This is a genomic window from Polaromonas sp. YR568 (assembly GCF_943371715.1).
Classification (GTDB): domain Bacteria; phylum Pseudomonadota; class Gammaproteobacteria; order Burkholderiales; family Burkholderiaceae_C; genus Polaromonas.
In genome coordinates this window covers 1-56,800 of sequence record NZ_CALRVW010000012.1, presented here as the reverse complement: position 1 = coordinate 56,800, position 56,800 = coordinate 1, and the positions used below count along the sequence as shown (strand labels likewise).

The 56,800-nt window shown below is 64.3% G+C and carries 50 protein-coding genes, 2 tRNA genes and 1 pseudogene (1 of these 53 cut by a window edge); 37 read left to right on the top strand and 16 right to left on the bottom strand.

The window, feature by feature from the left end; all coding sequences use genetic code 11:
• From AAG813_RS10735 to AAG813_RS10715, 5 genes are all read left to right on the top strand, one after another.
• Nucleotides 1-268 carry the end of a branched-chain amino acid ABC transporter permease gene (locus tag AAG813_RS10735; RefSeq protein ID WP_341914724.1) on the top strand. The gene continues 704 nt to the left of window position 1, outside the view, so 268 of the gene's 972 nt are visible here — the last part of the coding sequence; its start codon lies off the left edge, out of view; it ends in the stop codon at nt 266-268.
• Nucleotides 265-1,035: an ABC transporter ATP-binding protein gene (locus AAG813_RS10730; RefSeq protein ID WP_341914722.1), complete on the top strand. Its 771-nt coding sequence runs from the start codon at nt 265-267 to the stop codon at nt 1,033-1,035. The genes AAG813_RS10735 and AAG813_RS10730 overlap by 4 nt, the downstream gene beginning before the upstream one ends.
• Nucleotides 1,028-1,732, top strand: a complete 705-nt coding sequence (locus tag AAG813_RS10725; protein WP_341914719.1) for an ABC transporter ATP-binding protein — start codon at nt 1,028-1,030, stop codon at nt 1,730-1,732. Before AAG813_RS10730 ends, AAG813_RS10725 begins: the two co-directional genes overlap by 8 nt.
• Before the next feature lie 209 nt (nt 1,733-1,941).
• Nucleotides 1,942-2,865, top strand: a complete 924-nt coding sequence (locus AAG813_RS10720) for a tripartite tricarboxylate transporter substrate binding protein (protein WP_341914859.1) — start codon at nt 1,942-1,944, stop codon at nt 2,863-2,865.
• A 63-nt stretch (nt 2,866-2,928) separates the two neighbouring features.
• A complete protein-coding gene (locus tag AAG813_RS10715; RefSeq protein WP_341914716.1) occupies nt 2,929-3,831 on the top strand; it encodes a DUF1932 domain-containing protein in 903 nt (300 codons plus the stop codon).
• On the opposite strand, the gene AAG813_RS10710 is transcribed toward AAG813_RS10715, so the two are convergent.
• The gene (locus AAG813_RS10710; protein WP_341914715.1) at nt 3,822-4,754 is read right to left on the bottom strand and encodes a LysR substrate-binding domain-containing protein; all 933 of its coding nucleotides are present in this window, start codon (nt 4,752-4,754) and stop codon (nt 3,822-3,824) included. The two genes, AAG813_RS10715 and AAG813_RS10710, sit on opposite strands and share 10 nt — an antisense overlap.
• Nucleotides 4,755-4,912: 158 nt before the next feature.
• On the opposite strand from AAG813_RS10710, the gene AAG813_RS10705 reads away from it, so the two are divergent.
• From AAG813_RS10705 to AAG813_RS10665, 9 genes are all read left to right on the top strand, one after another.
• Complete coding sequence (locus AAG813_RS10705; protein WP_341914713.1) at nt 4,913-5,605, top strand: substrate-binding domain-containing protein; 693 nt, start codon at nt 4,913-4,915, stop codon at nt 5,603-5,605.
• Between the two features lie 44 nt (nt 5,606-5,649).
• Nucleotides 5,650-6,678, top strand: coding sequence for an amidohydrolase family protein (locus tag AAG813_RS10700; RefSeq protein ID WP_341914857.1), 1,029 nt, complete (start codon nt 5,650-5,652; stop codon nt 6,676-6,678).
• Nucleotides 6,679-6,696: 18 nt separating this feature from the next.
• Nucleotides 6,697-7,380, top strand: coding sequence for a 4-carboxy-4-hydroxy-2-oxoadipate aldolase/oxaloacetate decarboxylase (ligK, locus tag AAG813_RS10695; RefSeq protein WP_341914710.1), 684 nt, complete (start codon nt 6,697-6,699; stop codon nt 7,378-7,380).
• 102 nt (nt 7,381-7,482) lie between these two features.
• Nucleotides 7,483-8,418, top strand: coding sequence for a tripartite tricarboxylate transporter substrate binding protein (locus tag AAG813_RS10690; protein ID WP_341914708.1), 936 nt, complete (start codon nt 7,483-7,485; stop codon nt 8,416-8,418).
• Nucleotides 8,419-8,429: 11 nt separating this feature from the next.
• On the top strand, nt 8,430-9,344 hold the full coding sequence (locus tag AAG813_RS10685; protein ID WP_341914704.1) for an amidohydrolase family protein: 915 nt from the start codon (nt 8,430-8,432) through the stop codon (nt 9,342-9,344).
• Nucleotides 9,345-9,346: 2 nt separating this feature from the next.
• Complete coding sequence (gene ligA, locus AAG813_RS10680) at nt 9,347-9,781, top strand: protocatechuate 4,5-dioxygenase subunit alpha (RefSeq protein WP_341914702.1); 435 nt, start codon at nt 9,347-9,349, stop codon at nt 9,779-9,781.
• A gap of 9 nt (nt 9,782-9,790) precedes the next feature.
• On the top strand, nt 9,791-10,645 hold the full coding sequence (locus AAG813_RS10675; RefSeq protein ID WP_341914700.1) for a class III extradiol dioxygenase subunit beta: 855 nt from the start codon (nt 9,791-9,793) through the stop codon (nt 10,643-10,645).
• 77 nt (nt 10,646-10,722) lie between these two features.
• The gene (locus AAG813_RS10670) at nt 10,723-11,676 is read left to right on the top strand and encodes a Gfo/Idh/MocA family oxidoreductase (RefSeq protein WP_341914698.1); all 954 of its coding nucleotides are present in this window, start codon (nt 10,723-10,725) and stop codon (nt 11,674-11,676) included.
• A gap of 15 nt (nt 11,677-11,691) precedes the next feature.
• Nucleotides 11,692-12,696, top strand: coding sequence for an aldo/keto reductase (locus tag AAG813_RS10665; RefSeq protein WP_341914855.1), 1,005 nt, complete (start codon nt 11,692-11,694; stop codon nt 12,694-12,696).
• Between the two features lie 138 nt (nt 12,697-12,834).
• On the opposite strand, the gene AAG813_RS10660 is transcribed toward AAG813_RS10665, so the two are convergent.
• The 3 genes from AAG813_RS10660 to dnaG form a co-directional block, all read right to left on the bottom strand.
• Nucleotides 12,835-13,971, bottom strand: coding sequence for an FAD-dependent oxidoreductase (locus AAG813_RS10660; RefSeq protein ID WP_341914696.1), 1,137 nt, complete (start codon nt 13,969-13,971; stop codon nt 12,835-12,837).
• A gap of 234 nt (nt 13,972-14,205) precedes the next feature.
• Nucleotides 14,206-16,608 (bottom strand): RNA polymerase sigma factor RpoD, encoded by a 2,403-nt coding sequence (gene rpoD / locus AAG813_RS10655; protein WP_341914695.1) that lies wholly within the window; start codon nt 16,606-16,608, stop codon nt 14,206-14,208.
• 333 nt (nt 16,609-16,941) lie between these two features.
• The gene (gene dnaG / locus AAG813_RS10650; RefSeq protein WP_341914693.1) at nt 16,942-18,912 is read right to left on the bottom strand and encodes a DNA primase; all 1,971 of its coding nucleotides are present in this window, start codon (nt 18,910-18,912) and stop codon (nt 16,942-16,944) included.
• A 171-nt stretch (nt 18,913-19,083) separates the two neighbouring features.
• Here dnaG and AAG813_RS10645 point away from each other — a divergent pair, with 171 nt between their 5' ends.
• The gene (locus AAG813_RS10645) at nt 19,084-20,730 is read left to right on the top strand and encodes an acyl-CoA synthetase (protein WP_341914691.1); all 1,647 of its coding nucleotides are present in this window, start codon (nt 19,084-19,086) and stop codon (nt 20,728-20,730) included.
• A gap of 89 nt (nt 20,731-20,819) precedes the next feature.
• Nucleotides 20,820-21,716, top strand: a complete 897-nt coding sequence (locus tag AAG813_RS10640) for a YihY/virulence factor BrkB family protein (RefSeq protein WP_341914690.1) — start codon at nt 20,820-20,822, stop codon at nt 21,714-21,716.
• A gap of 136 nt (nt 21,717-21,852) precedes the next feature.
• Here AAG813_RS10640 and AAG813_RS10635 read toward each other — a convergent pair whose 3' ends face one another.
• The 3 genes from AAG813_RS10635 to AAG813_RS10625 all read right to left on the bottom strand — a co-directional run bounded on the left by AAG813_RS10635 (nt 21,853) and on the right by AAG813_RS10625 (nt 25,869).
• Nucleotides 21,853-23,733, bottom strand: coding sequence for a gamma-glutamyltransferase family protein (locus tag AAG813_RS10635; protein WP_341914688.1), 1,881 nt, complete (start codon nt 23,731-23,733; stop codon nt 21,853-21,855).
• A gap of 179 nt (nt 23,734-23,912) precedes the next feature.
• A complete protein-coding gene (locus AAG813_RS10630) occupies nt 23,913-24,671 on the bottom strand; it encodes a 3-hydroxyacyl-CoA dehydrogenase (RefSeq protein WP_096667860.1) in 759 nt (252 codons plus the stop codon).
• A gap of 142 nt (nt 24,672-24,813) precedes the next feature.
• Nucleotides 24,814-25,869 carry an extracellular solute-binding protein gene (locus tag AAG813_RS10625; protein ID WP_341914684.1) on the bottom strand — a complete coding sequence of 352 codons (1,056 nt, stop codon included), beginning with the start codon at nt 25,867-25,869 and terminating at the stop codon, nt 24,814-24,816.
• Nucleotides 25,870-26,020: 151 nt separating this feature from the next.
• Here AAG813_RS10625 and AAG813_RS10620 point away from each other — a divergent pair, with 151 nt between their 5' ends.
• Entirely contained in the window at nt 26,021-26,878 is an 858-nt protein-coding gene (locus tag AAG813_RS10620) for a patatin-like phospholipase family protein (RefSeq protein WP_341914853.1), read from the top strand.
• A 274-nt stretch (nt 26,879-27,152) separates the two neighbouring features.
• On the opposite strand, the gene phaP is transcribed toward AAG813_RS10620, so the two are convergent.
• The 3 genes from phaP to AAG813_RS10605 form a co-directional block, all read right to left on the bottom strand.
• On the bottom strand, nt 27,153-27,695 hold the full coding sequence (phaP, locus tag AAG813_RS10615; RefSeq protein WP_293592351.1) for a TIGR01841 family phasin: 543 nt from the start codon (nt 27,693-27,695) through the stop codon (nt 27,153-27,155).
• 259 nt (nt 27,696-27,954) lie between these two features.
• Nucleotides 27,955-29,085: an ABC transporter substrate-binding protein gene (locus AAG813_RS10610; RefSeq protein ID WP_341914681.1), complete on the bottom strand. Its 1,131-nt coding sequence runs from the start codon at nt 29,083-29,085 to the stop codon at nt 27,955-27,957.
• A 22-nt stretch (nt 29,086-29,107) separates the two neighbouring features.
• Nucleotides 29,108-29,503: a hypothetical protein gene (locus AAG813_RS10605; RefSeq protein WP_341914679.1), complete on the bottom strand. Its 396-nt coding sequence runs from the start codon at nt 29,501-29,503 to the stop codon at nt 29,108-29,110.
• A 185-nt stretch (nt 29,504-29,688) separates the two neighbouring features.
• On the opposite strand from AAG813_RS10605, the gene AAG813_RS10600 reads away from it, so the two are divergent.
• From AAG813_RS10600 to AAG813_RS10560, 9 genes are all read left to right on the top strand, one after another.
• Entirely contained in the window at nt 29,689-30,648 is a 960-nt protein-coding gene (locus AAG813_RS10600) for a histone deacetylase (protein ID WP_341914677.1), read from the top strand.
• Nucleotides 30,649-30,756: 108 nt separating this feature from the next.
• A complete protein-coding gene (locus AAG813_RS10595) occupies nt 30,757-31,203 on the top strand; it encodes a thioesterase family protein (protein WP_341914675.1) in 447 nt (148 codons plus the stop codon).
• A 41-nt stretch (nt 31,204-31,244) separates the two neighbouring features.
• The gene (locus tag AAG813_RS10590) at nt 31,245-31,901 is read left to right on the top strand and encodes a nitroreductase (RefSeq protein ID WP_341914851.1); all 657 of its coding nucleotides are present in this window, start codon (nt 31,245-31,247) and stop codon (nt 31,899-31,901) included.
• Nucleotides 31,902-32,135: 234 nt separating this feature from the next.
• The gene (locus tag AAG813_RS10585) at nt 32,136-32,480 is read left to right on the top strand and encodes an FKBP-type peptidyl-prolyl cis-trans isomerase (protein ID WP_096667870.1); all 345 of its coding nucleotides are present in this window, start codon (nt 32,136-32,138) and stop codon (nt 32,478-32,480) included.
• A gap of 171 nt (nt 32,481-32,651) precedes the next feature.
• Nucleotides 32,652-33,839, top strand: a complete 1,188-nt coding sequence (gene pncB, locus AAG813_RS10580; RefSeq protein ID WP_341914672.1) for a nicotinate phosphoribosyltransferase — start codon at nt 32,652-32,654, stop codon at nt 33,837-33,839.
• 60 nt (nt 33,840-33,899) lie between these two features.
• Nucleotides 33,900-35,309, top strand: a complete 1,410-nt coding sequence (locus AAG813_RS10575; protein WP_341914670.1) for a sodium:proton antiporter — start codon at nt 33,900-33,902, stop codon at nt 35,307-35,309.
• 28 nt (nt 35,310-35,337) lie between these two features.
• Nucleotides 35,338-36,324, top strand: coding sequence for a D-glycerate dehydrogenase (locus AAG813_RS10570; protein WP_341914668.1), 987 nt, complete (start codon nt 35,338-35,340; stop codon nt 36,322-36,324).
• Nucleotides 36,325-36,333: 9 nt separating this feature from the next.
• Nucleotides 36,334-37,680: a DNA recombination protein RmuC gene (gene rmuC / locus AAG813_RS10565; protein ID WP_341914666.1), complete on the top strand. Its 1,347-nt coding sequence runs from the start codon at nt 36,334-36,336 to the stop codon at nt 37,678-37,680.
• Nucleotides 37,681-37,699: 19 nt separating this feature from the next.
• On the top strand, nt 37,700-38,881 hold the full coding sequence (locus tag AAG813_RS10560; protein WP_341914664.1) for an MFS transporter: 1,182 nt from the start codon (nt 37,700-37,702) through the stop codon (nt 38,879-38,881).
• On the opposite strand, the gene AAG813_RS10555 is transcribed toward AAG813_RS10560, so the two are convergent.
• The gene (locus AAG813_RS10555; protein WP_341914662.1) at nt 38,859-39,722 is read right to left on the bottom strand and encodes a TIGR00730 family Rossman fold protein; all 864 of its coding nucleotides are present in this window, start codon (nt 39,720-39,722) and stop codon (nt 38,859-38,861) included. The genes AAG813_RS10560 and AAG813_RS10555 overlap by 23 nt on opposite strands.
• 76 nt (nt 39,723-39,798) lie before the next feature.
• Entirely contained in the window at nt 39,799-40,353 is a 555-nt protein-coding gene (efp, locus tag AAG813_RS10550; RefSeq protein ID WP_096667885.1) for an elongation factor P, read from the bottom strand.
• 252 nt (nt 40,354-40,605) lie between these two features.
• On the opposite strand from efp, the gene AAG813_RS10545 reads away from it, so the two are divergent.
• Nucleotides 40,606-42,327, top strand: coding sequence for a phosphoethanolamine--lipid A transferase (locus AAG813_RS10545; protein ID WP_341914657.1), 1,722 nt, complete (start codon nt 40,606-40,608; stop codon nt 42,325-42,327).
• Here AAG813_RS10545 and AAG813_RS10540 read toward each other — a convergent pair.
• The 3 genes from AAG813_RS10540 to earP all read right to left on the bottom strand — a co-directional run bounded on the left by AAG813_RS10540 (nt 42,302) and on the right by earP (nt 45,580).
• Nucleotides 42,302-43,690 carry a HAMP domain-containing sensor histidine kinase gene (locus tag AAG813_RS10540; protein ID WP_341914655.1) on the bottom strand — a complete coding sequence of 463 codons (1,389 nt, stop codon included), beginning with the start codon at nt 43,688-43,690 and terminating at the stop codon, nt 42,302-42,304. The two genes, AAG813_RS10545 and AAG813_RS10540, sit on opposite strands and share 26 nt — an antisense overlap.
• A 109-nt stretch (nt 43,691-43,799) precedes the next feature.
• On the bottom strand, nt 43,800-44,459 hold the full coding sequence (locus AAG813_RS10535) for a response regulator (protein ID WP_341914654.1): 660 nt from the start codon (nt 44,457-44,459) through the stop codon (nt 43,800-43,802).
• On the bottom strand, nt 44,456-45,580 hold the full coding sequence (gene earP / locus AAG813_RS10530) for an elongation factor P maturation arginine rhamnosyltransferase EarP (RefSeq protein ID WP_341914652.1): 1,125 nt from the start codon (nt 45,578-45,580) through the stop codon (nt 44,456-44,458). The genes AAG813_RS10535 and earP overlap by 4 nt, the downstream gene beginning before the upstream one ends.
• Nucleotides 45,581-45,674: 94 nt before the next feature.
• Here earP and uvrC point away from each other — a divergent pair, with 94 nt between their 5' ends.
• The 3 genes from uvrC (at nt 45,675) to AAG813_RS10515 (ending at nt 49,228) form a co-directional block, all read left to right on the top strand.
• Complete coding sequence (uvrC, locus tag AAG813_RS10525) at nt 45,675-47,615, top strand: excinuclease ABC subunit UvrC (RefSeq protein ID WP_341914649.1); 1,941 nt, start codon at nt 45,675-45,677, stop codon at nt 47,613-47,615.
• A gap of 141 nt (nt 47,616-47,756) precedes the next feature.
• A complete protein-coding gene (gene pgsA, locus AAG813_RS10520; protein WP_300539616.1) occupies nt 47,757-48,323 on the top strand; it encodes a CDP-diacylglycerol--glycerol-3-phosphate 3-phosphatidyltransferase in 567 nt (188 codons plus the stop codon).
• Nucleotides 48,320-49,228 (top strand): DMT family transporter, encoded by a 909-nt coding sequence (locus tag AAG813_RS10515; protein WP_341914646.1) that lies wholly within the window; start codon nt 48,320-48,322, stop codon nt 49,226-49,228. The genes pgsA and AAG813_RS10515 overlap by 4 nt, the downstream gene beginning before the upstream one ends.
• Here the strand turns inward: AAG813_RS10515 and AAG813_RS10510 are convergent.
• Nucleotides 49,155-50,194 (bottom strand): annotated as a pseudogene (locus tag AAG813_RS10510) (LysR family transcriptional regulator). The gene AAG813_RS10515 and the pseudogene AAG813_RS10510 sit on opposite strands and share 74 nt — an antisense overlap.
• Nucleotides 50,195-50,268: 74 nt before the next feature.
• Between AAG813_RS10510 and AAG813_RS10505 the strand changes: the two are divergent.
• The 7 genes from AAG813_RS10505 (at nt 50,269) to AAG813_RS10475 (ending at nt 56,674) form a co-directional block, all read left to right on the top strand.
• Nucleotides 50,269-51,147, top strand: coding sequence for an alpha/beta hydrolase (locus AAG813_RS10505; RefSeq protein WP_341914644.1), 879 nt, complete (start codon nt 50,269-50,271; stop codon nt 51,145-51,147).
• Between the two features lie 26 nt (nt 51,148-51,173).
• The gene (locus AAG813_RS10500) at nt 51,174-52,274 is read left to right on the top strand and encodes a tartrate dehydrogenase (RefSeq protein WP_341914642.1); all 1,101 of its coding nucleotides are present in this window, start codon (nt 51,174-51,176) and stop codon (nt 52,272-52,274) included.
• Between the two features lie 266 nt (nt 52,275-52,540).
• Complete coding sequence (locus AAG813_RS10495; protein WP_026779519.1) at nt 52,541-52,813, top strand: HU family DNA-binding protein; 273 nt, start codon at nt 52,541-52,543, stop codon at nt 52,811-52,813.
• A 25-nt stretch (nt 52,814-52,838) separates the two neighbouring features.
• Nucleotides 52,839-52,914, top strand: a tRNA-Val gene (locus AAG813_RS10490).
• A 97-nt stretch (nt 52,915-53,011) separates the two neighbouring features.
• Entirely contained in the window at nt 53,012-54,922 is a 1,911-nt protein-coding gene (locus AAG813_RS10485) for a SurA N-terminal domain-containing protein (protein ID WP_341914638.1), read from the top strand.
• A gap of 54 nt (nt 54,923-54,976) precedes the next feature.
• Nucleotides 54,977-55,052 (top strand) — tRNA-His (locus AAG813_RS10480).
• Between the two features lie 146 nt (nt 55,053-55,198).
• Nucleotides 55,199-56,674 (top strand): hypothetical protein, encoded by a 1,476-nt coding sequence (locus tag AAG813_RS10475; RefSeq protein WP_341914635.1) that lies wholly within the window; start codon nt 55,199-55,201, stop codon nt 56,672-56,674.
• Nucleotides 56,675-56,800 lie beyond the last annotated feature (126 nt).

Sequence of the window (56,800 nt, the reverse complement as noted above, 5' to 3'; positions counted from 1 at the left end):
GCAGACCACCGGTTTTGCCTCGCTCGACGTGTTCGACTTTCACCGCTCGGCCGACGTGATGCTGGTGCTGGTGGTCGGCGGTGTCGGCTGGCTGTACGGCGGTATTGTCGGTGCGGTGGTGTTCAAGCTGATGCAGGACACCTTGTCGAGCATCACGCCGCAATACTGGACCTTCTGGATCGGCCTGTTCCTGGTGGTGCTGGTGCTGGTCGGGCGCGAGCGCCTGCTGCGGCCCTGGACCTGGGTCAGGAAGCGGGGCGGCGCATGACGCAGACCGTGCTTCAGGCCAGCGGCCTGGTGATGCGTTTTGGCGGCATCACGGCGACCAACAACGTCACGCTGAATTTGCAACAAGGCGCGCGCCACGCGCTGATCGGCCCGAACGGTGCCGGCAAGACGACGCTGATCAATCTGCTGACGGGCGTGCTGCAGCCGACCGAAGGGCGCATCACCCTGCTCGGTGAAGACATCACGCAGCTGGCGCCGCACCAGCGTGTGCAGCGCGGCATGGTGCGCACCTTCCAGATCAACCAGCTGTTCGACTCCCTGACCCCGCTGCAGACGCTGGCGCTGACGGTGTCGCAACACCAGGGCCTGGGTCTGCGCTGGTGGCAGGCGCTGGGGCGCAACAAGGTAGTGAGCGAGCGCTGTGCGCAGCTGCTGGAACAGTTTCATCTGACCGAGGTGATGGACCAGCCGACCCGCGTGCTGGCCTACGGCAAGCGCCGGCTGCTGGAAATTGCGATTGCGCTGGCCTGCGAGCCGCGCGTGCTGCTGCTCGACGAACCGGTGGCCGGTGTGCCGGCCGGTGAACGCGAGGAACTGCTGCAAACCGTGGCGGCCCTGCCGGCCGACGTTTCGGTGCTGCTGATCGAACATGACATGGACCTGGTGTTCAGCTTTGCCACCCGCATGACGGTGCTGGTCAACGGCACGGTGCTGACCGAAGGCGACCCGGACCAGATTGCCAACGATCCCGAAGTCAAGGCGGTCTACCTGGGTCATGGCGAGGAAGCGGGAGCCAGCCATGACTGAACTTCTGAAGGTCGAAGGCCTCAGCGCCGGTTATGGCGAGGCGGTGGTGCTGCAGGGCGTGTCGCTGTCGCTGGACGAAGGCAAGACGCTGGCGCTGCTGGGGCGCAACGGCACCGGCAAGACCACGCTGATCAACACGCTGGCCGGCGCCACGCGCCAGCACGGCGGCAGCATCACGCTGGCGGGCAAGGCGCTGCACAAGATGGCGCCGCATGAACGCGCGGCCGCCGGCATAGGCTGGGTGCCGCAGGAGCGCAACATCTTCAAGTCGCTGACGGTGCACGAAAACCTGACCGCGGTGGCGCGGCCGGGCCGCTGGACGCCGGACCGGGTCTACGAGATGTTTCCGCGCCTGGGCGAACGCAAGAACAACCTGGGCACGCAGCTGTCGGGCGGCGAGCAGCAGATGCTGGCAGTCGGCCGCGCGCTGGTACTCAACCCGCGCCTGCTGCTGCTCGACGAGCCGCTCGAGGGCCTGGCGCCCATCATTGTCGAGGAGCTGCTGCTGGCAATTCGCCGCGTGACGCGCGACGAGGGGCTGTCGGCCATCATCGTCGAGCAGCATCCGCAGGCGATCCTGAGAATCTCCGACAGCGCGGTGGTGCTGGACCGCGGCACGGTGGTGCATGCCGGCACGGCGGAAGAGTTGCTCGAGCAGCCGCAACTGCTCGAGCAGCTGCTCGGCGTGGCGCGCTGACCCTGCCTTGTCATGGATGGGTTGTTGATTTGCTACTGAATTGATAGCTGGTTGCGCATAGCCGATAAGGGCTGAAGGCACTTTTTATTCATGTTTCCGGCGGAGCAGCTCCTGCTGCGCTGCCGGATGGACCAAAATGGCGCGATGCCAACGATCGCGAGGACACCATGATTTTTAAACGCCTGGCCGGCAGCCTGCTGGCCTGCCTGATGCTGGCCCTGCCGGCCGCAGCCCAGACCTTTCCCAGCAAGCCGATCCGCATCGTTGTGCCCTTTGGGGCCGGCGGCGTGGCCGACCTGACGGCGCGCACAGTGGCGCAAAAACTCAGCGAGTCGCTGGGCCAGCCGGTGGTGGTCGACAACAGGCCCGGCGCCGGCGGCGTGGTCGCCGGCGAGATGGTGGCCCGGGCCGAGCCCGACGGCCACACCCTGCTGCTGATGTCCAACGGCACGGCAGTCAGTGCGGGTTTGTTCAAGTCGCTGCCGTTTGACGCGGTGCGCGATTTCGCGCCGGTCTCCACGCTGGGCTTCTTTGACATTGCCGTGGTGACGCCCGCCGATTCGAAATTCAAGACCCTGGGCGACTTGCTGGCTTTTGCCAAGGCCAACCCCGGCAAGCTCAATATCGGCAGCATCAACATCGGCAGCACGCAAAACCTGGCGGCCGAGCTTTTCAAGATCAGCTCTGGCGCCGATGTGCAGATTGTTCCGTTCAACGGCACGCCGGCGGTGGTCACGGCCCTGCGTGGCGGCCAGATCGACGCTGCGGTGGAAATCCTCGGCCCCATCCTGCCGCAGATCAGGGCCGGAGCCCTGCGCGCGCTGGCCGTCACCGGCGACAGGCGCGCCGCCGTGCTGCCCGAGGTGCCGACCGCCAAAGAAAGCGGCCTGCCCACTTTTCTGGCCTCCAGCTGGAACGCGCTTGCCGCGCCGGCCAAAACGCCGCCCGGCGTGATCGCGCGCTTGAACCGGGAGGTGGTGGCCGCCGTCAACGCACCGGAGGTGCGCAGGAAGCTGGCCGAGCTGAATGTCGAAGCGCGCGGCAGTTCGCCCGAACAGGCGGCCGAACTGCTGGCCGGTGAAACCAGGCGCTGGGGCGAGGTGATCCGGCGTGCCAGGATTCCGACACAGTAAAGAAGCGCATGAAGCGATCGGGCCGGCGACAAGGCGGACCCATCAACCACAGGAGAAAGATCCGTGAAGTTTGAACATATCGGCATGGTGGGTTATGGCGAGGTCGGCAAAATTTTCACTGTCGGCCTCAAGAACCGGGTGGCGGGCATCAGCGCCTGGGACCTCAACTTCGAGGCGCCGGCCCAGCGCGAGACGCAGCGCGCCCATGCGGCGCAGGCCGGTGTGGCGGCGTGCGCGTCCATGGCGGAGCTGTGCGGGCGGGCCGACCTGATCATTTCGGCGGTCACGGCGTCCAGCACGCTGGCCGTGGCGCAGGCGGCCGCTGCCCATGTCCGGCGCGGCACGATTTTTCTGGACCTCAATTCCGCATCACCCGGCACCAAGCAGCAGGCCGCGGCCCTGATCGACGCTGCGGGTGGGCACTATGTCGAAGCCGGCGTGATGACCTCGGTGCCGCCTTACGGCATCAAGGTGCCCATGCTGCTGGGCGGCGCGCGTGCGGCCGAACTGGCCGGCGTGCTCGCGGCCTGGGGCATGGATGCGAAGATGGTCAGCGAAAAGCTCGGCGTGGCCAGCGCCATCAAGATGTGCCGCAGCGTGATGATCAAGGGCCTGGAGGCGCTGGTGATCGAGAGTTACACCACGGCGCGCGCCTACGGCGTCGAGGACCATGTGTTGCCGACCCTGGCCGAAACCTTCCCCAGCATCGACTGGGAGAAGCAGGGCGCCTACTTTTTCAGCCGCGTGGTGCAGCACGGCCAGCGCCGTGCCGAGGAAATGCGCGAGGCGGCCAACACCGTGCGCGAGGCCGGCGGCGGCTTCGAGCCCTTCATGGCCTCGGCGATTGCCGACAAGCAGCAGTGGGTGGCCGACCAGGCCAGGGCCGGCGTGTTTGCCGGCCTGGGCAAGGACGCCCGCTGGCAGGACTACGCAGACCGACTGCTTCAGCAACCGGGTCAGGCATAAGGCTTGATGGCCTCGACCACCACCGACTTGACCACCTCGACTGCCATTTTCTGCGTGTCGGTGCTGGCGCGGCGCGAGGAACGCGCCAGCATCAGCTCGCTCATGATGCGCGGGGAGTGGATGCTGCGCAGCAGGAAGGGCTCGGGATCATCGACGTTGCTCAGCGTATAGCTGGGCAAAACGGCATGGCCCATGCCTTCCTTGACCAGGCTCAGGATGGCGTTCAGGCCGTCCACCTCCAGCGTGATCTGCGGCTTGCGGCCTATCGTGATCATGTCGCTCTCGATCAGGATGCGGAAGGCATTCGGGCGGCTCGGCAGGATCAGGGGCAGGTCGGCCACCTCGGCCAGGCTGATGGGCTGACGCTTGCCGGCCCGGCCTTTTTTCGCCGCACCGGCCTTGATGCTGGTCTTGGGGGAAATCAGCACCAGCTCTTCGGTGTGCAGGGTGGTGATGTCCAGCTCGGGTGAACGCTCGGAGTTGTAGAGCACGGCCATGTCGAGGTTGCCCACACGCAGGCCCTCGTGCATCAGCACGGAAAAGCCTTCGGTCAGCGTTAGCTGGGCGTGCGGCAACTGCTGACGGAAAGCCCGGGTGAGCGGCACTGTGATGAGTTTCGACAGGCTGGGCGGCAGGCCGATGGACACCCGTCCTGCCAGGGCGCCACGGGCGGCGCCCAGTTCTTCGCGGGCCACCTCCACCTGGTGCAGGATGCCGCGCCCATGCTTGAGCAGCAGCTTGCCGGCTTCCGTCGGGATGGCGCCGCGCCCATTGCGGGTCAGCAGGTTCTGCCGCAGCTCCACTTCCAGCAGGCGGATCTGGCGGCTCAGCGCCGGCTGGGCAATGTCCAGCGCAATCGAGGCGCGCGTGAAGCTGCCGAGTTCGGCCACGCGCACAAAATATTCAAGCTGCTTGAGGTCCATGAGGGGAGGGTGGCGGGTGGTTTTGCGGTGTCCTGAATGGATATAACAGGCGTCGATCAATGCCGGTATGTTATATCAGCTAGAAACCGCGCTGCCTTGGCGACAGGCGGGGCCATGGTCACAATCAATGGCATGACCCTCCACGCTGACTGACCGCCATGACGACCGAACTCAAGGGCATTTCCTCCATGGCCACCCGCCTGGTGCTGGCCGATCTGGTGACGGCTTTCGAACAGCAATCGGGCTGCCGCGTGGCCATCGAGTCGGTGGGAGGGGTCGATGCGGCCAGGCGCGTGCAGGCCGGCGAGGCCTTTGATGTCGTCATCCTGGCGTCCGACGCGATCGACAAGCTGATCGCCTCCGGCCATGTGCTGGCCGGCAGCCGGGTGGACCTGGTCCGCTCGGGCGTGGCCGTGGCGGTGCGCGCCGGTGCGCCCAGGCCCGACATCTCGACGGAGGACGCATTGCGCGATGCCATGCGCGCCGCGCGCAGCATCAGTTACTCGACCGGGCCCAGCGGCGTGGCGCTGGCCGGCCTGTTCGAGCGCTGGGGCATCGCCGGCGAGATTCAGAGCCGCATCGTGACACCGCCGCCAGGCATTCCGGTCGGTTCACTGGTGGCGCGTGGCGAGGTCGAGCTGGGCTTTCAGCAACTGAGCGAGCTGATGCACCTGGAGGGCATCACCGTGCTGGGCCCCTTGCCGCCGGCCATCCAGATCATCACCACTTTTTCTGCCGGCGTGTGCAGCGGCACGCGCCACGCCGACGCGGTGCGCGCCATGCTGGCCTTCATGAACACGCCGCAGGCCGCCGAGGCCAAGCGCCGCCAGGGCATGGACCCCGCCGCCTGACAGACACCCCCTTGCATTCCCAGGAGACCTTTATGAAAAAATCATTGATCATCGACTGCCACGGCCACTACACCACCGCGCCCAAGGCGCTCGAAGAGTGGCGCAACCGGCAGATAGCCGGCATCAAGGACCCGGCCATGATGCCCAAGGTGGCTGAGCTGAAGATCAGCGACGACGAGCTGCGCGAGTCGATCGAGACCAACCAGCTGCGCCTGATGAAAGAGCGCGGCAGTGACATCACGCTGTTTTCGCCGCGCGCCAGCTTCATGGCTCATCACATCGGTGACTTCAATGTCTCGTCCACCTGGGCGGCCATCTGCAACGAACTCTGCTACCGTGTCAGCCAGCTCTTCCCCGACAACTTCGTGCCGGTGGCGATGTTGCCGCAGTCGCCTGGCGTCGATCCCGCCACCTGCATCCCCGAGCTGGAAAAGTGCGTGAAAGAGTATGGCAACGTCGGCATCAACCTCAACCCCGATCCTTCGGGCGGCCACTGGACCTCGCCGCCGCTGTCCGACAAACACTGGTACCCGATCTACGAGAAGATGGTCGAGTACGACATCCCCGCGATGATCCACGTCTCCACCTCCTGCAACGCGTGTTTTCACACCACTGGCGCGCACTACCTGAACGCCGACACCACGGCCTTCATGCAGTGCCTGACCAGCGATTTGTTCAAGGACTTCCCGACGCTGCGCTTCCTGATTCCCCACGGCGGCGGCGCCGTGCCTTACCACTGGGGGCGCTTCCGCGGCCTGGCGCAGGAGCTGAAAAAGCCGCTGCTGTCCGAGCACCTGCTCAATAACATCTACTTCGACACCTGCGTCTACCACCAGCCGGGCATCGACCTGCTCAACACGGTGATCCCGGTGAAAAACGTGTTGTTTGCCTCCGAGATGATTGGCGCGGTGCGCGGCATCGACCCTGAAACCGGCAACTACTACGACGACACCAAGCGCTACATCGAGGCCAGCAAGATCCTCAGCGCCGACGACCGCCACCAGATCTACGAGGCCAATGTGCGCCGTGTGTTTCCGCGCCTCGATGCGCGCCTCAAGGCCAAGAGCCTGTAATTGAAGGAAGGACGAACCATGACCACCTTGGGAATTGTCAAACGCAACATCGTGCGCGCCGACCAGGCCGCCGTCGACCGGCTGACCCGCCTGGGCGCCGCCACCGTGCACGAGGCCATGGGCCGCGTCGGGCTGATGAAGCCCTACATGCGCCCCATCTACCGCGGCGCACAGGTGTCGGGTACCGCGGTGACCGTGCTGCTGCACCCCGGCGACAACTGGATGATGCATGTGGTGGCCGAGCAGATCCAGCCCGGCGACATCGTGGTGGCGGCCCTCACCGCCGACAACTGCGACGGCTTCTTCGGCGACCTGCTGGCCACGTCCTTCATGGCGCGTGGCGCCCGGGCGCTGGTGATCGACGCCGGCGTGCGTGACGTCAAGACGCTCGAGGAAATGGGCTTTCCGGTCTGGAGCAAGGGCATCAGCGCCAAGGGCACGATCAAGGCCACGCTGGGTTCGGTGAACATTCCAGTGGTGTGCGCGGGCGTGAACGTCAACCCGGGCGACGCGGTGGTGGCCGACGACGACGGCGTGGTCGTGGTGCCGGCCGAGTGGGTGAAAAAGGTGGCCGACGCTGCCGAAGCCCGTGAAGCCAACGAAGGCGAAAAACGCGCCAAACTCGCCGCGGGCGTGCTGGGCCTGGACATGTACAACATGCGCGAGCCGCTGGCCAAGGCCGGCCTCAAGTACATCGACTGAGACTTTTTTCTTCTGTTTTTTTATAGCCTGTTTAACCTGGTCATCCCCATGTTCATTACACCCCTTTGTTTGTTACGCAGGCTGGCCCCGGGGCTTGCCGCGGTGGCAGTCTTCGCCGCGCCGCTGCTGGCGTCGGCCCAGTCCTATCCCGCCAAACCGGTCAAGGTGGTGGTCGGCTACTCGGCTGGCGGCGCGGTCGATGCCGTGGCGCGCACCGTGGGCCAGGCCATGTCGGCCAGCATGGGTCAGACCTTTGTGGTGGAAAACAAGCCGGGGGCCGGCACCAACATCGCCGTCAAGTCGGTCATCGCAGCCGATCCCGATGGCTACACCCTGATGATGGCGGCCAATGCCCTGGCCGCGAACATGGCGCTGTACCAGCCCGCCCCCTTCGATGCCGAGCGCGACCTGGTGGCGGTGTCGCTGATCGGGCGGGTGCCGGTGGTGATCGCCGCCAATGCCAGTGCCCCGTATGCCAACATCCAGCAGCTGATCGCCGCCGCCAGGGCCAAGCCGGGCAGCATTTCATTCGCCAGCCCGGGCAACGGCTCCACGCCGCACATGGCGGTGGAGTTCTTCAAGCGTGCGGCTGGCATCTCCCTGCTGCACATTCCTTACCGTGGTGGTTCGCAGGCGCTGACCGACGTGATCGGCGGCCAGCTGCCGCTGGTGGCCGTCAATGCACTGGAAGTGCAGCCGCATGTGAAGAGCGGCAAGCTCAAGGTGCTGGCGGTGCTGAGCACCAACCGTTCTGCCATCTTTCCGGATGTGCCGACCATTGCCGAGTCCGGCTTCCCCGGTTTTGAAGCCTCGGTCTGGTACGGCCTGGTGGCGCCGGCCGCGACGCCCAAGGCCATCGTGACCCGGCTCCATGCCGAAGTGCAGAAAGCCCTGCAGACCAAGGAAGTGCGTGAGCGCATGACCCAGGTCGGCGGCGAGGTCCTGCCCGGCAGCGCCGAAATGTTTGCCGCCCTGATCCGCTCCGAACGCCAGCGCTACGAAAAGCTGGTGCGCGAAGCCAACATCAAACCTGACTGAGACCGATCAAGATGACCCAGGAATTCACCAAAACGCCAGGCTGGCTCGACTGGTACGCCGGCCCGTCCAAACCACGTTTCAAGCTGCCCGCCGGTGCGGTGGACGCGCATTGCCATGTGTTCGGCCCGGGCGCGCAGTTTCCTTATGCGCCCGAGCGCAAGTACACGCCGTGTGACGCGTCCAAGGAGCAGTTGTTCGCGCTGCGCGACCACCTGGGCTTTGACAAAAACGTGATTGTGCAGGCCACCTGCCACGGCAGCGACAACCGCGCGCTGGTCGATGCGCTGCGGCATTCGGACAACCGGGCGCGCGGCGTGGCCACCGTCAAACGCGATGTGAGCGACGCGGAGCTGCAGGACATGCATGCAGCCGGCGTGCGCGGCACGCGGTTCAATTTTGTCAAACGCCTGGCCGACTTCACGCCGCGTGAGGTGTTGCTGGAAATCGCCAACCGCATTGCGCCGCTCGGCTGGCATGTGGTGGTGTATTTCGAGGCGCAGGACCTGCCCGAGCTGTACGACTTTTTCACCGCGCTGCCAACCACGGTGGTGGTGGACCACATGGGCCGGCCCGACGTGAGCAAGCCGGTGGACGGCCCCGAGTTCGAGCTGTTCGTCAAGATGATGCGCGAGCACGAGAACATCTGGAGCAAGGTCAGCTGCCCCGAGCGTCTCAGCGTGAGCGGCCCGCCGGCGCTGAAAGGCGAGCAGAACGCCTACCGCGATGTGGTGCCGTTTGCCCGGCGCCTGGTCGAGACCTTTCCCGACCGTGTGCTCTGGGGCACCGACTGGCCGCACCCCAACCTGAAAAACCACATGCCCGACGATGGCCTGCTGGTGGACTACATTCCCCATATCGCCACCACGCCCGAATTGCAGCACAAGCTGCTCGTTGACAACCCGACCCGGCTTTACTGGGGAGACTGATCATGTCACTTGAAAAACCCTACCTTGACGTCCCCGGCACCACCATTTTTGATGCCGAGCAATCCCGCCTGGGCTACCACCTGAATCAGTTCTGCATGTCACTGATGAAGGCGGAAAACCGCGCCCGCTTCAAGGCCGATGAACGCGCCTACCTCGACGAGTGGCCCATGACCGAGGAGCAGAAGCAGGCAGTGCTGGCGCGTGACCTGAACCGCTGCATCAAGGCTGGCGGCAACATCTACTTCCTGGCCAAGATCGGCGCGACCGACGGCAAGAGCTTCCAGCAGATGGCAGGCAGCATGACCGGCATGACCGAAGAGGAATACCGAGACATGATGATTGCCGGCGGACGCTCCGTCGAGGGCAACCGCGTGGTCGGTGAAGACGGGACCGCGCAGGCCCAGCACCAACCCCAAGGCAAAGCCGGGAAGAAATGAGAATCTGACATGGCCAAAATCACTGCATCCGTTTACACCTCCCACGTGCCCGCCATCGGTGCGGCTCTTGACCTCGGCAAAAGCGGCGAGCCTTACTGGCAACCCGTGTTCAAGGGTTACGACTACTCCAAACAGTGGCTCAAGGACAACCCGCCCGACGTGATCTTTCTGGTCTACAACGACCACGCCACGGCCTTCAGCCTGGAGATGATTCCGACCTTTGCCATCGGCACGGCGGCCGAGTTCACGCCGGCCGACGAGGGCTGGGGTCCGCGCCCGGTGCCCAAGGTCATCGGTCACCCGGAACTGGCCGCGCACATTGCGCAGTCGGTGATCCAGCAGGACTTCGACCTCACCATCGTCAACAAGATGGACGTGGACCATGGCCTGACCGTGCCGCTGTCGCTGATGTGCGGCCAGCCGCAGGCCTGGCCCTGCCCGGTGATTCCGTTTGCCGTCAACGTGGTGCAGTACCCGGTGCCGTCGGGCCGGCGCTGTTTCGAACTGGGCAAGGCCATCCGCAAGGCGGTGGAGAGTTTTGACAAGCCGCTCAATGTGCAGATCTGGGGCACGGGCGGCATGAGCCACCAGTTGCAGGGCCCGCGCGCCGGCCTGATCAACAAGGAGTTCGACAACGCCTTCCTCGACCAGCTGATTGCCGACCCGGAAGGCCTGGCCGGCAAGCCGCACATCGACTATGTGCGCGAAGCCGGTTCCGAAGGGATAGAACTGGTGATGTGGCTGATCGCCCGCGGCGCCATGTCCGACGTGGCCGGTGGCCCCGCGCCCAAGGTTGCCCACCGCTTTTACCATGTGCCCGCATCGAACACCGCGGTGGGCCACCTGATTCTGGAAAACAAGTAACCCCCCGTTCGGGCTGAGCCTGTCGAAGCCTTGCCCTTCGACAAGCTCAGGGCGAACGGACACCAAGGAAAGTAATCATGACCAAAACCATCAAAGTCGCATTGGCTGGCGCAGGCGCCTTCGGCATCAAACACCTGGACGGCATCAAGAACATCGACGGCGTGGAAGTCGTCTCGCTGATCAGCCGCGACCTGGAGAAGACGAAAGAAGTCGCCGCCAAATACGGCATCGCCCACGTCAGCACCGACCTGGCCGACAGCCTGGCGCTCAAGGAGGTGGACGCCGTCATTCTGTGCACGCCGACGCAGATGCATGCCGAGCAGTCCATCGCCTGCATGAAGGCGGGCAAACATGTGCAGGTGGAGATCCCGCTGGCCGACACCCTGAAGGGCGCTCAGGAGGTGGTGGCCCTGCAAAAGCAGACCGGCCTGGTTGCCATGTGCGGGCACACGCGCCGCTTCAACCCCAGCCACCAGTACGTGCACAAGGAAATTGCGGCGGGCCGCTTCAACATCCAGCAGATGGATGTGCAGACCTATTTCTTCCGCCGCAGCAACATGAACGCGCTGGGCCAGCCACGCAGCTGGACCGACCACCTGCTGTGGCACCATGCAGCCCACACGGTGGACCTGTTCGCGTACCAGTGCGGCAGCCCCATCGTGAAAGCCAATGCCATCCAGGGGCCGATTCACCCGGCGCTGGGCATTGCGATGGACATGAGCATCCAGCTCAAGGCCGCCAACGGTGCGATCTGCACGCTGTCGCTGAGCTTCAACAACGACGGCCCGCTGGGCACCTTCTTCCGCTACATCGGCGACAGCGCCACCTACATCGCGCGTTACGACGACCTGTTCAACGGCAAGGAAGAAAAAATCGACGTCAGCAAGGTCGACGTGTCCATGAACGGCATCGAGCTGCAGGACCGCGAGTTCTTCGCCGCCATTCGCGAGGGCCGCGAGCCCAATTCCAGCGTCGCCAAAGTATTGCCGTGTTACCAGGTGCTGCACGATCTTGAGCAGCAACTGAAGTAAACCATGCCCAACGCTTTGCCAACCCGCCGCATCGGCCCCTTCGACGTCTCGGCCATCGGCCTGGGCTGCATGAACCTGAGCCACGCCTACGGTGCGCCGCCGTCGGCGGAGCAGGGCGAACGTCTGCTGCTGGCCGCGCTCGATGCCGGCGTCACGCTGTTCGACACGGCGGCGCTGTACGGCTTCGGCGCCAACGAGACGCTGGTGGGCAAGGTGCTGTCAAAGCACCGCAGCCGCTTCACGCTGGCCAGCAAGGGCGGCATGGCGGGTGTGCAATTCGAGGACGGTATCAAACGCGTGATCGACGGCCGGCCCGAGACCATCCGCAAGAACTGCGAAGACAGCCTCCAGCGCCTGCAAACTGACGTGATCGATCTTTACTACCTGCACCGCTGGGACAAGAAGGTGCCGATCGAGGACAGCGTGGGCGCCATGGCCGAGCTGGTGCGCGCGGGCAAGGTGCGGGCCATCGGCCTGTCCGAAGTGTCGGCTGCCACCTTGCGCAAGGCCCAGGCGGTGCACCCGATTGCCGCCGTGCAGACCGAATACTCCCTGTGGACGCGCAACCCCGAGATCGCGGTGCTCGATGCCTGCCGCGAGCTGGGCGCGGCCTTTGTGGCCTTCAGCCCGGTGGCACGCGGCTTTCTGTGTGATGCGCTGCATGACGTGAGTACGCTCCAGCCCAAGGACATCCGCAGCGCCATGCCGCGGTTTACACCCGACAACTACGCGGCCAACCTCCAGCTGCTGCCGCCCTACAAGGCTTTGGCCGCAGAGGCCGGCTGCACCCCGGCCCAGCTCGCGCTCGCCTGGCTGCTGCACAAGGCGCCGCACATCGTGCCGATTCCCGGCACCACCAGCGTCGAGCATCTGCACGACAACCTCGGCGCGGTGAAGGTCCGGCTGGACGCCGGGCTGCTGGCCAGGCTGGAAGCGCTGGTCAACCAGCGTACCGTCACCGGTCACCGCTACAGCGCGCAGAGTGCCAGCGAAGTGGACACCGAGGAATTTGCCGCCTGAGCGGATTCGGGGACGGGGCGTGCTATTTTATTGATAGCTGCTGGCGCATGATCCGCAAGGGTTGACGGCCTTTTTTGCTTGAAAGCCTGAGCCCGATGCGGCGTCGGCCAGCGCTGGCGCCGCTGGACCGCGCGCGGGTCAGGCCGCCCTGTCCAGCCTGGACGGGCTGAGCATGTCGGCCGTGAGGCCGAAGGCGGCGATGCGACCGGGAACGGGCAGGCCGCGCGCCAGCGCGGCGCAGGTCTCGCCCATGGCGGCCGAGGTCTGGATGCCGTAACCGCCCTGGGCCGCAACCCAGAAGAAACCCGGCGCCTGCGCATCGAAGCCGCCCACCAGGTCGCCGTCGGCGACGAAGGAGCGCAGCCCGGCCCAGGTGCGCGTGGGCCGGCGGATGGACAGCGTGGTCATCTCCTCGATGCGGTGGATGGCCAGGGCGATGTCCATTTCCTCGGGCTGCACGTCATGCGGCGCCACCGGGTCGGCATTGGCCGGCGAGCCCAGCAGCATGCCGGCGTCGGGTTTGAAGTACCAGTCCTCATCAACGCTGGCGGTCAGGGGCCAGCCGCCCGTGTCCAAGCCTTCCGGCGGCGCGAAGATGAAGGCCGAGCGCCGCCGTGGCTCCAGGCCGATGCCGGGCAGGCCGGCCAGGGCGGCGACCACGTCGGCCCAGGCGCCCGCGGCATTGAGGACGACGGGCGCTTCGTACACCTGGCCGCCCGCCTGCGCCCGCCACAGGCCGCCCACACGTGCCAGCGCGGTCACTTCCGCATCACACACCACGCGGCCGCCGGCGCGGCGCAAGCCGCGCAGATAACCCTGGTGGATGGCGTGCACGTCCATGTCGGCGGCGTCGGGCTCGTACACCGCGCCCAGCACCTTGCCGGGCCGTAGCACGGGAACTTTGGCGCAGGCGCCTGCGCTGTCCAGCAGCCGCGCATGCGGCGTCATGGCGCGCAGGACGTCCCAGTGCGCCGCGAGCAGTGCATCCTGTCCGTGGGTCGCCACCATCATGGCGCCGCGCGGGCCCAGCAGCGGGTGTTCGGCAAAGCCCTCCGGCGGCGACTGCAGGAAGGCCCGGCTGGCCATGGTGAGGGCGCGCACCTGGGGCGTGCCATAACTCTCCATGAACAGCGCGGCCGAGCGGCCGGTGGAATGGTAGCCCGGCTGCGGCTCCCGCTCGAACAGGGTGACGCGGCCGTGCGGGGCCAGCCAGTAGCCGACGGAGGCAGCGGCGATGCCGCCGCCGATGATGAGGAAGTCGGTGGGTTCAGACATGTCGTGCAGCACTCATGGCAGTTGGGTGAACGAGTTCGGTCAGTGCCAAGTGTAGGGTGGCGCAGGCGCAAGCCGCTTGCGTGGAGCAAGTTGCTATCAATCGAGAAGCACCCCGGCTAGAGCCCGTGCGGGCTGCAGCTCATTCCATGCACCAAAAACAACGCCCCGGACCGCTGGGGGCGGGCCGGGGCGCTGGGTTGCCGTTGCCGCTTGCGTGGCAACGAGACCGGGTGCTTAGAGCGTGTCGATGAAGCTGCGCAGCTTGTCCGAACGCGAAGGGTGCTTGAGTTTGCGCAGCGCCTTGGCTTCTATCTGGCGGATGCGTTCACGCGTCACGTCGAACTGCTTGCCAACTTCTTCCAGCGTGTGGTCAGTGGACATCTCGATGCCGAAACGCATGCGCAGCACCTTGGCTTCGCGCGGTGTCAGGCTGTCGAGGATGTCTTTCACCACATCGCGCAGGCCGGCCTGCATCGCTGCTTCCAGCGGTGCGGTGTTGGCGCTGTCCTCGATGAAGTCGCCGAGGTGCGAATCGTCGTCGTCGCCGATCGGTGTTTCCATCGAGATCGGCTCTTTCGCGATCTTCATGATCTTGCGGATCTTGTCCTCGGGAATCTCCATCTTCTCGGCCAGGATGCTGGCGTCGGGCTCGAAGCCGAACTCCTGCAAGTGCTGCCGCGACAGGCGGTTCATCTTGTTGATGGTCTCGATCATGTGCACCGGGATACGGATGGTGCGCGCCTGGTCGGCGATCGAACGCGTGATCGCCTGGCGAATCCACCAGGTGGCGTAGGTCGAGAACTTGTAGCCGCGGCGGTATTCGAACTTGTCGACCGCTTTCATCAAACCGATGTTGCCTTCCTGGATCAGGTCCAGGAACTGCAGGCCGCGGTTGGTGTATTTCTTGGCGATCGAGATCACCAGGCGCAAGTTGGCCTCGATCATCTCTTTCTTGGCGTCACGCGAGTTGGTCTCGCCTTCGTTCATGCGCTTGTTGATGTCCTTGAGCTGGGCCAGCGGCACGACCACACGGGCCTGCAGTTCACCGAGCTTGGTCTGCAGTTCCTGGATGGGCGGGATGTTGCGCGCCATCACGGTGGACCAGGGCTTGCCGGAGGCGACCTGTTTCTCGACCCATTTCAGGTTCAGCAGATTCGGCGGGAAGTCCTTGATGAAAATTTCCTGCGGCATGCCGCATTTTTCGACAATGATCTTGCGCAGTTCACGCTCTTTCTTGCGCACGTCCAGCACCTGGCCGCGCAGCAGGTCGCACAGTTTTTCAATCGTCTTGGCGGTGAAACGCACGGTCATGAGCTCGTCGCTCAGTGCCTTCTGGGCTTTCGTGTACGCGGGTGTGCCCCAGCCTTCCTTGTCGTAGGTCTTGTGGACTTTTTCGAACAGGGAGGCGATGGTGTCGAAGCGGCTCAGTGCTTCCTTTTTCAGCTCTTCGAGCTTTTTGGTCAGCGCCTTGGAGCCGCCCTTGCCGTCGTCGTCGTCTTCCTCGTCAAACTCGTCAAAGTCTTCCTCGGCCACGTAGTCGTCGGCTTCGTTGGGGTTGGAAAAGCCGTCCACCACGGTGGAGATGACCACCTTGCCTTCGCGGATGTCCTCGCCCAGGCGCAGGATCTCGGCAATCGTGGCCGGGCTTTCGGAGATGGCTTCCATCATCTTCATCAAGCCGCCTTCGATGCGCTTGGCGATCTCGATCTCGCCCTCGCGCGTCAGCAGCTCGACCGTGCCCATTTCACGCATGTACATGCGGACCGGGTCGGTGGTGCGGCCGAACTCGCTGTCCACGGTGGACAGCGCTGCTTCGGCGGCTTCCTCGGCTTCCTCTTCGGTGGAGCCGGCGGGCGCGTTGGCGGTGATCAGCAGGGTTTCTGCATCGGGTGTCTGCTCGTACACGGCCACACCGAGGTCGTTCAGGGTGACGATCACCGCGTCCAGTGTTTCGGCGTCGATCAGCTTGTCGGGCAGGTGATCGGAAATTTCGCCGTGGGTCAGGTAGCCGCGGGTCTTGCCGAGCTTGATCAGTGCCTTCAGGCGGGCACGGCGCTTGGCCATGTCTTCTTCGGACAGGACGGTCTCGTCCAGGCCGAACTCTTTCATCAAGGCGCGTTCCTTCGCCTTGCTGATCTTCATGCGCAGCGGCTTGACCTTTTCGGTCGTTTCCACCACCGGTTCGCCGACCAGATCGTCCTCGATGTCGGACATGTCCTCGTCGCCGTCACCCTTGATGGCCACCTTGGGCTTGCGGCCGCGCTTGGCGCCGCCGGCTTCCACCGCAGCAGCGGGGTTTTTCGGCGGGCGACCGGGTTTCTTTTTCACGGGCACGTCGGTGCCGGCTGTGGTCGGGGTGACCTTCAGCTCGGCTTCTTTTTTGGCAACGGGTTTGGCGGTGGAGGCGGGTGACTTGGTCGGCACAGGGGGCACTTTCTTGACAGGCTTTTCAGATTTCAGGGGCGCTTTGCTGGCTGCATCTTTTTTGCCAGGAACAGGTCTGGAGATGGCGGTTTTTCCGGGTTTTTCAAGCGGCTTGCCGGCTGTCTTGCTGACCGGCGGTCGGACGGCAGCCTTGGCTGGCGCCTTGGGCGGGGTCACGGTTTTGGCAGTCTTGCTGGACTTTTGAGCAGGCATGGCGAACTCCCCCGGTGTGAAACTTTCCTCAACAGACTTGGGTTCCTGACGCCCGACAGCGGTCGGACTACAGGCACAAAAAATGCCCGCGCCGGATGGCTGGGCATTCAGGAATCCGGCGGACTTGAGAGGTGACTCAAGCCCGTCAGGCTCCACAGCAAGTTGTTTGGGCGAACATTTGGTGTGCAGTCCTTGCGGGGAGGTGGCCCTTCAACCTGTGAGGTCCCGTTCTTGCGGGGGGCTGGTACCGGAGGTGCTGCTGTCGCGCTTGCCGTAGCGGAAAATCGGATTATACCCTGATGCCTCATTTTTGGGCAACAAAAAAGGGCCAAATCAGCTATTTTTCAGCAGGGCGGACAACTCTTCGTAACGCTGCCTGGCCGCCGGTTCAGCCAGCACCCGGGGCAGCAAATCGACCATTTCCTGCTGGCGCTTGAGCTTGAGGAGCTGGTCCAGGATGGCGCGGACCTCGCTCCAGTCGCACTCGATGCCCTCGTGGAGCTGGGCGATCTGGTCTACCGCGTATTTTTCCTGGGGGTGTTCGCGCAGCCCCTCGCGCAGGGCCGCCCAAGGCTGCGGACCGTGTTCATGCAGCTGGCTCTCCAGCCAGACGAACAGCGGCCCGTGCGGCGCCGGCAGATCCGACAGCAACACGTGTTCTTCGCCGCTGAGTTTGTCCCAGCTTTGCGGGTCGGTCAGCATCAGCCGCAGCACCCGGTCTTCCCGGCCGGCCGGCAGCACCCGACCAGCGATGCGCCGCGGCGGGCGGCTGGTGCCGGGCTTGGCGCCGAAGCTGCGGCCGGCGGACCCGCCCGCCGCGGACAGGGCGGGCAGCGACGCGGCGTACGCGCCTTCGTCGTGCAGGTCGGCAAAGTTGCCGGAAAACTCCTCGAAATGCGGAACAGCATCCGCATATTCAGGCTGTTTTGGCCGCTGGCCCTTGCCCGGTGGGCGGGAACTGCTATTGTTTTTATAGTCCCTTGCACTCGCGGGCTGCCAGATCTGCAGCAGTTCGCGGCTGTCGATCAGCACGGTGTCGGCGATCTCGGCCAGCAACTGGTGCTTGAGCGTGCCGTCTGGCAGCAGGCTCCACAGCGGGCGCGCATTGCTGGCCATGTGGGCGCGGCCTTCGGCGGTGTCGAGGTCGCAGCCTTCGCCGGCGGCGTCGAGCATGAATTTGCTCAGCGGCACGGCCTTGGCGACATAGGCGGCAAACCCGTCCTGGCCGTGTTCGCGGATGTAGCTGTCGGGGTCGTGTTCGGCCGGCAGGAACAGGAACTTGACGGTACGCACGTCGGTGGCAAAGGGCAGGGCGGCGTCCAGCGCCTTGCGCGCGGCGCGCCGGCCGGCATTGTCGCCGTCAAAGCTGAAGACCACCGAATCGGTGAAGCGGAACAGCTTTTGCACATGGTCGGCGGTGCAGGCCGTGCCCAGGGTGGCGACCGCGTTGGCAAAACCGAGCTGGGCCAGCGCCACCACATCCATGTAGCCCTCGGTGACCAGCGCGTAGCCGTGTTCGCGCAGGGCGGTGCGCGCCTCGAACAGGCCGTAGAGCTCGCGGCCCTTGCTGAACACCGGGGTTTCGGGCGAGTTCAGGTACTTGGGTTTTTCGTCGCCCAGCACCCGGCCGCCGAAACCTATGCATTCGCCCTTGACGTTGCGGATCGGAAACATGATGCGGTCGCGGAAGCGGTCGTAACGTTTGGCCTCGCCCTGCGCGTTTTCCTCGCCAGGCTCGCCGGTGATGACCAGGCCGCTTTCCACCAGCAGCGGGTCGTTGTAGTCGGGAAACACGCTGGCCAGCGCGCGCCAGCCTTCGGGCGCGTAACCGAGGCCGAAGGTCTTCGCGATTTCGCCCGACAGGCCGCGGCCCTTGAGGTAGTCGATGGCGCGCGGCGCGTTGCGCAGGTGCTTGATGTAGGCGATGCCGGCTTTTTCAAGCACGCTGGTGAGCGTGGCCTGCTGCTCGCGTTGCTGGGCGGCGCGGGCGCGCTCCTGCGGCGAGACGTCGTCTTCCGGCACTTGCAGGCCGTATTGCTGGGCCAGGTCTTTCACGGCCTCGACAAAGGTCATGCCGCCGTGCTCCATCAGAAAGCTGATGGCGTTGCCGTTTTTGCCGCAGCCGAAGCAGTGGTAGAACTGCTTGGACGGGCTAACGCTGAAGGAGGGTGATTTTTCGCCGTGGAAGGGGCACAGCCCCATGAAATTGGCGCCGCCCTTCTTGAGCTGCACGTAGCGCCCGACGATGTCGACCACGTCGGCGCGCGCCAGCAGTTCCTGGATGAATGATTGGGGAATGGCCACGGCTGTATTGTGCCTTCAGCGCCGGATTTTCCTCGAAATGACCCGCTGCCCGCCGGCCCCCGGCGACCTGCAGCGCAGCGGGCGATGGCCTCGATGTGAGGCGGGTCAAGGCCGGGCGCCGGCGTGCGGCTACCATGGCTGCACAGACCGCCCAACCCCGAGGAGACTTTGATGCCCAGCATTTTTGACCAGGACCTGCCCCGCAACGAGGCGAATTACGCCGCGCTGTCGCCGCTGGCCTTCATTGAGCGCACCGCCGAGGTCTACCCGGACCGGCTGGCGGTGGTGCATGGCGGCCTGCGCCGCAGCTGGGCCGAGGTCTTCACGCGCTGCCGGCAACTGGCCAGTGCGCTGCAGCGGCATGGCATTGGCAAGGGCGACACGGTGGCCGTGATGCTGCCCAACACCCCGCCCATGGTGGAGGCGCATTTCGGCATTCCAGTGACCGGGGCGGTGCTCAATGCACTCAACACCCGGCTCGACCCCGAAACCATTGCCTTCATGCTGGACCATGGCGAGGCGAAGGTGCTCATCGTCGATTCCGAGTTCGCCGGTGTCATGAAAAAGGCGCTGGCCCTGCGCCAGTCGAGTGCGCCTCTGCTGGTCATCGACGTGGAAGATGTGCTGTACACCGGGCCGGTCGAACACATCGGCAGCATCGGTTACGACGAGTTCCTGGCCAGTGGTGACGCCGCATTTGCCTGGCGCCAGCCCGACGACGAATGGGACGCGATTGCGCTGAACTACACCAGCGGCACCACCGGCAACCCCAAGGGCGTGGTCTATCACCATCGCGGCGCGGCGCTCAACGCGGTGTCCAACATCCTCGAGTGGGACATGCCCAAACACGCGGTCTACCTGTGGACGCTGCCGATGTTTCACTGCAACGGCTGGTGTTTCCCCTGGACGGTGGCGGCGCGCGCCGGGGTCAATGTCTGTCTGCGCCGGGTCGAGCCGCAGGCGATTTTCGACGCGATCCGCCAGCACGGCGTGACGCACTACTGTGGCGCGCCCATCGTGCACGGCCTGCTGGTCAACTCGCCGGCCAGCATGAAGCAGGGCCTGCCGCGCGGCGTCAAGGCCATGGTGGCTGGCGCGGCACCGCCGGCGTCCATGATCGAGGGCATGGAAGCGCTGGGGTTTGATCTGACCCATGTCTACGGCCTGACCGAGGTCTACGGCCCGGCCACGGTGTGCGCCGCGCAGGACGGCTGGGAAAAACTCGACATCGGCGAGCGCGCCCGCCTCAACGCGCGCCAGGGCGTGCGTTACCACCTGGAGCGTGATGTGCGCGTTCTCGATTCGCAGACCCTGCAACCGGTGCCGCAAGACGGCGAGACCATGGGCGAGATCATGTTCCGGGGCAACATCGCGATGAAGGGCTATCTCAAAAATCCCAAGGCGACCGAAGAGGCTTTTGCCGGGGGCTGGTTCCACAGCGGCGATCTGGCCGTGATGTATCCCGACGGCTACATCAAGATCAAGGACCGCAGCAAGGACGTGATCATCTCCGGCGGCGAAAACATCTCCTCGATCGAGGTGGAAGACGTGTTGTACCGCCACCCCGACGTGCTGGCCGCTGCCGTGGTGGCCAAGCCCGACGAGCGCTGGGGCGAAACCCCGTGCGCCTTTGTCGAGCTCAAGGCCGGGGCGACGGCGACCAAGGAGGACATCGTGGCGCACTGCAAGAAACACCTGGCCGGCTTCAAGGTGCCGCGCGCGGTGGTGTTCGGCGAACTGCCCAAGACCAGCACCGGCAAGATCCAGAAGTTCGAGCTGCGCAAGCTGGCCGGTTCGGCGGCCGCGATCGATGTATGAGACCAGGCGAGTGCGCTATCAAAAAAGTAGCTGCTTGCGGACGTCTGGCAAGGGCTTGAGGCCTATTTGATGTTGAACAGGCAGCTGTCATGACTCCGGGACCCCAGGCCGCTTATGTGATCCGGCACCCCGGCGCCTTTGCGCTGCGCGTGTTGCTCGGCTTTCGCGCCAACCAGGGCCTGCTGCTGGCGGGCGCGGTGGCGTATTACGCCTTGCTGTCGATTGTTCCGCTGCTGATCCTGATGGCGATTGCGCTGTCGCATGTGATTGACCAGTCGGCGCTGCTCGAGGCGCTGGGCCGCTACATCGGCTGGCTGGCGCCGGGCCAGTCCGACTTCATCGTCGGCGAGCTGGAAAACTTTCTCGCCCATCGCGAGCTCATGGGTTGGGTGCTGCTGGCCACCATGCTGTTTTTCAGCTCGCTGGCCTTCACCGTGCTGGAAAACGCGATGTCGGTGATCTTCCTGCACCGCGTGGCGATCCGGCGCCGCCATTTCCTGGTGTCCGCGTTGCTGCCTTACGCCTACATCCTGTGCCTGGGCATGGGCCTGCTGCTGGTGACGCTGGTCTCCGGCAGCTTCCAGGCCCTGGGGGACCAGAGCCTGGAGTTTCTGGGCTACAGCTGGTCGCTCAGCGGTTTCTCGGGGGCCTTGCTTTACCTGCTGGGACTGGCCGGCGAGATTTTTGTGCTGACCTCGGTTTACATGGTGATGCCGGTCGGCAAGCTCTCGCTGCGCCACGCGCTGCTGGGCGGCATCACGGCGGCGCTGCTGTGGGAAGTGACGCGCCATCTGCTGGTCTGGTACTTCGACACGCTGTCGCAGGTCGGCCTGGTGTACGGCTCGCTGACCACGGCCATCATCGTCCTGCTGAGCCTGGAACTGGCCGCCACGCTGCTGCTGCTGGGCGCGCAGGTGATTTCGGAATACGAACGCATAGGCACGAGCAAGCAGGACGCGCCGGCCGAGCCGATGCGGACCACTTAGGGCCGGTCAAGCCCGGAATGGTCATCCGGGACCAGGCTTGTCATCCCGGGCCCTGACCCGGGATCCATCTGCATCAACCACTGTCGCGTGTGTGCCGGCATGGATTGCGGATCAAGTCCGCAATGACATGGGGCCCTCAGTCCCCCATCACCACACCTTCACGGCGTGGATCGGCGCCGCCCAGCCAGAGCGGCTTGCCGTGCGCCTGGCCCCGGGCGATCGCCTGCAGGCCGCTGGTCATGGGCATCTCGCGCACTTCATGGCCGCGGGCTTTGAGCGCCTCGACGGTGGCCGGTGCAAAGCGTTTTTCTTCCAGCAGGGTTGGGCCGTTGAGCGAGCCAAAGTTGGGCAGGTTGATGGCCTGCTGCGGCATCTGGCCCCAGTTCAGCACGCCGTACAGCGTTTTGGCGGTGTAGTGGATGATCAGCGCGCCGCCCGGGCTGCCGCCGCTCATCACCAGTTGACCAGTGGCCTTGTCGAACACCAGCGTGGGCGCCATCGACGAACGTGGCCGCTTGCCCGGCTGCACGCGGTTGGCGACCGGCTTGCCTTCGGCATCGGTGGGCGCAAAGCTGAAATCGGTCAATTCGTTGTTCAGCAGGAAGCCGCGGACCATCTGGCGTGCACCAAAGGCGTCCTCGATGGTGGTGGTCATCGCAATCGCGTTGCCATACGCATCGACGATGCTGATGTGCGAGGTGCCGTATTCGGGCTGGTCGGCCATGGGCGCGTAGGCGCTTTTCATGCCGCCGGGCAGGCCAGGCTTGGCGACCTTCATGCTTTGCCCGCCGGGCTGCGCGGCAATCAGCTTGGCGCGTTCGGCCAGGTAGGCGGGGTCCAGCAGGCTCATCCAGTTGCCGCCTGGGGCCTGCACGAAGTCGGGATCGGCCAGGTACTGCGCGCGGTCGGCAAAGGCCAGGCGCGAGGCCTCGGTGTACAGGTGCAGCCAGTCGGCCGATGGCGTGGGCGCGGGGGTGGTGCCGTCGCCACCGGTGCCGGTGACCAGACCCAGCGTGGAGGCTGGGGTGTGGTTCAGGATGCCGAGGATCTGCCCGACCGCAATCGCGCCCGAACTGGGCGGCGGCATGCCGCAGATGCGGTAGTCGCGCGCCTGCGCCCGGTAGTCGTGGCAGATCGGCTCGCGTTTTTTGGCCTGGTAGCCGGCCAGGTCGGCCAGGCTCAGTTGGCCGGGGTTGGTCGGGTGGCTGCGCACCTTGGCCACGATGGCTTGGGCGACGTCTCCTTCGAGCAGGGCCTTGGAGCCACCGGCGGCGATCTTTCTCAAAACATCGGCGAGCGGCTGGTTGCGCAGCAGGCTGCCGGCGGCCAGCGGCTCGCCATTGGGCTGGTAAAAGTAGGCGGCGGCGACCGGGTCTTTTTTCAGGTGCTGCTCGGTTTTCAGCAGGGTGGCCAGGCGCGCGCTGACCTTGAAGCCGCCTTCGGCCAGCGTGATGGCCGGTACAAACAGCTGCGCCCAGGGCAGCTTGCCGTGCTGCCTGTGCGCCATCTCCAGCATGCGCACCGTGCCCGGCACGCCGACCGAACGGCCGCCAACCACGCCGTCGATGAAGGTCATGGGTTTGCCGTCGGCGCCGACAAAAAGTTTTTCATCAGCGGCCGCCGGTGCGGTTTCGCGGCCGTCAAAGGCCTCGACCTGGCTGCCGCGGGCATGCAGCAAAAACGCGCCGCCGCCTATGCCGCTCGATTGCGGCTCGACCAGCGTGAGCACCATCTGCACGGCAATCGCCGCGTCGATCGCCGAGCCACCGGCCTTGAGCACCTGGTAGCCGGCATCGGTGGCCAGCGGATTGGCCGCTGCAACGGCATAGGTCGCATTCGCCCAGCCAGGTTTTTCGGTGTAACCCGACCCACCTTCGGGTTGCGCCGGCACGCTGTAGGCAAAGGGCGGGGCGGTGGCGCAACCGGCCACGAGCAGGGCGGCGGCCAGGGCCAGGCCGGACAGTGGCGACAGGACAGCGTGGCGCCTGGACGTGAATGCGGGGGCGGCGGTTTTCATGGCTTCTCCGGTGAATGAGCCGCCATGGTAAACCCAGGCCCGGCCTGGCGCGTCGCCGGACGGGACCCTGCGGACGCACGCAACAAAAAAGCCGATCTGGCTGGTTTTCCAGTCAAATCGGCCTTCAGCCCAGAAGGGGCGGGCGCTGGCAGCTACCAATACGATAGCGCGCAGGGAGCTTAGCGCGGTGCCAGGCGGATCGCGCCGTCCAGGCGGATCACTTCGCCGTTGAGCATGTCGTTTTCAAAGATGTGCTGCGCGAGCTTGGCGTAATCCTGCGGCGTGCCCAGGCGGCTGGGAAAGGGCACGGAGGCGGCCAGCGAGTCCTGCACTTCCTTGGGCATGCCGAACATCATGGGCGTGCCGAAGATGCCGGGGGCAATCGTCATGTTGCGGATGCCGTTGCGCGCCAGGTCGCGCGCGATCGGCAAGGTCATGCCGACAATGCCGCCCTTGGAGGCGCTGTAGGCGGCCTGGCCGATCTGGCCGTCATAGGCCGCGACGGAAGCGGTGGAGATCAGCACGCCGCGCTCGCCGGTGGCTTCGGGTTCGTTCTTGCACATCGCGTCCGCGGCCAGGCGGATCATGTTGAAGCTGCCGATCAGGTTGACCGTGATGGTCTTGCTGAACACGCCGAGGTTGTGTGCGCCGTTTTTGCCGACGGTTTTTTCGGCCGGTGCAATGCCGGCGCAGTTGACCAGGCCCATCAGCTTGCCCATGGACACGGCCTTGGCGACCACGGCCTGGCCGTCGGCTTCCTGGCTCACGTCGCACTTGACGAAGGCGCCGCCGATGTCTTTCGCAATGGCTTCGCCTTTTTCAACCTGCATGTCGGCAATCACGACCTTGCCGCCCTTGGCCGCCAGCATGCGTGCCGTGCCTTCGCCGAGACCCGATGCGCCACCGGTGACGATGAATACTTTGCCTGCGATGTCCATGAGATGTTCCTTGGGGAAATGATGAGGGGAGGGTGTTGCGGAGTTGACGTTAACGTCAACGTCAATGGCAATTATCACGCATAAAAATCACCCATAAAAAAGCCCGGCGAACCGGGCTTTTCTTTCCTGACGACGGGCCGGCTTACTTGTAGCCGACGCGGTCCAGCATCTGCTGCACCTTCACCTGGTTGGCGCCGACGGTGCTGATCGGGATGGTTTCGGACTTGAAGCTGCCGCCCGACATGGCCTGCAGGGCCGCATTGCTGACCTTCACGCCGGCGACGGCGGGCCACTCGTTGTTGCCGTTGGCAAAGTAGTTCTGCGCCTCGGGGCTGGCCAGGTACTCCATGAATTTCACCGCATTGGCGCTGTTCTTGGCGTTTTTGGCGACGGCTGCACCGGCGATGTTCACATGGGTGCCCCAGGACTGCTGGTTGGGAAACACCACGCCGACCTTGTCGGCGATGGCCTTGTCTTCCGGCGCGGAAGACCGCAGGATGCGCGCGAGGTAGTAGCTGTTGGTGATCGCGATGCCGCATTCGCCGCTCGCCACGCCCTTGATCTGGTCGGTGTCGCCGCCCTTGGGCGGGCGGGCCATGTTGGCCACCATGCCCTTGAGCCATTCTTCGGCCCTGGCGGCGCCCAGGTGCTCGGTCACTGCGCCGAACAGCGACAGGTTGTAGGGGTGCGAGCCCGAGCGGGTGCACAGCAGGCCCTTGTTTTTCGGATCGGCGAGTTCCTCGTAGGTGTCAACGTCGGACTTCTTGACCTTGAGCTTGTCGTAAACGATGACACGGGCACGGGTGGAAAAACCGAACCAGGTCGTGCCTTCGGGTGTGGCCTGGGCGCGTAGCTGCGCCGGAATCGCCTTTTCCAGCAGCGGCGACTTGATCGGCTGGAACAGGCCTTCGCTGTCGCCTTTGGCCAGCCGCGCTGCATCCACCAGCAGAATCACGTCGGCCGGGGAGGCTGCACCTTCAGCCTTGAGCCGCGCGAGGATGCCGGCATCGTCCGCGTCCACGCGGTTGATCCGGATGCCGGTGGTTTTGGTGAAATTGCTGTAAAGCGCCTCATCGGTCTGGTAGTGGCGGGCAGAATACAGGTTGACCACCTGTTCCTGCGCGCTGACGCCGCCTGCGCCGCCCAACAGGGTGGCAGCCACGGCCAGGGTGGCCAGAATCGGGGATTTTTTCAACATGGTGCGAGCTGTGAAGGTTGGAATGGAAGTTAGTGTAATACAAACGCGAATTATTCTCAATAGCTTTTCTGAAGCGCGCACGGTTGTGCAATCGGCGGCCGCTGCGCTGGGGCGCGGGGCTGCACTGGCGGCCGCCGCGGTCGGGCTGGCGATGCTGGCCGGTTGCGCCAGCCTGCCGGCGGGTCCGGCTAGCACGGTGCTCGAGGCCCCGGCCCAGCGCGCGCCGCGGATCGGCCTGGCGCTGGGCGGCGGGGCGGCGCGCGGTTTTGCCCATGTGGGCGTGATTGCGGTGCTGGAAGAAGCCGGTATCCGGCCTTCCGTGGTGGTCGGCACCTCGGCCGGCAGCCTGGTCGCCGCGCTCTATGCCAGCGGCAAAAGCAGTGCGCAGCTGCAGCAGACGGCGCTGAACATGGAAGAGGTCGCGATCACCGACTGGATGCTGCCGATTTTCGGCCGCGGCATGTTTCGCGGCGAGGCCCTGAGTCGTTATGTGAACGATCTGGTGGCGGGACGGCTGATGGAAAACATGGCCATTCCGCTGGGCATCGTGGCGACGGACCTGGGCAGCGGCCAGCCGGTGCTGTTCCAGCGCGGCGACACCGGCATGGCGGTGCGCGCATCGAGTGCCGTGCCGGCGGTGTTTGTGCCGGTCAAAATCAATGGCCGCGAGTATGTGGACGGCGGCCTGGTCTCGCCGGTGCCGGTGCGTTTTGCGCGGCAGATGGGCGCCGAGTTGGTGATTGCCGTCGACATCTCCAACCCGCCCGAAGCCAACACGGCGGACGGCACGCTGCAGATCCTGCTGCAGACCTTTGCCATCATGGGCAAAAGCATCAACCAGTACGAGTTGAAGGATGCCGATGTGGTGGTGCAGCCGTCTCAGGTCGGCCTGAAAAGCGCCGACTTCTCGGCCCGCCAACGTGCCATCGATGCGGGAAAGGTGGCGATGCGGGCGGCCCTGCCGGCACTCCGGGCCAAGCTGGACACCCTGCGCACGGCAGCGCGCTAACGCACTGTTCAACGCTCCGTTTTTGATAGCTGCCTGCGCAAGGCAGGCAAGGGCTCAAGGTCTTTTTGACCAAAAAAAAAGCCCGATCTTGCGATCAGGCTTTGAAGGGGTCCGTGAAACTGAATTTCTGGAAGGACCCGAGGAGACAACCGGCTGGAACTTGCGCTCCGATACTTGTTTAACGGCAGCAAGCTCCGGAATCTACAGGGTTTGAGTTTCTCAAACCCGGCCTGAATCAGCTGGCGGTTCGGCCCGCCAATTCAAGCCTTGGTTATTAACGCTTTTTGGAAGCGGTCTTGGTGGCGTTCACGGCAGTGTTGGTCACTGCGGTGAGGTTGGCTTCGGCCATGTCGCTGGCTTGCTTGACGGCTTTCTGGACCGACTCGAAAGCATTGGTGGCAGCAGCCACGGCGCTTTTCATCACGGCCACAGCGGACTCGGAACCGGCCGGTGCGTTTTTGGCGGCGCTGTCAACCAGGCCCATGAACTTGGCTTGCGCTTCAGCAGCCTGGCCTTCGAAGGCCTTGCCGACTTCAGCACCGGTGCCGGTGGCGATGTCGTACAGGTGGCGGCTGTAGGCGGCTGTTTTTTCAGCCAGGGGCTGCATCAGGCTCGCTTGCAGGGCCAGCAGTTCCTGGGCGTCTTTGGCGCCGAGCAGGGTCTGGGTGTGGTTGGCGGTTTCAGCCAGGGCAGCTTTGGAAGCCTGGACATTGAGTTCCACCAGTTTCTCGACGCCTTCGAAAGCCTTGCTGGTCAGACCAAACAGGGTTTCGACGGTTGCTTTGTGGGAAGCCATGATTTGTTCAGCGGTCAACATATTTAAATCTCCAAGAGGTGGGTTAAGAATTCAAGTAGTTGCGCTGCCGGACAATCTGCTGTTGGGCTTGTCTTGTCGATTGCTGCACTGCAACATAACTGAAGTATAAGGACTGGGTGCACGATTGCAAGCGGTTTTTGCTGCAGTGCACCATTTTAGAGGTCAAGCTCTAGCGTCCGCCCTGTCGAGGAGTGGGCGGGGGGCGCCTGCGGGAGGGGCAGACGCTGTCAGGGGCAGAGGGGCTGGCACCCCCGCCCGATCAGTAGCGCAGCTGGCCTTCGTTGTCGATGATGGCCATCTCCACGTAAGTGGACCCGTTGTGCGATTGCGGCGAGTACTTCGCCACGAAACGGCCGATGCTGATGTCGCCGGCGCCCTCCATGGCCTTGATGAACGCGTCCGTGTTCAGTTGCCGGCCGGCCCTGCGCAGACCCTCGACCAGCAGTTTGGCGTGGACAAATCCCTCGAACTGCGAGGCCGAGGGGCGCGCTTCCGGCGATTTCTCGCGCAGGAGCTTCAGGTACTCGGCCACCGCAGGGATGGTCGTGTTGCGCAGCGACGGCATGATCTGGGTCAGGATGATCCCGCGCGCATCTTGCTTGAGTTCGCGGTTGATCACGTCCACGCTCGCGACGGAAAAACCGTAGAAGCCGGGCTTGGCGCCGGTCTGCTGGACCGCCTTGACGTAATTGGGGAAGGTGGCTCCCGCGGTGGCAACGATGACCGCCTGGGGCTTGGCCTGTTCTGTGGCCGCGGCGGCGGCCTTGAAGTCGGGTTTGGCGGGGTCGCCCTTGATTTCAGCTACGAAGCTGATGTTTTCCGCGCTCGCGGCCAGGCGCAACTCGGATTGCAGCGTTTTGCCGAGGCCGTCTTCCTGGTAAAACACGGCGATGCGCGAGATGCCGGTTTGCTTGAGCTGGGAAATAATGCGTCGCGCTTCATTGGCATAACTCGCGCGTACGTGAAAGAGGTAGGGATTGACCTTTTCCCTGAACGCGGACGCACCCGTCACCGGCCCGAAGGCAATGGTCCGGGTTTCCTGCAGCAGTGGCAAGATCGCGCCGGTCTGCGCTGTGCCTGTGCTGTGGAAGATCATGAACACGCCGTCTTCTTCGATCAGCTTGCGGGTGTTGTCCACGGCGCGCTTGACGTCAAAAGCATCATCGAGCGTGGTGTAGCTGATCTTGCGGCCGTGCACGCCTCCGTCAGCATTGACCGCGTCGAAGTACAGGCGCGAACCCACGCCGTATTCCTTGGTCTGTGCCCCCAGTGGACCGCTGAGAACGGCCGACGCGCCCAGTCGTATTTCTGTAGGCGTCACGCCCTTGTCGCCTGCAATCGCCTGGGCGCTTGCAAACACCATCAATGCCATGAATGTTGAACGAAACATGTGGTTCTCCCTTAAAAACTTGTTATTTGAGGTTGGTGAAGCTTTCGCGAAGCTCCCTTGCCTGCCTGGATCCCGTGCCTGAACCGGCTTGATGGGCCAGACCTGAGGCCAGGCCCTTTGGCAATAGGTCGCGGAACATGCCGGTGATGAGCCGCAGCTCCTCGCCCGCGCGGGCCTCCCCCTGGTCGCTTGCCAGGGCTTTCATGAGCTCGCTGCGCAGGTCCCACATACGCTGCGCGTCACTTGCGAGCCTGATACGGGTTTTCAGGCCCAGGAATCTGCTGTCACCGCATGTATCCAGAGTCGCCAGCATGACTTCGCGTACCTGCTCTACCTTGGCCTCCCGGACAGGGCTTGGCAGCAGGCGAGCCCGAAAGCCTTCCATGCAGACAGCCAGGGTGGATGCGAGCCAGGACATTTTTCGCTCCTCGATGTGGTTGACAGGAGGGATCTCCCGGGGAAAAGAACCGTCGATGTAGTTGTTTTGTGTAAATATGGTTATCAACTGTAGTTATTATTTATAACAAACTCAAGGCCGGAAACGCCATTTGCCCTAGGAGTTACCCTTGGCGTTCCGGAACTTTTTCCTGTTTCTTGGCCGTCATGCAAGCTTTCTATGCTGATCACTTTGTCCTGCCCTTGCCGGCCGGGCACCGCTTCCCGATGGCGAAATACCAGCGCCTGCGCGACCGCGTGGCGGGTGAGTTGCCGCAGGTGCGTTTGAGCGTGGCGCCGCGGGCCAGCGACGGCGAGCTGGCGCTGGCGCATACACCGGCCTACATTCAGGCCGTGGCCGAGGGCGCGCTGGATGCGGCGCTGATGCGCGAGATCGGATTTCCCTGGAGCACAGAGATGGTCGAGCGTTCACGGCGGTCGGTGGGCGCCACGGTGGCGGCGGCGCGTGCTGCCCTGGGGCTGCAGGGCCGTGCCGAAGGCGTGGCCGCCAACATGGCGGGCGGCACCCACCACGCTTCGGCAGGCAAGGGTGGGGGTTTTTGTGTGTTCAACGATGCGGCGGTCGCGGCCCGCCAGATGCAGATGGAATGGGCACGTCGCCAGCACACGCCGCTTCGGGTGGCGGTCATCGACCTGGATGTGCACCAGGGCAACGGGACGGCCAGCATTTTCAGAAACGATCCGGGTGTTTTTACGCTGTCGCTGCATGGGCAGAAAAATTTCCCCTTTCGCAAGGAGGCGAGCGACCTCGACGTGGACCTGCCGGACGGCTGCACCGATGCGCCCTACCTGCAGGCGCTGGAGCACGCGCTCGACGAGCTGGAACGGCGCTTCGAGCCTGGCCTGGTGATCTACCTGGCGGGCGCCGACCCGTTCGAAGGGGACCGGCTGGGACGGCTCAAGCTCAGCTATGACGGCCTGGAGGCCAGGGACCGGCGCGTGTTTGACTGGGCCTGGCAGCGCCGTATTCCGCTGGCCTTCGCCATGGCCGGCGGTTACGGCACCAACATCGACGAGACGGTACAGGTGCAGATGAACACCTACCGCGTGGCACTCGAGTACTGGAACCGCTGGAAGATGGCCCCCACGGTCGCTCACTGCGTGTAGCTTCCTTCCCCCCCAAGGGGGCCGCTGCGCCTGCGGGCTGGCGAAGCCGGACCCGCGGCCCCGGCTCGACGGAAGAATGCCGCTGGTCTGCTGGCAAAATAGCTCTCCATGACGTCCCCGACACGCCCCCAAGCCGAACCCCGTAGCGCTTACAAGGTCTTCCGTCCGATCGGCACACGCTGGTCCGACAACGATGTGTACGGCCATGTCAACAACGTCGTGTATTACAGCTGGTTCGACACCGCGGTCAACGGCTACCTGATCGAGCGCGGCGCCATCGACATCCATGCCGGCGCCGTGATCGGCCTGGTCATCGAGACGCAGTGCAATTATTTTGCGCCCCTGTCCTTTCCCGACCCGGTGCTCGCCGGCATCCGCGTGGCGCACGTGGGTTCGTCCAGCGTGCGTTACGAGGTCGGGCTGTTCCCTGGTCAAGATGACGCCGCCCTGTGCGCCGCCAGGGGGCATTTCATCCATGTGTATGTGGACCGGCACACCCGCCGGCCCGTGCCGCTGCCGCCGCAACTGTTGACCACCCTGGAGACCCTGAAGTGACCGAACCCCTCAATGCTGTGGATGCAGCCATCCACAGCCGCATGTCCGTGCGCGCCTTCCTGCCAAAAGCCGTGCCGCGCGAAACGCTCGAACAACTGCTGGCGATCGCCAGCCGCGCGCCCTCGGGCACCAACACCCAGCCGTGGAAGGTGTACGTGCTGCAGGGCGGCAGCCGCGACAGCCTGGTCGGCAAGGTCTGCGCCGCTCACGACGCCATCCGCGCCAATCCGGAGCTGGCGACGCAGTACAAGGAGGAGTACGACTACTACCCGGAAAAGTGGGTCTCGCCCTACATCGACCGGCGCCGCGAAAACGGCTGGGGCCTTTACGGCCTGCTCGGCATCGGCAAGGGTGACAAGGACAAGATGCATGCGCAGCACCAGCGCAATTACCAATTTTTCGACGCACCGTTGGGCCTGATGTTCACGCTGGACCGCGTCATGGGCCGCGGCAGCCTGGTGGACTACGGCATGTTCATGCAGAACATCATGGTGGCAGCGCGCGGCCATGGCCTGCATACCTGTCCGCAGGCGGCCTGGAACGGTTTTGCCAAAATCATCCTGCCGCACATCGGCGCCGGCGACGACGAAATGCTGGTCTGCGGCATGGCGCTGGGGTACGCCGACGAGTCCGCGCTGGTCAACACCTTCCGCACGCCGCGTGTCGGCGTCGAGGCCTTCACGACCTGGCTGGATTGAATAGCCCCCACGGTCGCTCACTTCGTGTCGCTTCCTGCCCCCCGAGGGGGCCGCTGCGCCTGCGGACGGGCGAAGCCAGATCCGCGGCCCCAGCTTGGATCGGAATGGCTCCACGCTTGCCACCGCACGTCGCTCGACAGTGTCCTGAACCCGCCTCCGGGCTGTCACTTGCGGGTAAAGTCAGGGGTTGGTGCCAAACAGCGTAGTTTCCATTTTTTTACAGAAAGAATCCCCATGAACACCACTCCCTCCGGCCTGCAGTACGAAGACACCGTGTTGGGCACCGGCGCGATCGCCAAGGCTGGCCAGAACGTCAAGGTGCATTACACCGGCTGGCTCTACAACGACGGCGTGCAGGGCGCCAAGTTCGACTCCAGCAAGGACCGCGGCCAGCCTTTCGAGTTTTCGCTCGGCGCCGGCCAGGTCATCAAGGGCTGGGATGAAGGTGTGCAGGGCATGTCAGTGGGCGGCACGCGCCGTCTCGTCATTCCGGCCGAGCTCGGTTACGGTGCCCGCGGCGCCGGTGGCGTGATCCCGCCGAACGCCACACTGCTGTTCGAAGTCGATTTCCTGGGTTAAGTATTCTGTGATTCCACGCGGCCTGGGCACTTCCAGAAATTCAGTTTTTTGGGATGAAGTGCAAGGCGCGCGGCGCGGAGGATACCGGAATGCACTTGGGTGCATGAGGATTCCGAGCACCGCGCAACGAAGCAATTCGCCCAAAAAATGGATTTATGGAGGTGCCCGACCATGATCATCACCAGCCTGCTGGACACCGATCTGTACAAGTTCACGATGATGCAGGTGGTGCTGCACCAGTTTCCCGGTGCCCAGGTCGAATACCGCTTCAAGTGCCGAAACGCCGGCGCACCCGGCGTGAGCGACCTGGCGCCTTATGTCAGTGAAATCCGGGAAGAAATCCGCGCCTTGTGCAGCCTGCATTTCCAGGATGCCGAACTGGCCTATCTGCGCGGCATGCGGTTCATCAAAAGTGATTTTGTCGATTTCCTCGGGCTGTTTCACCTCAACGAGAAATACGTCAGCGTCAAGGCCTTGCCCTCTGGCGAAATCGAGGTTGTGATCGAAGGGCCGTGGCTGCACACCATCCTGTTCGAGATCCCGGTGCTGGCCATCATCAACGAGGTCTATTTCCGCAACACGCAAAAACTGGCCGATGTGATGGAAGGGCGCAAGCGGCTCGACGCCAAGATCGGGCTGTTGAAGGGCGAAGGCCTGGCCACCCTGAAAATTGCCGACTACGGTACGCGTCGCCGCTTTGGCCAGGCCTGGCACGAAGAAGTGCTGCGTACCCTGATTGCACGCCTGGGCGCCGGTACTGCCGGCCAGTTTGCCGGCACCAGCAACGTGCTGTTTGCGATGAAGCTGGGCCTGACGCCGCTGGGCACCATGGCGCACGAGTACCTCCAGGCCTGCCAGGCGTTGGGGCCACGTCTGCGCGACAGCCAGGTGTTCGGCTTCGAGTCCTGGGCCAAGGAGTACCGCGGCGACCTCGGCATTGCGCTCAGCGATGTGTACGGCATGAGCGCCTTCCTGCGCGACTTCGACCTCTATTTCTGCAAGCTGTTCGACGGCGCGCGCCACGACAGCGGCGACCCGTTCGCCTGGGGCGAGCGCCTGATCGAGCACTACCGCAAGAACCGGGTCGACCCCCGCACCAAGACCCTGATTTTCAGCGATGCCCTGACGGTTCCGCGCACCATCGAGCTGTACCAGCAGTTCCGGGACCGTTGCCAGCTCGCCTTCGGCATAGGCACCAACCTGACCAACGACCTCGGCTACGAACCCCTGCAGATCGTCATCAAGATGGTGCGCTGCAACGGCCAGCCGGTGGCCAAACTCTCCGATACGCCGTCGAAAAACATGTGCGATGACGAAAAATACCTGGCTTACCTGCGGCAGGTTTTTGACATTGCATGAAATGGACCCCAGGCGGCCAGACGCAGCCGCCCGGCCTCACCTAAAACAACAGGAGACTTCATGAAAAAACTGCGCTGGATCGGGCTCGCGGCCTTGTTGTCCTTTTTGCCTGGCTGGGCCCTGGCGGCCGACTTTGACGGCAGCCAGCTGTCGCCGCTCTGGGGCATTCCGTTTGCAGGCCTGCTGCTGTCGATCGCCGTGATGCCGCTGCTGCTTCCCTCGTTCTGGCACCACCATTTCGGCAAGGTGTCGGCGGCCTGGACGCTGGCGTTTTTCCTGCCGTTTGCCGTGCTGTTTGGCCCGGCGCTGGCCGGCACCAGCCTCGTGCATGCGCTGGTCGCCGAATACATTCCCTTCATCATTCTGCTGACGGCGCTGTTCACGGTGGCCGGCGGCATTTTCATACGCGGCAACCTGCATGGCAGCCCCGGCCTCAACGCCGCCCTGCTGCTGATCGGCGCCGTGCTGGCCAGTTTCATGGGCACCACCGGCGCTTCCATGCTGATGATCCGGCCGCTGATCCGCGCCAACGACAACCGCAAACACGCCGCCCACATCGTCGTGTTTTTCATCTTCATCGTCTCCAACGCCGGCGGCTCGCTGACGCCGCTGGGCGATCCGCCGCTGTTCCTCGGCTTCCTCAAAGGCGTCGACTTCTTCTGGACGGTCAAGCACATCTTCCCGGAGACCCTGTTTTTGATCGGCAGCCTGCTGGTGATCTTTTACCTGCTCGACAGCTGGTACTACCGCCGGGAGGGCGTGCAGCCGATGGACCCGACACCCGATACCGGTCGCCTCGGTTTCGACGGCGCCTTCAATTTTGCGTTGCTGGCCGGCATCGCCGGTCTGGTGCTGCTCAGCGGTTTCTGGAAGTCGACGGTGATGTTCGATGTTTTCGGCACTGAGGTCGGCCTGCCGGGCCTGGTGCGTGATGCGGGCCTGATTGCCATCACCTTGCTGTCACTGAAAATGACGGCCGACAAGGTGCACGAGGACAACCAGTTTTCCTGGGGGCCCATGGCCGAGGTCGCCAAGCTGTTTGCCGGCATTTTCCTGACCATCATCCCGGTCATTGCCATGCTCAAGGCTGGCACCGCTGGGCCTTTCGGCGCGGTGGTGTCGGCCGTCACCCGGCCCGACGGCCAGCCTGACCCCGCCATGTATTTCTGGGCCACCGGCGCACTGAGTTCCTTTCTCGACAATGCGCCGACCTACCTGGTGTTTTTCAACACGGCAGGCGGCGACCCCGCCACCCTGATGACCACACTGGCACCGACGCTGGCCGCCATTTCGGCCGGCGCGGTGTTCATGGGCGCCAACACCTACATTGGCAATGCGCCCAACCTGATGGTCAAGGCCATTGCCGAAGACCGTGGCGTCAAGATGCCGAGTTTCTTTGGCTACATGGCCTGGTCGGGCGCGGTGCTGATTCCGCTGTTCATCGTCATGACCTTCATCTGGTTCCGGTAAATTCTTTTCAACGCATCGAAGAAACCCCATGAGCAAACCCAACATCCTCGTCGCCCGCGCCATCTTTCCTGAAGTCATCGCACATCTGCAGCAGCACTTCGAGGTGCATGCCAACCAGGCCGACGAAACCTGGTCGAAAGCCCAACTGATCGACAAGCTGCGCGGCATGGACGGTGCCTTCACCACCGGTGGCGACCGCATCGACGCCGAGGTCCTGGCCGCCTGCCCGACACTGAAGATCTGTGCCAACATGGCCGTGGGTTACAACAACTTCGACATCGATGCCATGACGGCGGCCGGCGTGCTGGCCACCAACGCGCCCGACGTGCTGACCGAAACCACCGCCGACTTCGGGTTTGCGCTGTTGATGGCCACGGCCCGGCGCATCACCGAAAGCGAACATTACCTGCGTGCCGGCAAATGGAGCAAGTGGAGCTACGACATGTTTGCCGGCTCCGACATCCACGGCAGCACGCTGGGCGTGCTGGGCATGGGCCGCATCGGGCAGGGCATTGCCAAGCGCGGCGCGCACGGCTTCGGCATGAAGGTGATCTACCACAACCGCTCGCGGCTGGACGCTGCGCTGGAAGCCGAGTGCAAGGCGGCTTACGTGAGCAAGGACGAACTGCTCCGCACCGCTGACCATGTGGTGTTGGTGTTGCCGTATTCACCGGCCTCGCACCACACGATAGGTGCTGCCGAGCTGGCGCTGATGAAACCCACCGCGACCCTGGTCAATATTGCGCGCGGAGGAATTGTGGACGACGCAGCGCTGGCGGCTGCGCTGCGTGACAGGCGCATTGCGGCCGCGGGCCTTGATGTGTTTGAAGGCGAGCCCCAGGTCCATCCCGACCTGTTGACGGTGCCCAACGTCGTGCTGACGCCCCATATTGCCAGTGCCACGGTGCCCACGCGCATGGCCATGGCCATGCTGGCGGCTGACAACCTGATCGGATTCTTCAAGGAAAAAAGGCCGTTGACGCCCCTGAATCCTGCGGTTCTTGCTACTAAATAAATAGCACTGATGAACCCCTTGCAAGCCTGGCTGATCTTCGCAGCGCTGCTGCTGGTCCTGCTCCTGCTGGTCTGGCTGCTGCTGCGCAAGCCGGCCGACAGTGGCCGTGAAGAGCTGCTTGCCGGCCTGGCCGCCGGGAACGACAAGCTCGAGCGTGAGCTGCGGCGGGAGATCGGCGACAGCGCGCGCGCCAGCCGGCAGGAGCTGGCGACCAGTTTTGCCACCTTCCAGCAAACCCTGGTGCAGCAAAGCGCCGAGGCCATCCGCACGCAGAATGCGCAGATCGACGCGTTTTCCCAGCAATTGACGCTGCTGCAGAAAACCCTGTCCGACACGCTGACCACGCAGCTGCAGTCCGTCAGCGAATCGAATGCGCGGCGCATGGGGGAAATCCGGGAGACGCTGGAAAAACAGCTTGCGCAGTTGCAGCAGACCAACTCGGCCAAGCTCGACGAGATGCGCCAAACGGTGGACGAAAAACTCCAGACCACGCTGGAAACTCGTCTGGGTGAAAGTTTCAAACAGGTGGCTGACCGGCTCGAGCAGGTGCACAAGGGCCTGGGCGAAATGCAGACGCTGGCGCAGGGCGTGGGTGACCTCAAGCATCTGCTCACCAATGTCAAGGCGCGCGGCATTTTTGGCGAGGCGCAGCTCTCGGCGCTGCTGGAGCAGGTGTTCACCGTGGATCAGTACGCGGCGCAGGTCATCACGCGCCGCGGCGGCAAGAACCCGGTGGACTTTGCGATCCGGCTGCCTGGCCGCTCGGACAATGGCGATCCAGTCTGGCTACCGATCGACGCGAAGTTTCCCAACGAAGACTACGAGCGGCTGCTCGATGCGCAGCAGCGCGCCGATGTGCTCGGCGCCGAAGTGGCGGGCAAGGCGCTGGAAGTGCGCATCCGCATGGAAGCCAAATCGATCTCGGAAAAATACATCGAGCCGCCTTATACGACGGATTTCGCCATCCTGTTTCTGCCGACCGAGGGCCTGTATGCGGAAGTGCTGCGCCGGCCCGGCCTGATGGAGGTGCTGCAGCGCGAGCACCGCGTCACGCTGGCCGGCCCGACCACCTTGCTGGCGATGCTGAACTCGCTGCAGATGGGCTTTCGGACCCTGGCGCTGGAAAAACGATCGAGTGAAGTCTGGCAGGTGCTGGGCGCCGTCAAGACAGAATTCGGCAAGTTCGGCGACGTGCTGGCCAAGGTCAAGTCGCAGACCGAAACCGTGCTCAACACGCTGAGCAGCGCCGAACAACGCAGCCGCGTCATGGGCAAGGCCCTGCGCAACGTCGAGGCCTTGCCTGAACTTGACTCGGCCCGGCTGATCCCGATGGACAAGGACCCGGACGAGGGTTGAGCGGCACCCTGGTGACCGCATGACACCTGAACTTGCCCGCCTGATCCTGGCCCAGATCTGCCTGCACGCCTGCATGGCCGGCACCCGCATGGCTGCGCCCTTGCTGGCGCTGCGCGAGGGTTACAGCCCGGCCGCGGTCGGCGTGTTGCTGGCCTTGTTTGCCCTGACCCAGGTGTTTCTGGCACTGCCCGCAGGACGTTTTGCCGACCGGCACGGCCTGCGCCGGCCCATGGGGTACAGCGTTGTGGCCGCCGTGCTGGGCGCCGGGGTGGCCGTGGCTTTTCCGGTGTTTCCGGTGCTCTGCCTGGTGGCGCTGCTCACCGGCGGGGCAACCGGTGCCGCCGTGATTTCCCTGCAGCGCCACGTCGGCCGTGCCGCGACGGGGGGCTTGCAGTTGCGGCAGGTGTTCAGCTGGCTGTCGATCGGTCCGGCGATTTCCAATTTTGTCGGACCGTTCTCGGCGGGGCTCTTGATCGACCATGCGGGCGCCGTGCCCAACAGCCTGTCAGGCTACCGTGCGGCTTTTTTCCTGATGGCGGTGCTGCCGCTGGCCAGCTGGTTTCTGGTGCGCAAGACGCGCGAGCTGCCGCCCGTGATTGCCGCGCACGGCACCAAGCAGGGCAGCGCCTGGGACCTGCTGCGCGACGCCACCTTCCGCCGCCTGATGCTGGTGAACTGGTTTCTCTCTTCCTGCTGGGACGTGCATACCTTTGTCGTGCCGGTGCTGGGCTTTGAACGAGGCATCAGCGCCTCGGTGATCGGTTCCATCCTGGGCGCCTTTGCCGTCGCCGCCGCCGCCATCCGGATGGTGATGCCGCTGGTGGCTGCGCACCTGAGTGAGTGGCGGGTGCTGGCGGTCGCCATGCTGGTGACCGCGGTGCTGTTCGGTGTCTACCCCTTCATGCAGACGGCGCTGGGCATGGGCCTGTGCTCGGTGGTGCTGGGTCTGGCGCTCGGCACGGTGCAGCCCATGATCATGAGCATGCTGCACCAGATCACGCCAGAGGCCAGGCACGGCGAAGCGCTGGGCCTGCGCCTCATGGCGATCAATGCGTCCAGCGTGGTCATGCCCATGCTGTTCGGCACCTTGGGCGCGGTCATCGGCATCGCCGGCGTGTTCTGGGCCACCGGTGCGGTGGTGGGCGCGGGCAGCCGTGTCGCCTGGCTGCTGCGGCCGGCTACAGCTGGTAAAAGGTCCTGATCGCGTCCCAGGCTACCTGCGGGTCGTCGACGTACTGGAAGAGCTTGAGGTCGTCGGGTGAAATCGCGCCTTCGTCGATCATCACGTCGAAGTTGATCAGGCGTTGCCAGTACTCCGAGCCGAACAGGATGATGGGCACCGGTTTGGCTTTGCGCGTCTGCACCAGCGTGATGACCTCGAACAGCTCGTCGAGCGTGCCAAACCCGCCGGGAAACGCCACCAGCGCCTTGGCGCGCATCATGAAATGCATCTTGCGCAGCGCGAAGTAGTGGAACTTGAAGTTCAGCGAGGGCGTCACGTAGGGGTTGGAGTTCTGTTCGTGCGGCAGCGCGATGTTCAGGCCCACCGTCGGCACGCCCATTTCCTGCGCGCCGCGGTTGGCCGCTTCCATGATGCCGGGACCGCCCCCGGTGCAGATGAACAGCTGTTCTTCGGGGGTGCGGGTCTTGCTGTGGGCACCGACCAGGCGTGAGAACAACCGGGCCTGGTCGTAGTAGGCCGCGTTGCGCACCTGGCGCTCGGCCAGTGCCAGGGCCTGCGCATCACCGGACTCTTTGGCGAGTTTCAGTGCCTGCTCGGCCTGTTCAGGCGCCGGGAAACGCGCGCTGCCAAACACCACGATGGTGTTCTCGATGCCCTGGGCCTGCTGCTCCATGTCGGGCTTGAGCATCTCCAGCTGGAACCGGATGCCGCGGGTCTCGCGCCGCAGCAGGAACTCGGGATCGGCGAAGGCCAGCCGGTAGGCATTGGCCTCCAGCGGGATGCCCCGGTCGGAGTGGGCCTGCAGTTCCGCCCATGCGTCTGCAAGTCGGCTGGCGGATAAGTCGTCGGTTTGTTCCATACGTCGCTCTGAAAGGTTTCGGGATGCAAAAAGGCTCCGTCAGGAGCCTTTTTTCCAGGATGCCGGGAAGGGCGGGTCAGACGCGTTTGCGGTATTCGCCGGTACGCGTGTCGATTTCAACCACGTCGCCTTGCGCCACAAAAATGGGCACGCCGATTTCAAAGCCGGTGGCCAGCTTGGCCGGCTTGAGCACCTTGCCGGAGGTGTCGCCCTTGACGGCAGGCTCTGTCCAGGTGATCTCGCGGTTGACGCTGGTAGGCAGTTCGACCGAGATGGCCTTGCCGTCGTAAAACACAACTTCGAGTTCCATGCCGTCCTGCAGGTAGTTCAGCGAGTCGCCCATGTTCTCGGCTTCGACTTCGTACTGGTTGTAGTCGGCGTCCATGCAGATGTACATCGGGTCGGCGAAGTAGGAGTAGGTGCAGTCCTTCTTGTCGAGGATGACCTGGTCGATCTTGTCGTCGGCCTTGAACACCTGCTCGGTGTTGAAGTTGGCAATCAGGCTTTTGAGCTTCATGCGCACGGTGGCCGAGTTGCGGCCGCCGCGGCTGTATTCGGTCTTCAGAACCACCATCGGGTCCTTGCCGTGCATGATGACATTGCCAGCGCGTATTTCTTGAGCGATTTTCATAACAGTTTCTAGTAGTGAGTTGGCCGCTAAATGCGTCTGGGATGATGCGGGTCCGCGGCGGGGAGGGTGGCATCGCCCAAACCTGGTGCAATGCAAAGCCCTGTATTTTAACGTTTTTTTCGGTGAACCTCCAGAATCGCCAGCCCTCCCGGCGGGGCGTGCTTAAGGGTGGTTTAAGTGTCCCGGCGACAGACTCCGGGCTTCCCTGACTCCAGGGTGGCCCTCCCGGGTCACTCCTTCCGCGCCGCGATGATGACTGTTTCCGCCCCCCGCGTCCTGACGCCGCCCACCGCATCGCCTTCGAAACCGTGGTTTCACCGACCCGCCCTGCAGGTCGAAACCCTGGTGCTGATCTGCGTCGGTTTTCTGCTGCTTAGCGGCAATGGTCCGTTCTGGCGCGCCGCGCTCGCCGGCCGCGGCTGGGAGCTGGCTGCCACCTGGGGTTTTGCGGCCGCCCTGTTTGCCGCCTTTTCGGCGTTCTACTTCGCCTTCCTGGCGCTGCTGGCGACACGCCTGACCGCCAAACCCCTGTTGAGCCTGCTGGTGCTGTGCACGGCTTTCGCCGCCTGGTACATGGACCATTACGCCATTTACATGGACCGCGCGATGCTGCGCAATGTGCTGGCCACCAATGTCAACGAAGCCCGCGAACTGCTGGTCTGGGGCATGGTGCCGCGCGTGTTGCTGTTCGGTGCGCTGCCGGCGGCGCTGGTCTGGTGGCCGCAATTGAAGCGGCGCAGCCTGGGCCGCGCGCTGGCCGTCCGCCTGGCCTGGATCGCGGCCGCGCTGGCGGTGGGCGCGGCCAGCCTGCTGCTGGTGTTTGCCGACTTCGCCTCGCTGATGCGCAACCACAAAGAGGTGCGTTATCTGCTGACCCCGGGCAATGTGGTGGCCGCCCTGGCCGGCAATGCGCTGGGCGGCGTGCAGCGGCCGTCGCAGCCCAGGCTGCCGGTCGGCGAGGACGCCCGGCTGGGCGCCAGCTGGAGCGGCCGGACCCGGCCGGTGATGTTCGTTTTGATCGTCGGCGAAACGGCGCGCGCGCAGAATTTTGCGTTCAACGGCTACGCGCGCCCGACCAACCCGCTGCTGGCCCGGCAGGACGTGATCAATTTTCCGCATGCCACCGCCTGCGGCACCTCGACCGAGGTTTCGTTGCCCTGCATGTTTTCACCTTACGGCCGCATTCACTATGACGAGGAGAAGATCCGCGGCCATGAATCGGTGTTGCATGTGCTGGCCCGGGCCGGCTTCAAGGTGCTCTGGCGCGACAACCAGTCGGGCTGCAAGGGTGTTTGTGACGGGCTGCCTGCCGAGCAGCTCGATGACGCCAGGGTGGACGCGCTCTGCGCCGAAGGCCATTGCCTGGACGAGGTGCTGCTGCAGGGCATGGAAGGCGTCGCGCGCGATACCCAGGGCAACCTGCTGGTCGTCATGCACCAGCTCGGCAGCCACGGGCCGGCCTATTTCAAGCGTTACCCGGCGGTGTTCAGGCAGTTTGCGCCGGCCTGCCAGAACGAGGACCTGAGCGCCTGCACGGCTGCGGAAATTGTCAATGCCTATGACAACTCGCTGCTTTACACCGACTTTTTTGTGTCGAAGGTGATCGATTTCCTCGCGGCTGCGCAGCAGCAGTACGACACCGCCATGGTGTATGTGTCGGACCACGGCGAATCGTTGGGCGAGGGCGGCCTGTACCTGCACGGCATGCCTTACCCGATCGCGCCCGAGGTCCAGAAACGTGTGCCGCTGGTGATGTGGCTGTCACCGGGGTTTCGCCGCAGCTTCAATATCGACCAGGAGTGCCTGCGCACGAACGCGGGCGCCGAGGTTGGCCACGACAACCTGTTTCACTCGCTGCTGGGCGTGCTTGATGTCCAGACCCGCGCCTATGACAAGTCGCTGGACCTGTTTGCACCCTGTCGCCCGGCGCCGGTACCGGTGATGGCCCTCAGCGCGCTGGAAAACGCACACTGACCCGCAAGCCGGTGCCGCCGGGCGCTTCGTCCAGCGTGATGTCGGCGCCGTGTCGCTCGGCCACCGCCCTTGCTATCGCCAGCCCGAGGCCGCTGCCATGCGGCGCCTGGCCATCGGCACTGACGTTGCTTCCCCTGTAGAAGCGGTCGAAGACCCGTTCCCGCTCCGCGGCGCTGATGCCGGGGCCGCTGTCGGTCACGCTCAGGCTGGGCCGACCGTTTTCGACCTGTGCGGCCACGTCGATGCGTCCGCCCGGGGGCGTGTGGCGCAGCGCGTTGTCCACCAGATTGTTCAGCAGGATGGCCAGCTGCTGCACGTCCGCGTGGACGGTGGGTGTGCCTTCGGTCACAGCGCCCAGGTCGATTTTTTTGTCGTCGGCACGCGCGCTGAAGCGGCCCACGGTGGCCCGGGCCAGTTCTGCCAGGTCCACCGGCTCGCGGCGCAAGGCCGGCGTCTCGGGCGCCAGCCGCGACAGCTGCAGCAACTGCTCGACCAGATGCTGGGCCCGGTCGATGCCGGCGCGCAGCTGCACCAGTGCCACCTCGCGCTGGGTCTCATCGCCGGCGCGCTCGAGCAACTGCAGCTGCAGTCGCAGCGCCGTGATCGGCGTGCGCAGTTCGTGGGCTGCGTCGGCCAGGAACAGCCTTTGCAGCGACAGTGCGCTGCCCAGCCGTGCCATCAGGTCATTGATCGCCCCGATCAGCAGGTGCAATTCCGGCGGGTGGGCCGACAGCGCGATGGGGTGCAGGGCTTCGACGCTGCGCGTCGTGACCTCGCTGGCTGCCAGCGCCAGCGGCGACAGGCCGCGCCGCAGCGCCAGCGTCAGCAGGATGGCCAGCAGGGCCAGCATCAGCAGCGCCGGCAGGATCAGTTTGGTGGTGGTCTCCCGTGCCAAGGCCTCGCGTTCGCTGTCGCGCTGGGCGGCCTGGACAATGCCGTCGTCGAGCACGATGGTGTAGAGATGCCATTTCTCCCGGCCGATGCTGACCACACTCAACCCGCTGCGCGAGAGGAAGGGCAGGGCCGCCGTGGGATCGGACGCGTGCAGCAAGGTGCCGCTGCGTGTCCAGGCCGCGGTGGCGAACTCGAATTTCCCGTACTCCTCATAGACCCGGGGCAACTGCCCGGCCAGGCTCGGGCTGCGCGCCATGCCGTAGGTGCCATGGTGGTTGGCCACCGCCAGCGCGACCTGCTTGAGGTTGTCCTCGAACACTTCTCCCATCTCGTGGGTCAATGTCCAGTAGGCACTGCCGACCAGCAAGCTGGCGCCCACCACCAGCGCACCCATGGCCCAGACCAGGACGCGGCGCTGGATGGATTGAACCGGTCGGGTCATCGCGGAGTTCTTCGCCGCGTCGCTCATGGGGCCACCTCTCCGCGAACGCAGGCATGCATGCTTGAGGGGATCGGTGGCCTGGCCCCATTCGCCTTGGCATCGATCCCCGGCAGGCCGGGGCCCCTCGCTGCGTAGCTCATGGTGCCACCACCTTGTACCCGACACCGCGCACATTGCGGATGGTGTCGGCGCCGAGTTTGCGGCGCAGCTTGTGCAGGTAGACCTCGACCGCGTTGCTGCCGATTTCCTCGGCCCAGCCGTAGATGGAGTCTTCCAGCTGGGCCCGCGAGAGCACGGCGCCGGGGCGCTGCATCAGGGTCTCCAGCAGCGCGAATTCACGGGCGGACAGGTTCACGTTTTCACCTTTCAGGCTGACTTGTTTGCGGACAGGGTCGAGGACCAGCTCGCCGCATTGAAGCAGCGGCGAGCCGCCGCCGGCATGGCGGCGCAGCAACGCGCGCACGCGGGCGATCAGTTCGTCCAGGTCGAAGGGCTTGAGCACATAGTCGTCGGCGCCCGCATTGAGCCCGGCGATGCGGTCGGACACGGCGTCGCGCGCCGTCACGATCAGCACCGGCACGGCATTGCCGCGCGTCCGCAGACCTTTCAGCACCGCCATGCCATCCTGGCCCGGCAGGCCGAGGTCCAGCACGGCCAGGTCGTACACCCCGTTGGCCAGCGCGCGCTCGGCGGCGTGGCCCTCCATGACCCAGTCCACACTGAACCCGGCATCGGTCAGGCCCTGGCGCATGGCCCGGCCGATCATGGTGTCGTCTTCCACCAGCAGCAGCCTCATGACGCGGATTCCTGTTTTTGCGCCACAAAGTCCAGCAGCTGGGTGACCAGGTCGGGTTGCTGCTGCAGGCGTTGACGCGCTGCACGGGCGCAGCCGGACCACAGCGGCAGATCGGGGGCTGGCAATTCACCCTGCAGGCCGTTCCACACATCATGAAAATGCCGCAGCGAGGGCGGCGCCTGCAGCATGTCGAGAAAAGCGTGCAGCTTGGCCTGGTGGGCCTGGTCGGCCTGCGGGTAAATCTGCCAGACAAAGGCCTGGCCGGCCCAGAGCGCGCGCACCACCGAATCTTCACCGCGCACGAAGTTCAGGTCGCAGGCCCAGAGCAGGTGGTCGAAATCGTCCTGGCGCAGCCAGGGCAGGTATGAAATTGATAGCGGATCGCGCCCGTCCCTGTTGGGCTGCGGCCACTTTTTCTCATGAACCGCGGCCTGGACGGCGGCGCTGGCGCGGCCGGCGGTCACGAGCAGGCGCACCGGCGCGGCGGCGCTGCCCATCTGCACCAGCTGGTCCAGAAGCTGCGTCAGGACAGGGGGCTCGTAACAGAACAGCGACACCAGCGTTTCGCCGTTCCAGTCGATGCCGCGCCCGGCCAGCCAGGCCCGGCGGTCGAACGCCGCCTGGCGCGCCGCCAGCGTGGACTCGCGCAACAGCCCGCCGGTGGCGGCGCTGAAACCGGGGTAGAAAAACCACTTGGTCCAGCCGGCGGCCGGGCCGCGCAGCACTGGCGAGGGTAGGGCATGGCAACGCTCCACATAAGGCTCGGCGGACAGGTATTCGAGGTTGATCCATACGGGTTTTTGGCCTGTAGCCCTTTCCCTGTCTGCGCAAGCAGCTACGAATTCAGGAGCAATGTCGCAGCCGAAAGCCTCCACCAGCACCTCGCAGGGCGCGGCCTCCAGGCGCAGGATGTTCATGCCCAGCGGTTCCAGCCAGGGCAGGACGGTGACGCCCTCGCAGCCTTCGGGCGCCATCCAGTGCAGGGCGGACGCGTCATCCACCCACAGCCGCACGCGCTGGCCGCGCGCCGCCAGTTCGGCGCTTAGCCGCCAGCAGACGCCGATGTCGCCGTGGTTGTCGATGACCCTGCAAAAAATGTCCCATTGCGGGCGATGATTCATGTCCGGATTGTCCACAATACGGAAGCTGCCAGCCAGAAATGCCGATACTTCGTCCGGAGGGCGGCCCCGCCGGCCCAACGCGCACCCCATCACCATGACCCCATCGCACGAATTTGATCCCCAGCTGCTCAGTGAAGTGGCGGCACTGCCGGCCATGCCCGGCGTCTACCGCTACTTCGATGCGGAGGGGGCGGTGCTGTACGTCGGCAAGGCGCGCGACCTGAAGAAACGGGTCTCCACTTACTTCCAGAAAAACCACGGCGGCACGCGCATCGGCCACATGGTGACCAAGATTGCGCGCATGGAAACCACCGTGGTGCGCTCCGAGGCGGAGGCGCTGCTGCTGGAAAACAACCTGATCAAGACGCTGAACCCGAAGTTCAACATCCTGTTCCGGGACGACAAGAGCTACCCCTACCTCAAGCTCGCGTCGCACACCTTTCCGCGCGTCGCCTACTACCGCGGCGCGGTCGAAAAAAAGCACAGCTACTTCGGGCCCTACCCGAGTGCGTGGGCGGTCAAGGAAACCATCCTGCTGCTGCAGAAGGTCTTCAAGCTGCGCACCTGCGAGGACACGGTGTTCAACAACCGCACGCGGCCCTGCCTGCTGTACCAGATCAAGCGCTGCTCCGCGCCCTGCGTCGGCCATGTGACGCCCGAACAGTACGCGCTGGACGTGGCCAACGCCGAACGTTTCCTGCAGGGCCAGGCTGGCGAGATCCTGACCGAGCTGGAAAAGCAGATGCGCAGCCGCGCCGAAAAGCTGGAGTTCGAGCAGGCGGCCGAACTGCGCAACCAGATCTCGGCGCTGTCCAAGGTGCTGCACCAGCAGTCCATGGAAACCGGCGGCGACAAGGACGTGGACATTCTGGCGGTCAAGGTGCACGGCGGCAAGGCCTGCGTGAACCTGGCCATGGTGCGCGGCGGCCGGCACCTGGGCGACCGGCCGTATTTCCCGACGCATGTCGAGCACGCGGCCGACCTGGCCGGGCTCGATGAAGACAGTGTCGAAGGCGCTGAAGCCGGCGAGGGCGGTGAAGACGCCCGGGTCGCCGTGCCCGGCAAGACCAAAAAACTCGAGGCCCTGGTGCTGGAGGCTTTCATCGCCCAGCACTATGTGGGCGTGCCGGTGCCGCCGGTGCTGGTGTGCAGCGAACCGGTGGACAAGGAGCTGATTGCCGCGCTGGTCATGCAAAGCGGCAACAAGGTCCTGGCCGTCCATCAGCCGCGCGAGCAGCGCCGCATCTGGCTGGAAATGGCGCAGACCAATGCCGAGCTGCAGTTGGCCCGGCTGCTGGCCGAGCAGGGCTCGCAGCAGGCGCGCACCCGCGCGCTGGCCGAGGCGCTGGACCTGCCACTGGACAAGCTCGACACGCTGCGCATCGAATGTTTCGACATCTCGCACACGGCCGGCGAATCGACCCAGGCCTCCTGTGTGGTGTTTCATGGCCACAAGATGCAAAGTGCCGAATACCGCCGCTACAACATCGAGGGCATCACGCCGGGCGATGACTACGCCGCCATGCGCCAGGTGCTGATGCGCCGCTACAGCAAACTCGCGGAAGCGGCGCGCAACAACACCGCGCGCCTGCCCGACCTGGTGCTGATCGACGGCGGCAAGGGCCAGGTGTCGATGGCGCGCGAGGTGTTTGAGGAGCTTGGCCTGGACCTCGGCCTGATCGCTGGCGTCGAAAAAGGCGAGGGCCGCAAGGTCGGCCTGGAAGAACTGGTGTTCGCCGACGGCCGCGAGAAGGTCTACCTGGGTCGCGACTCGGCGGCCCTGATGCTGATTGCACAGATTCGCGACGAAGCGCACCGTTTTGCCATTACCGGCATGCGCGCCAAACGCGCCAAGGTGCGCGTCGGCGCCAGCCGCCTCGAAGACATCGCCGGCATCGGCCCGAAAAAACGCGCCAACCTGCTGCAGCGTTTCGGCGGCATCCGCGGCGTGAGTTCGGCCAGTGCCGAGGACATTGCCACGGTGGAAGGCATTTCCCGCGAGCTCGCCGAAGAAATCTACCGCGCGCTGCATTAGGAACAAGTTTCAGGGCCGGGTCGTGGTCCCAGACGTATTTGCGCCACGAAGCGGTTGGAAAGTGGCTTCAAAGCAGGGGTATTTGAGCGGCGCTGCCGGCCCGCACGTTCGGCCCGGCCCTGCGCATGTCAAAATCAGGCCATGTTTCTGACCATACCCACCGTGATGACCTGGACGCGCATTGTGGCGATTCCGCTGATCGTGGGCATTTTCTACCTCGACATGACACCGGCCAGCCGCAACCTGATTGCGACCGTCATGTTCGTGGTGTTCGCGGCTACCGACTGGCTCGACGGTTTCCTGGCACGCAAGCTGAACCAGACTTCTTCTTTCGGCGCCTTTCTCGATCCGGTGGCCGACAAGTTTCTGGTCTGTGCTTCGCTGCTGGTGCTGGTGCATCTGCAGCGCGCCGATGTGTTCGTGGCGCTCATCATCATCGGGCGCGAGATCGCCATTTCCGCCCTGCGCGAGTGGATGGCGCTGATAGGCGCGACCAAAAGCGTGGCGGTGCACATGCTGGGCAAGATCAAGACCACGGTGCAGATGATCGCGATTCCCTTCCTGCTGTTTGACGGCATCCTGTTCGGCGTCATCAACACCAACGTCTGGGGTACCTGGCTGATCTGGCTGTCCGCCATCCTGACGGTCTGGTCCATGGCCTACTACCTGAAAAAAGCCATTCCCGAAATCCGCGCGCGCGCCAAATGAGTTCGCCCGGCTCGAACAGCGCCCTGATCCGGGCCATGCCGGCCGTGTTTGTGCTGATCTGGAGCACCGGCTTCATCGTTGCCAAATACGGCCTGCCTTATGCGCCGCCGCTGACCTTTCTGGCGATTCGTTACGTGTTGTCGCTGGCCTGCTTCCTGGTCTGGATCGCCATTGCACGGCTGGCCTGGCCCGGCAGCCGCGCGCAGTGGCTGCATCTCGGTGTTACCGGCATCCTGATTCACGCGGGTTACCTCGGCGGTGTCTGGTCGGCCGTCAAGGGCGGCATGGGGTCGGGCCTGTCGGCACTGATCGTCGGCCTGCAGCCGGTGTTGACGGCGGTCTGGGTCTCGCGCATGGGCGACGCCAGCCAGAGCAGCAACCGAGTCAGCGCCCGCCAGTGGCTGGGCCTGGTGCTCGGGCTGGCCGGCCTGCTGCTGGTGGTGTCGCGCAAGTTCGGTGCTGGCAACGAGGCCACCACCTACACGCTGGCTTGCGCTGTGTTTGCGCTGCTCAGCATCACCATCGGCACGCTGTACCAGAAGCGTTTTGTCCAGGCGGCCGATGTGCGCAGCGCCAACGCCATTCAGCTCGGCGCGGCGTTGCTGGTGACGCTGCCTTTCGCCTGGTTCGAGGCCGAGCCGGTGCGGCTGACGCCAGAGTTCATGGGTGCGCTGGCCTGGTCGGTGCTCGCGCTCACGCTGGGCGGCAGCTCGCTGCTCTACATGCTGATCCAGCGCGGCGCGGCCACGGCCGTGACCAGCCTGCTGTACCTGGTGCCGCCCACCACCGCGCTGATGGCCTGGTTGCTGTTTGGCGAGTCCATCACCGTGGTCACGGTGCTGGGGACCGCGCTGACAGCGCTCGGGGTCTGGCTGGTGGTGCGTAACGGGAGCCGGGCCGCCTGAGGCTCGGCGGGATCAGGCGGGCAGGCGCCAGGGTTCGTGCCTGAATTTCTCCGCCAGGCAGTCAATCAGCAGCCGCACCCGCTTCGGTGTCTGGGGCCGAAACGGCGCCAGCCACTGGATGTCGGCATCCAGCATCGCGTACTGCGGTAACAGCCGCACCAGCTTGCCCGAGTCGAGCTGGGCCTGCACGTCCCACAGGCTGCGCAGCATCACGCCGCGACCCTGCAAACACCAGTCGCGCACCAACTCGCCCGAGTTGGACGACAGGCTGCCCTGCACACGGACCCGCTGATCGGCGGGGGCGTCGGCTGCAGTGCCGGATTTTCTGCGCGGGCCGCGCACGGCCTGCAGGTGCCAGGTGTCGAACTGGCGATCGTTCTCGCGCGCGATCAGGCAGTTGTGCTGCGCCAGTTCCGCCGGTGTGGCGGGTTGGCCGTGCTGGCGGACATAGGCCGGGGCGGCCACCACCACCCGCTGGTTGCTCGCCAGCTTGCGTGCCGTCCACTCGCTCGCGCGTTGCGGCCGGGGTGACCAGAGCCAGACGGCACCGTCAAAACCCTCCGCGGCCAGGTCGGGCAGTTGTTCATAAAGCTGCAGCTGGATCTGGATGGCCGGGTGCCTGGCCTGGAATTCAGCCAGCACCGGCCCCAGCCAGAGGCGGCCGAAGCCGAAGGTCGCCGCCAGGCGGATCAGGCCCGAAGCTTCCGACTTGCGTTCCTGCAGGGATTGCTCCAGCGCATCGAACTGGTCCAGCATCAGGCGCGCACGTGCGCAGAGCAACTCGCCTTCGACGGTGGGGGCCACCCGTCGGGTGGTCCGCTGAAACAGCAGCAGGCCCAGCTCAGCCTCCAGCTGGGCCAGCCGCTTGGTCACGGCGGAAGGCGCCATCTGCAGCGCCTCGGCGGTGGCCACAAGGCTGCCATGCTGCTCAATCGCGACCACCAGGGCCAGGTCGGCACGTTCCATAATTTCCATTTTGAGAATAATCAATTATGAGATTATTTCTTGATTCAAGGGGGTCTGGCAATCACAATCGCTGCATGTTTGAAGCATTCGAGACTTTTGATGTCAGCCGTGGAGCCGTCGCCCTGCACGGCCGCAAGGGCGGGCAGGGCGCGCCGCTGCTGCTGCTGCATGGCCACCCGCAGACCCACGTGATGTGGCACGCGGTGGCCCCCTCGCTCGCAAACCACTTCACCGTGGTCATGATGGACCTGCGCGGTTATGGCGATTCCGGCCGGCCGGCTGCGGACCCCGGGCACCTGGCTTATTCGAAGCGTGAAATGGCATTGGACGCGCTGGCGGTGATGCAGCACCACGGCTTCGACACTTTCCAGGTGCTGGCCCACGACCGCGGGGCGCGCGTGGCGCACCGGCTGGCCGCCGATCACCCCGCGGCGGTGCAGCGCCTGATGCTGCTCGACATTGCGCCCACGCTGGCCATGTACGAGAACACCTCGGAGGCGTTTGCGCGTGCCTACTGGCACTGGTTCTTCCTGATCCAGCCGCCGCCGCTGCCCGAAGCCCTGATTGAATCCGGCCCGGTGCGTTACCTGCGCAGCGTGATGGGCAAGCGCCATGCCGGCCTGGCCGCCTTTGCGCCGGCCGCGCTGGCCGAGTATGAGCGCTGCATGCAGATTCCCGGCACGGCCGAGAGCATTTGCGCGGACTACCGCGCCTCAGCCACGGTGGATCTGGAGCACGACCGCGCCGATGTGGCCGCGGCAAAGCGGCTGACCCAGCCCCTGCAGGTTCTCTGGGGCGAGCATGGCGCGGTGGGCCAGTGTTTCGACGTGCTGCGCCTCTGGCGCGACCGCGCCGCTGACGTTTCGGGCCTGAGCCTGCCCAGCGGGCATTACATTGCGGAAGAGGCGCCGGAACTGCTGCTGGCGCAAGCCCTGAATTTTTTCAAACCCTGAACCCCTGAAACCCAAGGAAGACAAACATGAGCAAGACCACCGGAAAGAAAAAGATCGCCGTCATCGCCGGCGACGGCATTGGCAAGGAAGTGATGCCTGAAGGCATTCGCGTGATGGAGGCGGCGGCTGTCAAGTTCGGCATTGACCTGCAGTTTGATCATTTTGACTTTTCGAGCTGGGACTACTTCGAGAAACACGGCAAGATGCTGCCCGACGACTGGAAAGACCAGATCGGTGGACATGATGCGATTTATTTCGGCGCGGTCGGCTGGCCCGACAAGATTGCCGACCACGTGTCCCTGTGGGGATCGCTGCTGCTGTTCCGCCGCGAGTTCGACCAGTACATCAACCTGCGGCCGGCGCGCCTGATGCCCGGCATCATCGCTCCCGTCGTGCGGCGCGATGGCTCGGCCCGCGCACCCGGCGAAATCGATTTTTACATCGTGCGCGAAAACACCGAGGGCGAGTACTCGAGCATCGGCGGCAAGGCTTTTCCTGGAACGGACCGCGAATTCGTCTTGCAGGAGTCGGTATTCACGCGCATCGGGGTGGATCGCGTCCTCAAGTTTGCCTTTGAACTCGCGCAATCGCGGCCGAAGAAACACCTGACCAGCGCGACCAAGTCCAACGGCATTTCCATTTCCATGCCTTACTGGGATGAACGTGTGGTCGAAATGGCCAAGGGGTATCCGGACATCAGGCTCGACAAGTTCCACATCGACATCCTGACGGCGCATTTTGTCCAGCGTCCCGATTTCTTCGATGTGGTGGTTGCCAGCAATCTGTTCGGCGACATCCTGAGCGACCTCGGTCCGGCCTGCACCGGCACCATCGGCATCGCCCCCAGCGCCAACCTCAATCCCGAGCGGAAGTTTCCTTCGTTGTTCGAACCGGTGCACGGTTCGGCGCCGGACATTGCGGGCCGCGCGATTGCAAACCCGATCGGACAGATCTGGTGTGGTGCCATGATGCTGGAGTTCCTGGGGCACAAGGATGCGCATGATGCGGTGCTTGCCGCGATTGAAAAAGTCTTGGCTCCCAACAGTGGTGCACCGCGCACCCCCGACCTGGGGGGCACGGCCAGCACGTCCGATGTGGGCAAGGCCATTGCGGCGGCATTGGGTTGAGGCGCGCGGTTCAGTCTGTGACAGGAGGCCCTGAAATGCAGGGTGTGCTTACGATCAGGGCCTGAAAGCGTGAAAAATAAGGCTAGAATCCGCCACCGCACGTTGTAAAAATCTGATGTTGTATTGACACGATGGGAGTCCATGGCTCTAATTGGAATCAGCAGACGATCTGCACATGCCGCCTCCCGCTGCCATCTTTGTGACAGGTGTCCAGGGGAGATATCCAAGAGACAACCAGATTAACTTTCAACAACGAGGGGCTCCTTGTGAACAAGACTGAACTGATCGAGCACATTGCCAAGAACGCTGACATTTCCAAAGCTGCCGCCACGCGCGCGCTGGAGTCAACCATTGGTGCTGTCAAGTCAACCCTGAAAAAAGGAGGCTCCGTGTCTCTGGTGGGTTTTGGCACTTTTGCCGTAGGCAAACGTGCTGCCCGCACCGGCCGCAACCCGCGTACCGGCGATGCGATTAAAATCAAGGCAGCCAAGGTGCCCAAGTTCCGTCCCGGCAAAGCGCTCAAGGACGCTCTGAACTGATGGGCATGAAGTAAAAGTTGAGGTGGGGTGCTTAGCTCAGTTGGTAGAGCAGCGCCCTTACACGGCGTAGGTCGGCGGTTCGAGCCCGTCAGCACCCACCACCGACTGGACAAAAAGGCGAACAGATGTTCGCCTTTTTCATTGATGGCTTGACGCAAGTTTTAAATGGCCGATTGACAGCCGCACAGGAAATTCGAGATGTTTGATTTCATTCGCAAGCACACCAAGGTCACGATGGCATTGCTGTTTTTGCTGATTGTTCCGTCCTTCATATTGGTCGGCATGAACAACAACGGCCCCACCGGTGACGCCGGGGGCGTTGTTGCCGTCGTCGACGGCAAGGACATCACGCAGCCCGAATGGGATGTGGCGCACCAGAACGAGGTGAGCCGCCTCAGCGCGTCGATGCCGACGCTGGATGTCAAGCTGCTGGATTCGCCTGAAGCGCGTTACGGCACGCTGGAACGCCTGGTGCGCGACCGCGTGCTGGCAGCTGCTGCCGCGAAGAGCGGCCTGGTGGTTGCGGACCAGAAACTGCAGCGTCTGTATGCCGAAGACAAGGCGATTGCCGCCTTCCGGCTGCCGGACGGCAAGTTTGACCGCGCGGGCTTCATCGCGCAGACGGGCATGGCGCCGGAGCAGTACGAAGCGGGCCTGCGCGCCGACCTGGCCTCGCGCCAGGTCATGCTGGGTGTCTCCGGCACAGGCTTCGCGTCGAAGGCCGTGGCCGACGTGTCACTCAACGCCTTCTTCGAAAAGCGTGAGGCGCAGGTGGCACGTTTCAATACGGCCGACTATGCCGCCAGGGTCAACCCCAGCGATGCAGAGCTCGAGCAGTTCTACAAGGACAACCAGGCCCTGTTCCAGGCGCCCGAAGAAGCCAGCATTGAATACGTGGTGCTGGATCTGGATGCGGTGAAAAAAGGCATCACGGTCAACGAAGCCGACCTGAAGACCTATTTCGAGCAGAACGCGTCACAGCTCGCCGGCACTGAAGAACGCCGCGCCAGCCACATCCTGATCGAAGCGCCGGCCTCCGCACCCGCGGCTGACCGCGAAAAAGCCAAGGCGAAAGCCGAGCAGTTGCTCGCGGCCGCCAGGAAAGCGCCGGACTCGTTTGCCGAGCTGGCCCGCAAAAACTCACAGGACACCGGTTCTGCCGCAGCAGGCGGCGACCTGGACTTCTTTGCCCGCAATGCCATGGTCAAGCCTTTCGCCGACGCCGCGTTTGCAATGAAAAAGGGCGACATCAGCGACGTGGTGGAAACCGAATTCGGCTACCACATCATCAAGCTGACGGACATCAAGGTGCCCAAGCAGAAGACCTTTGACGAGATGAAGCCTGCACTGGAAGCGGAACTGCGGCAGCAGCAGGCGCAGAAGAAATTTGCCGAGACGGCAGAAACCTTCAGCAACGCGGTGTACGAACAGTCCGACACCCTGCGCCCGATCGCCGAGCGACTCAAACTCGAGGTCAAGACGGCCGCCAAGCTGACGCGTACCCCCGTGGCGGGCGCCACCGGCGTTCTGGCCAACCCGAAGTTCCTGGCGGCCCTGTTCTCGCCCGATTCGGTGGAGAAAAAGCGCAACACCGAAGCCCTGGAAGCAGGCCCCAGCCAGCTGGTGTCCGGCCGCATCACCCAGTACACCCCGGCCCGGACGCTGCCGTTGGCAGAGGTCAAGGACCGCGTTCGTGCACGGCTGCAACAGCAGCGCGGCGCCGAGCTGGCCCGCAAGGACGGCGCCGAAAAACTCGCGGCCTGGAAAGCTAACCCTGCAGCCGCCACTTTCCCGGCAGCAGTGGTGATCTCGCGCGACCAGACGCAGCAGTTGCCCGCGCCGGTGGTCAGCGTCGCGCTTAGCGCAGACGCGGGTACTGCACCCGCACTGGTCGGCGTGGACCTCGGTGCGCAGGGTTACGCGATTGTCCGGGTGACCAAGGTACTGCCGCGTCCAGCGCAGGCCGCCGATATTGCCAAGCAGGACCAAGCCCAGTACACCCAGTGGTGGACCTCCGCGGAAAGCCTGGCGTACTACAACATCCTGAAACAGCGTTTCAAGGCCGATATCAAGGTGGCCAAGCCGGCTGAACAGAAGGCGGGCGCATAAAGCAGCGGGCGCGGCGCCAAAGGCGCGCAGTTGCCGCTATAATGTGAGGCTCCGGTGGCTGTAGCTCAGTTGGTAGAGTCCAGGATTGTGATTCCTGTTGTCGTGGGTTCGAGCCCCATCAGCCACCCCAGTATCTTTTAAGATGGCCTTAAGTACTTGATACATAAGGCCCATCTGCAAAATCAACCACTTACAGACACCCGCCCGGACACAAAACCGGACAGTTCGCATGTTGTACCTGCGCAACTGCTCCGCCTTTTTGATGCGGGGGGCAAGATGCCTGGATGGACTGGTTACCACGTTAAGACCGATGGCCGCGCTTATTTCCGGCCTTACATCCCCAAAGAATTAAAAGCCATCCTCGGGCCGCTCCCGATGGTGAACCTGGGGGTGAAGGCTTCCCGCGCTGCTGAGCGTTTGGCCCTTTCGCACTACATCGCCCATGAGGCGCTCCTTGCGGATACCCGCCAGGAACTCCTAGAAGCCGCCAGGAGGCCCCGCAAGAAGCCCTTAGGGGACTACACGGGGGAAGACCTTCAGGGCTTCGCTACGCAGCTTGCACAGGGCTTCAATCGGGTCCAGCATGCCGCCATCAAAGCGGGCAACCCCCGCAGCGAGTTGGAATCCCTGCATGACCTCCTCACTCAGGTGGCGGGGGATGTTCTGTCCGCCTCTGGGTCGGAGGGTCTGGGCAACGTGACCGAGCTATTTCTCCACGCCGCCGCAATTCCTTACACCCGAGCCGAACCGAATTTCAGGGCTCTAGTGTTCGAGTTCGCCACCGCGCTGGATACTGAGTTTTCCAAGCCAGGAACCCGCCGCCTTTATGGCCGTGAGGCCGTAGCCCCGCCGCCGTTGCCTGAGGCCCCACAGAGCGCCGCAGCGCCCCCCGCGCAGTTAACCCTAGGAACGGTCGTGGAGCGCCACCTGAGGAAGGCGAACCAAAAGAAGAGCCAGTACACCCGAAAGGTGGTGCGCTGTCTCACGCTGTTCCGCGAAGTGATCGGGGCAGACACCCCGGTGACCGCCATCCGGCAGTTGCACGTTACGGACTTCCTTGGGGATATCTGCAAGCTGCCGAGCGATTGGGCGCGGCGTTTTGACAAGGGCACGGTCACCATTGCCGCGATGCTTGCGGAAGACACAGCAGAGGTGATTTCGCCATTGACCTACACGGACAACTATCGGGCACCCCTCAAGGCCTTCCTAAGGGACTCACGGCGGGACTATGGGGACGAGGGATTCCCGGTGCTCATCGTGGATGGCATCGAGTACAGCGGCGACCGTATGGCTGGCGAAGATAAGCAGCGGGCGCTGTCCGTGCCTGAGCTAAAAACCTTCTTTGAAGGCCCCAGGTTTGCGGCAATGGCGGTATCCCCCGAGCAAGAGTGCATGTACTGGTTTTCGACATTGCTGCTGTTCACTGGCGCAAGGCCCCGTGAGCTTTGCCAAACGAATCCCCAAGTGGACTTCGGGCAGGAGGAGGACCATTGGTATATCGACCTTGATTTGCATACGGCGGCGGGTAAGGGCATCGTAAAGACCATCAAGACGGGCGAGGAGCGGCGCATCCCTATACACCCAGAGTTGATCCGGCTAGGCTTCCCTGAGTACGTTCAGCGCCTCAAGGCCAGCGGTGCGGATCGACTGTTCCCCGCGTTCAGGGTCAAGAAGGGGAACCCCTTTGAAGCCGCTGGCGATGGCTTCACTGCGCTCCTGAAGGACATGGTGTTGATTTCCACTAAATCCTGACCCCGGTTTTCCATTTAATTTTGACCCCACCTTTGGTGGAGTAGCCGGGCTACTCGATTGTGGATAAGTCTAACGTCGACGGTATTGTTTCTCCTTTCGGCTGTGCCTTCTTGCCCCGTGGCTTGG

Coding starts and splice junctions, on each gene's coding strand:
- AAG813_RS10730 (WP_341914722.1), top strand. CDS start 265: ATGACGCAGACCGTGCTTCAGGCCAGCGGCCTGGTGATGCGTTTTGGC.
- AAG813_RS10725 (WP_341914719.1), top strand. CDS start 1,028: ATGACTGAACTTCTGAAGGTCGAAGGCCTCAGCGCCGGTTATGGCGAG.
- AAG813_RS10720 (WP_341914859.1), top strand. CDS start 1,942: ATGCTGGCCCTGCCGGCCGCAGCCCAGACCTTTCCCAGCAAGCCGATC.
- AAG813_RS10710 (WP_341914715.1), bottom strand. CDS start 4,754: ATGGACCTCAAGCAGCTTGAATATTTTGTGCGCGTGGCCGAACTCGGC.
- AAG813_RS10705 (WP_341914713.1), top strand. CDS start 4,913: ATGACGACCGAACTCAAGGGCATTTCCTCCATGGCCACCCGCCTGGTG.
- ligK (WP_341914710.1), top strand. CDS start 6,697: ATGACCACCTTGGGAATTGTCAAACGCAACATCGTGCGCGCCGACCAG.
- AAG813_RS10685 (WP_341914704.1), top strand. CDS start 8,430: ATGACCCAGGAATTCACCAAAACGCCAGGCTGGCTCGACTGGTACGCC.
- ligA (WP_341914702.1), top strand. CDS start 9,347: ATGTCACTTGAAAAACCCTACCTTGACGTCCCCGGCACCACCATTTTT.
- AAG813_RS10675 (WP_341914700.1), top strand. CDS start 9,791: ATGGCCAAAATCACTGCATCCGTTTACACCTCCCACGTGCCCGCCATC.
- AAG813_RS10670 (WP_341914698.1), top strand. CDS start 10,723: ATGACCAAAACCATCAAAGTCGCATTGGCTGGCGCAGGCGCCTTCGGC.
- AAG813_RS10660 (WP_341914696.1), bottom strand. CDS start 13,971: ATGTCTGAACCCACCGACTTCCTCATCATCGGCGGCGGCATCGCCGCT.
- rpoD (WP_341914695.1), bottom strand. CDS start 16,608: ATGCCTGCTCAAAAGTCCAGCAAGACTGCCAAAACCGTGACCCCGCCC.
- AAG813_RS10645 (WP_341914691.1), top strand. CDS start 19,084: ATGCCCAGCATTTTTGACCAGGACCTGCCCCGCAACGAGGCGAATTAC.
- AAG813_RS10640 (WP_341914690.1), top strand. CDS start 20,820: ATGACTCCGGGACCCCAGGCCGCTTATGTGATCCGGCACCCCGGCGCC.
- AAG813_RS10635 (WP_341914688.1), bottom strand. CDS start 23,733: ATGAAAACCGCCGCCCCCGCATTCACGTCCAGGCGCCACGCTGTCCTG.
- AAG813_RS10630 (WP_096667860.1), bottom strand. CDS start 24,671: ATGGACATCGCAGGCAAAGTATTCATCGTCACCGGTGGCGCATCGGGT.
- AAG813_RS10625 (WP_341914684.1), bottom strand. CDS start 25,869: ATGTTGAAAAAATCCCCGATTCTGGCCACCCTGGCCGTGGCTGCCACC.
- AAG813_RS10620 (WP_341914853.1), top strand. CDS start 26,021: ATGCTGGCCGGTTGCGCCAGCCTGCCGGCGGGTCCGGCTAGCACGGTG.
- phaP (WP_293592351.1), bottom strand. CDS start 27,695: ATGTTGACCGCTGAACAAATCATGGCTTCCCACAAAGCAACCGTCGAA.
- AAG813_RS10610 (WP_341914681.1), bottom strand. CDS start 29,085: ATGTTTCGTTCAACATTCATGGCATTGATGGTGTTTGCAAGCGCCCAG.
- AAG813_RS10605 (WP_341914679.1), bottom strand. CDS start 29,503: ATGTCCTGGCTCGCATCCACCCTGGCTGTCTGCATGGAAGGCTTTCGG.
- AAG813_RS10600 (WP_341914677.1), top strand. CDS start 29,689: ATGCAAGCTTTCTATGCTGATCACTTTGTCCTGCCCTTGCCGGCCGGG.
- AAG813_RS10595 (WP_341914675.1), top strand. CDS start 30,757: ATGACGTCCCCGACACGCCCCCAAGCCGAACCCCGTAGCGCTTACAAG.
- AAG813_RS10590 (WP_341914851.1), top strand. CDS start 31,245: ATGTCCGTGCGCGCCTTCCTGCCAAAAGCCGTGCCGCGCGAAACGCTC.
- AAG813_RS10585 (WP_096667870.1), top strand. CDS start 32,136: ATGAACACCACTCCCTCCGGCCTGCAGTACGAAGACACCGTGTTGGGC.
- pncB (WP_341914672.1), top strand. CDS start 32,652: ATGATCATCACCAGCCTGCTGGACACCGATCTGTACAAGTTCACGATG.
- AAG813_RS10575 (WP_341914670.1), top strand. CDS start 33,900: ATGAAAAAACTGCGCTGGATCGGGCTCGCGGCCTTGTTGTCCTTTTTG.
- AAG813_RS10570 (WP_341914668.1), top strand. CDS start 35,338: ATGAGCAAACCCAACATCCTCGTCGCCCGCGCCATCTTTCCTGAAGTC.
- rmuC (WP_341914666.1), top strand. CDS start 36,334: ATGAACCCCTTGCAAGCCTGGCTGATCTTCGCAGCGCTGCTGCTGGTC.
- AAG813_RS10560 (WP_341914664.1), top strand. CDS start 37,700: ATGACACCTGAACTTGCCCGCCTGATCCTGGCCCAGATCTGCCTGCAC.
- AAG813_RS10555 (WP_341914662.1), bottom strand. CDS start 39,722: ATGGAACAAACCGACGACTTATCCGCCAGCCGACTTGCAGACGCATGG.
- efp (WP_096667885.1), bottom strand. CDS start 40,353: ATGAAAATCGCTCAAGAAATACGCGCTGGCAATGTCATCATGCACGGC.
- AAG813_RS10545 (WP_341914657.1), top strand. CDS start 40,606: ATGACTGTTTCCGCCCCCCGCGTCCTGACGCCGCCCACCGCATCGCCT.
- AAG813_RS10540 (WP_341914655.1), bottom strand. CDS start 43,690: ATGAGCGACGCGGCGAAGAACTCCGCGATGACCCGACCGGTTCAATCC.
- AAG813_RS10535 (WP_341914654.1), bottom strand. CDS start 44,459: ATGAGGCTGCTGCTGGTGGAAGACGACACCATGATCGGCCGGGCCATG.
- earP (WP_341914652.1), bottom strand. CDS start 45,580: ATGAATCATCGCCCGCAATGGGACATTTTTTGCAGGGTCATCGACAAC.
- uvrC (WP_341914649.1), top strand. CDS start 45,675: ATGACCCCATCGCACGAATTTGATCCCCAGCTGCTCAGTGAAGTGGCG.
- pgsA (WP_300539616.1), top strand. CDS start 47,757: ATGTTTCTGACCATACCCACCGTGATGACCTGGACGCGCATTGTGGCG.
- AAG813_RS10515 (WP_341914646.1), top strand. CDS start 48,320: ATGAGTTCGCCCGGCTCGAACAGCGCCCTGATCCGGGCCATGCCGGCC.
- AAG813_RS10505 (WP_341914644.1), top strand. CDS start 50,269: ATGTTTGAAGCATTCGAGACTTTTGATGTCAGCCGTGGAGCCGTCGCC.
- AAG813_RS10500 (WP_341914642.1), top strand. CDS start 51,174: ATGAGCAAGACCACCGGAAAGAAAAAGATCGCCGTCATCGCCGGCGAC.
- AAG813_RS10485 (WP_341914638.1), top strand. CDS start 53,012: ATGTTTGATTTCATTCGCAAGCACACCAAGGTCACGATGGCATTGCTG.
- AAG813_RS10475 (WP_341914635.1), top strand. CDS start 55,199: ATGCCTGGATGGACTGGTTACCACGTTAAGACCGATGGCCGCGCTTAT.